Origin of the sequence: Paenibacillus provencensis (genome assembly GCF_042678545.1) — a bacterium.
In the GTDB taxonomy this organism is placed as follows: domain Bacteria; phylum Bacillota; class Bacilli; order Paenibacillales; family Paenibacillaceae; genus Paenibacillus; species Paenibacillus provencensis.
On the sequence record NZ_JBHTKX010000001.1, the window covers coordinates 1613434 to 1671104 of the forward strand.

54 protein-coding genes and 1 pseudogene (2 of these 55 only partly in view) are annotated in these 57671 nt (G+C 44.4%); 12 read left to right on the top strand and 43 right to left on the bottom strand.

Annotated elements, in window-relative coordinates:
• The 3 genes in view from ACFQ3J_RS07715 to ACFQ3J_RS07725 are tightly spaced (at most 2 nt apart) and all read left to right on the top strand, a layout consistent with a single transcriptional unit that may run on beyond the window.
• Positions 1 to 398, top strand: partial view of a spore germination protein gene (locus tag ACFQ3J_RS07715; protein ID WP_251583916.1) — the end only. The gene continues 928 nt to the left of window position 1, outside the view; 398 of the gene's 1326 nt are visible here — the last part of the coding sequence; its start codon lies off the left edge, out of view; it ends in the stop codon at positions 396 to 398.
• Positions 399 to 400: 2 nt separating this feature from the next.
• Positions 401 to 1507, top strand: coding sequence for a hypothetical protein (locus ACFQ3J_RS07720; protein WP_251583915.1), 1107 nt, complete (start codon positions 401 to 403; stop codon positions 1505 to 1507).
• Positions 1500 to 2603 (top strand): Ger(x)C family spore germination protein, encoded by a 1104-nt coding sequence (locus ACFQ3J_RS07725; RefSeq protein ID WP_251583914.1) that lies wholly within the window; start codon positions 1500 to 1502, stop codon positions 2601 to 2603. The genes ACFQ3J_RS07720 and ACFQ3J_RS07725 overlap by 8 nt, the downstream gene beginning before the upstream one ends.
• Positions 2604 to 3061: 458 nt before the next feature.
• Here ACFQ3J_RS07725 and ACFQ3J_RS07730 read toward each other — a convergent pair whose 3' ends face one another.
• The 3 genes from ACFQ3J_RS07730 to ACFQ3J_RS07740 form a co-directional block, all read right to left on the bottom strand.
• A complete protein-coding gene (locus tag ACFQ3J_RS07730) occupies positions 3062 to 3436 on the bottom strand; it encodes a VOC family protein (protein WP_251583913.1) in 375 nt (124 codons plus the stop codon).
• Positions 3437 to 3706: 270 nt separating this feature from the next.
• Positions 3707 to 5113 (bottom strand): outer membrane protein assembly factor BamB family protein, encoded by a 1407-nt coding sequence (locus ACFQ3J_RS07735; protein WP_251583912.1) that lies wholly within the window; start codon positions 5111 to 5113, stop codon positions 3707 to 3709.
• A 145-nt stretch (positions 5114 to 5258) separates the two neighbouring features.
• Complete coding sequence (locus ACFQ3J_RS07740; protein WP_251584070.1) at positions 5259 to 5639, bottom strand: SRPBCC domain-containing protein; 381 nt, start codon at positions 5637 to 5639, stop codon at positions 5259 to 5261.
• Positions 5640 to 5780: 141 nt separating this feature from the next.
• On the opposite strand from ACFQ3J_RS07740, the gene ACFQ3J_RS07745 reads away from it, so the two are divergent.
• The gene (locus ACFQ3J_RS07745; RefSeq protein ID WP_251583911.1) at positions 5781 to 7271 is read left to right on the top strand and encodes a glycoside hydrolase family 43 protein; all 1491 of its coding nucleotides are present in this window, start codon (positions 5781 to 5783) and stop codon (positions 7269 to 7271) included.
• A 106-nt stretch (positions 7272 to 7377) separates the two neighbouring features.
• On the opposite strand, the gene ACFQ3J_RS07750 is transcribed toward ACFQ3J_RS07745, so the two are convergent.
• Both ACFQ3J_RS07750 and ACFQ3J_RS07755 read right to left on the bottom strand, forming a co-directional pair.
• The gene (locus ACFQ3J_RS07750; RefSeq protein WP_251583909.1) at positions 7378 to 8667 is read right to left on the bottom strand and encodes a UDP-glucose dehydrogenase family protein; all 1290 of its coding nucleotides are present in this window, start codon (positions 8665 to 8667) and stop codon (positions 7378 to 7380) included.
• A complete protein-coding gene (locus ACFQ3J_RS07755) occupies positions 8664 to 9653 on the bottom strand; it encodes a sugar phosphate nucleotidyltransferase (RefSeq protein WP_251583908.1) in 990 nt (329 codons plus the stop codon). Before ACFQ3J_RS07755 ends, ACFQ3J_RS07750 begins: the two co-directional genes overlap by 4 nt.
• A gap of 203 nt (positions 9654 to 9856) precedes the next feature.
• Here ACFQ3J_RS07755 and ACFQ3J_RS07760 point away from each other — a divergent pair, with 203 nt between their 5' ends.
• Positions 9857 to 10870 (top strand): glycosyltransferase family 4 protein, encoded by a 1014-nt coding sequence (locus ACFQ3J_RS07760; RefSeq protein ID WP_091156101.1) that lies wholly within the window; start codon positions 9857 to 9859, stop codon positions 10868 to 10870.
• Between the two features lie 30 nt (positions 10871 to 10900).
• Entirely contained in the window at positions 10901 to 11632 is a 732-nt protein-coding gene (locus ACFQ3J_RS07765; protein WP_285850287.1) for a glycosyltransferase, read from the top strand.
• Between the two features lie 105 nt (positions 11633 to 11737).
• Here ACFQ3J_RS07765 and ACFQ3J_RS07770 read toward each other — a convergent pair whose 3' ends face one another.
• The 3 genes from ACFQ3J_RS07770 to ACFQ3J_RS07780 form a co-directional block, all read right to left on the bottom strand.
• On the bottom strand, positions 11738 to 12238 hold the full coding sequence (locus ACFQ3J_RS07770) for a PIG-L family deacetylase (protein WP_091156097.1): 501 nt from the start codon (positions 12236 to 12238) through the stop codon (positions 11738 to 11740).
• Between the two features lie 17 nt (positions 12239 to 12255).
• The gene (locus ACFQ3J_RS07775) at positions 12256 to 13332 is read right to left on the bottom strand and encodes a glycosyltransferase (RefSeq protein WP_251583907.1); all 1077 of its coding nucleotides are present in this window, start codon (positions 13330 to 13332) and stop codon (positions 12256 to 12258) included.
• Between the two features lie 160 nt (positions 13333 to 13492).
• On the bottom strand, positions 13493 to 13648 hold the full coding sequence (locus tag ACFQ3J_RS07780) for a hypothetical protein (RefSeq protein WP_251583906.1): 156 nt from the start codon (positions 13646 to 13648) through the stop codon (positions 13493 to 13495).
• Positions 13649 to 13971: 323 nt separating this feature from the next.
• On the opposite strand from ACFQ3J_RS07780, the gene ACFQ3J_RS07785 reads away from it, so the two are divergent.
• Positions 13972 to 14112 (top strand): hypothetical protein, encoded by a 141-nt coding sequence (locus tag ACFQ3J_RS07785; RefSeq protein ID WP_170862386.1) that lies wholly within the window; start codon positions 13972 to 13974, stop codon positions 14110 to 14112.
• Positions 14113 to 14265: 153 nt separating this feature from the next.
• On the opposite strand, the gene nspC is transcribed toward ACFQ3J_RS07785, so the two are convergent.
• The 3 genes from nspC to ACFQ3J_RS07800 form a co-directional block, all read right to left on the bottom strand.
• Positions 14266 to 15393 (bottom strand): carboxynorspermidine decarboxylase, encoded by a 1128-nt coding sequence (nspC, locus tag ACFQ3J_RS07790; RefSeq protein ID WP_251583905.1) that lies wholly within the window; start codon positions 15391 to 15393, stop codon positions 14266 to 14268.
• Between the two features lies 1 nt (position 15394).
• The gene (locus ACFQ3J_RS07795; protein WP_251583904.1) at positions 15395 to 16633 is read right to left on the bottom strand and encodes a saccharopine dehydrogenase family protein; all 1239 of its coding nucleotides are present in this window, start codon (positions 16631 to 16633) and stop codon (positions 15395 to 15397) included.
• A 728-nt stretch (positions 16634 to 17361) separates the two neighbouring features.
• Positions 17362 to 18315: a phage baseplate protein gene (locus ACFQ3J_RS07800; RefSeq protein ID WP_379293281.1), complete on the bottom strand. Its 954-nt coding sequence runs from the start codon at positions 18313 to 18315 to the stop codon at positions 17362 to 17364.
• 425 nt (positions 18316 to 18740) lie between these two features.
• On the opposite strand from ACFQ3J_RS07800, the gene ACFQ3J_RS07805 reads away from it, so the two are divergent.
• Positions 18741 to 18941, top strand: a complete 201-nt coding sequence (locus ACFQ3J_RS07805; RefSeq protein ID WP_251583902.1) for a hypothetical protein — start codon at positions 18741 to 18743, stop codon at positions 18939 to 18941.
• A 119-nt stretch (positions 18942 to 19060) separates the two neighbouring features.
• Positions 19061 to 19690: a YfbR-like 5'-deoxynucleotidase gene (locus ACFQ3J_RS07810; protein WP_091156087.1), complete on the top strand. Its 630-nt coding sequence runs from the start codon at positions 19061 to 19063 to the stop codon at positions 19688 to 19690.
• A gap of 110 nt (positions 19691 to 19800) precedes the next feature.
• Here ACFQ3J_RS07810 and ACFQ3J_RS07815 read toward each other — a convergent pair whose 3' ends face one another.
• The 7 genes from ACFQ3J_RS07815 to ACFQ3J_RS07845 form a co-directional block, all read right to left on the bottom strand.
• Complete coding sequence (locus ACFQ3J_RS07815) at positions 19801 to 20541, bottom strand: class I SAM-dependent methyltransferase (protein ID WP_251583901.1); 741 nt, start codon at positions 20539 to 20541, stop codon at positions 19801 to 19803.
• A gap of 195 nt (positions 20542 to 20736) precedes the next feature.
• On the bottom strand, positions 20737 to 21135 hold the full coding sequence (locus tag ACFQ3J_RS07820) for an Rrf2 family transcriptional regulator (protein ID WP_251583900.1): 399 nt from the start codon (positions 21133 to 21135) through the stop codon (positions 20737 to 20739).
• A 72-nt stretch (positions 21136 to 21207) separates the two neighbouring features.
• Entirely contained in the window at positions 21208 to 22116 is a 909-nt protein-coding gene (locus ACFQ3J_RS07825; RefSeq protein ID WP_251583899.1) for an NAD(P)/FAD-dependent oxidoreductase, read from the bottom strand.
• A 303-nt stretch (positions 22117 to 22419) separates the two neighbouring features.
• Complete coding sequence (locus tag ACFQ3J_RS07830; RefSeq protein ID WP_091156078.1) at positions 22420 to 24069, bottom strand: catalase; 1650 nt, start codon at positions 24067 to 24069, stop codon at positions 22420 to 22422.
• 246 nt (positions 24070 to 24315) lie between these two features.
• Positions 24316 to 25026, bottom strand: coding sequence for an alpha/beta hydrolase (locus ACFQ3J_RS07835; RefSeq protein ID WP_251583898.1), 711 nt, complete (start codon positions 25024 to 25026; stop codon positions 24316 to 24318).
• Between the two features lie 292 nt (positions 25027 to 25318).
• A complete protein-coding gene (locus tag ACFQ3J_RS07840; protein WP_379292536.1) occupies positions 25319 to 26587 on the bottom strand; it encodes an MFS transporter in 1269 nt (422 codons plus the stop codon).
• Between the two features lie 222 nt (positions 26588 to 26809).
• A complete protein-coding gene (locus tag ACFQ3J_RS07845; RefSeq protein ID WP_251583896.1) occupies positions 26810 to 28207 on the bottom strand; it encodes a family 4 glycosyl hydrolase in 1398 nt (465 codons plus the stop codon).
• A 159-nt stretch (positions 28208 to 28366) separates the two neighbouring features.
• Between ACFQ3J_RS07845 and ACFQ3J_RS07850 the strand changes: the two genes are divergently transcribed.
• Entirely contained in the window at positions 28367 to 29200 is an 834-nt protein-coding gene (locus tag ACFQ3J_RS07850; RefSeq protein WP_251583895.1) for an AraC family transcriptional regulator, read from the top strand.
• A gap of 91 nt (positions 29201 to 29291) precedes the next feature.
• Here ACFQ3J_RS07850 and ACFQ3J_RS07855 read toward each other — a convergent pair whose 3' ends face one another.
• The 25 genes and pseudogenes from ACFQ3J_RS07855 to ACFQ3J_RS07975 all read right to left on the bottom strand — a co-directional run bounded on the left by ACFQ3J_RS07855 (position 29292) and on the right by ACFQ3J_RS07975 (position 55645).
• Positions 29292 to 29924 carry a spore coat protein gene (locus ACFQ3J_RS07855; RefSeq protein WP_170862385.1) on the bottom strand — a complete coding sequence of 211 codons (633 nt, stop codon included), beginning with the start codon at positions 29922 to 29924 and terminating at the stop codon, positions 29292 to 29294.
• Between the two features lie 431 nt (positions 29925 to 30355).
• Positions 30356 to 30835 carry a GNAT family N-acetyltransferase gene (locus ACFQ3J_RS07860; protein WP_251583894.1) on the bottom strand — a complete coding sequence of 160 codons (480 nt, stop codon included), beginning with the start codon at positions 30833 to 30835 and terminating at the stop codon, positions 30356 to 30358.
• 89 nt (positions 30836 to 30924) lie between these two features.
• Entirely contained in the window at positions 30925 to 32112 is a 1188-nt protein-coding gene (gene cntE / locus ACFQ3J_RS07865) for a staphylopine family metallophore export MFS transporter CntE (RefSeq protein WP_251583893.1), read from the bottom strand.
• 50 nt (positions 32113 to 32162) lie between these two features.
• Positions 32163 to 32903 carry an ABC transporter ATP-binding protein gene (locus ACFQ3J_RS07870; RefSeq protein ID WP_251583892.1) on the bottom strand — a complete coding sequence of 247 codons (741 nt, stop codon included), beginning with the start codon at positions 32901 to 32903 and terminating at the stop codon, positions 32163 to 32165.
• Positions 32881 to 33714, bottom strand: coding sequence for a staphylopine uptake ABC transporter ATP-binding protein CntF (gene cntF / locus ACFQ3J_RS07875; RefSeq protein ID WP_091156052.1), 834 nt, complete (start codon positions 33712 to 33714; stop codon positions 32881 to 32883). The genes ACFQ3J_RS07870 and cntF overlap by 23 nt, the downstream gene beginning before the upstream one ends.
• Entirely contained in the window at positions 33715 to 34611 is an 897-nt protein-coding gene (gene cntC, locus ACFQ3J_RS07880) for a staphylopine uptake ABC transporter permease subunit CntC (RefSeq protein ID WP_251583891.1), read from the bottom strand.
• Complete coding sequence (gene opp1B / locus ACFQ3J_RS07885; RefSeq protein WP_091156047.1) at positions 34612 to 35544, bottom strand: nickel/cobalt ABC transporter permease; 933 nt, start codon at positions 35542 to 35544, stop codon at positions 34612 to 34614.
• Positions 35545 to 35559: 15 nt separating this feature from the next.
• Positions 35560 to 37155, bottom strand: a complete 1596-nt coding sequence (gene cntA, locus ACFQ3J_RS07890; RefSeq protein WP_251584063.1) for a staphylopine-dependent metal ABC transporter substrate-binding lipoprotein — start codon at positions 37153 to 37155, stop codon at positions 35560 to 35562.
• Between the two features lie 273 nt (positions 37156 to 37428).
• On the bottom strand, positions 37429 to 38736 hold the full coding sequence (locus ACFQ3J_RS07895) for an opine metallophore biosynthesis dehydrogenase (RefSeq protein ID WP_251583890.1): 1308 nt from the start codon (positions 38734 to 38736) through the stop codon (positions 37429 to 37431).
• Positions 38737 to 38763: 27 nt separating this feature from the next.
• Positions 38764 to 39498: an SAM-dependent methyltransferase gene (locus ACFQ3J_RS07900; RefSeq protein WP_251584061.1), complete on the bottom strand. Its 735-nt coding sequence runs from the start codon at positions 39496 to 39498 to the stop codon at positions 38764 to 38766.
• 85 nt (positions 39499 to 39583) lie between these two features.
• Positions 39584 to 40411, bottom strand: coding sequence for a diaminopimelate epimerase (locus tag ACFQ3J_RS07905; RefSeq protein ID WP_091156040.1), 828 nt, complete (start codon positions 40409 to 40411; stop codon positions 39584 to 39586).
• 420 nt (positions 40412 to 40831) lie between these two features.
• A pseudogene (locus ACFQ3J_RS07910) lies at positions 40832 to 41076 on the bottom strand (fructose-bisphosphatase class II); the annotation flags it as partial.
• 109 nt (positions 41077 to 41185) lie between these two features.
• Positions 41186 to 42013, bottom strand: coding sequence for a pirin family protein (locus tag ACFQ3J_RS07915; RefSeq protein WP_251583889.1), 828 nt, complete (start codon positions 42011 to 42013; stop codon positions 41186 to 41188).
• Positions 42014 to 42082: 69 nt separating this feature from the next.
• Entirely contained in the window at positions 42083 to 42511 is a 429-nt protein-coding gene (locus ACFQ3J_RS07920; RefSeq protein WP_091156035.1) for an RrF2 family transcriptional regulator, read from the bottom strand.
• A 725-nt stretch (positions 42512 to 43236) separates the two neighbouring features.
• The gene (locus tag ACFQ3J_RS07925; RefSeq protein ID WP_211753652.1) at positions 43237 to 43713 is read right to left on the bottom strand and encodes a nuclear transport factor 2 family protein; all 477 of its coding nucleotides are present in this window, start codon (positions 43711 to 43713) and stop codon (positions 43237 to 43239) included.
• Between the two features lie 37 nt (positions 43714 to 43750).
• Positions 43751 to 44608 (bottom strand): SDR family NAD(P)-dependent oxidoreductase, encoded by an 858-nt coding sequence (locus tag ACFQ3J_RS07930; RefSeq protein ID WP_091156033.1) that lies wholly within the window; start codon positions 44606 to 44608, stop codon positions 43751 to 43753.
• Positions 44609 to 44885: 277 nt separating this feature from the next.
• Positions 44886 to 45452 (bottom strand): NADPH-dependent FMN reductase, encoded by a 567-nt coding sequence (locus tag ACFQ3J_RS07935; protein WP_251583888.1) that lies wholly within the window; start codon positions 45450 to 45452, stop codon positions 44886 to 44888.
• A gap of 928 nt (positions 45453 to 46380) precedes the next feature.
• Positions 46381 to 47565, bottom strand: a complete 1185-nt coding sequence (locus ACFQ3J_RS07940) for an alanyl-tRNA editing protein (RefSeq protein WP_251583887.1) — start codon at positions 47563 to 47565, stop codon at positions 46381 to 46383.
• Positions 47566 to 47791: 226 nt separating this feature from the next.
• Entirely contained in the window at positions 47792 to 48520 is a 729-nt protein-coding gene (locus ACFQ3J_RS07945; RefSeq protein ID WP_251583886.1) for an amino acid ABC transporter ATP-binding protein, read from the bottom strand.
• A complete protein-coding gene (locus tag ACFQ3J_RS07950; RefSeq protein WP_251583885.1) occupies positions 48513 to 49964 on the bottom strand; it encodes an amino acid ABC transporter substrate-binding protein/permease in 1452 nt (483 codons plus the stop codon). The genes ACFQ3J_RS07945 and ACFQ3J_RS07950 overlap by 8 nt, the downstream gene beginning before the upstream one ends.
• Positions 49965 to 50283: 319 nt before the next feature.
• On the bottom strand, positions 50284 to 51300 hold the full coding sequence (locus tag ACFQ3J_RS07955) for an NADP-dependent oxidoreductase (protein ID WP_251583884.1): 1017 nt from the start codon (positions 51298 to 51300) through the stop codon (positions 50284 to 50286).
• 130 nt (positions 51301 to 51430) lie between these two features.
• Positions 51431 to 51724, bottom strand: coding sequence for an ArsR/SmtB family transcription factor (locus ACFQ3J_RS07960; protein ID WP_091156019.1), 294 nt, complete (start codon positions 51722 to 51724; stop codon positions 51431 to 51433).
• A gap of 61 nt (positions 51725 to 51785) precedes the next feature.
• Positions 51786 to 52229, bottom strand: coding sequence for a hypothetical protein (locus ACFQ3J_RS07965; protein WP_251583883.1), 444 nt, complete (start codon positions 52227 to 52229; stop codon positions 51786 to 51788).
• 180 nt (positions 52230 to 52409) lie between these two features.
• Complete coding sequence (locus ACFQ3J_RS07970) at positions 52410 to 55214, bottom strand: sugar-binding domain-containing protein (protein ID WP_251583882.1); 2805 nt, start codon at positions 55212 to 55214, stop codon at positions 52410 to 52412.
• A 143-nt stretch (positions 55215 to 55357) separates the two neighbouring features.
• Complete coding sequence (locus ACFQ3J_RS07975) at positions 55358 to 55645, bottom strand: CPBP family intramembrane glutamic endopeptidase (RefSeq protein WP_251583881.1); 288 nt, start codon at positions 55643 to 55645, stop codon at positions 55358 to 55360.
• Between the two features lie 46 nt (positions 55646 to 55691).
• On the opposite strand from ACFQ3J_RS07975, the gene ACFQ3J_RS07980 reads away from it, so the two are divergent.
• Both ACFQ3J_RS07980 and ACFQ3J_RS07985 read left to right on the top strand, forming a co-directional pair.
• On the top strand, positions 55692 to 56456 hold the full coding sequence (locus tag ACFQ3J_RS07980; protein WP_251584059.1) for a MerR family transcriptional regulator: 765 nt from the start codon (positions 55692 to 55694) through the stop codon (positions 56454 to 56456).
• Positions 56457 to 56782: 326 nt separating this feature from the next.
• Positions 56783 to 57671, top strand: partial view of a 3-hydroxyacyl-CoA dehydrogenase gene (locus ACFQ3J_RS07985; protein WP_251583880.1) — the 5' portion only. Its footprint extends 11 nt past the window's final position; only the first 889 of its 900 coding nucleotides appear in the window; the start codon lies at positions 56783 to 56785; its stop codon lies beyond the right edge, outside the window.

Sequence of the window (57671 nt, forward strand, 5' to 3'; positions counted from 1 at the left end):
ATCCGGCCATTATCGAAGTCATGTTCATGCTGATACTGGGGGAGTTTCTGGTAGAAGCATCTATCAGGCTGCCTAAATCGGTCGGACAGGCCGCCACGACTGTAGGGGGCCTGATACTCGGTGAGGCCGCATCCCAAGCCGGTTTCGTGTCGCATATCATAATTATCATAATGTCAACCGTTACCATCTCTAGCTTTGTCATCCCGATTAGCATGATGACTACCGCGACCCGGGTGGTAAGGTATCCGATGGTGCTGGTAACCGCGTTTTTCGGGTTTGTTGGATTCATTCTCGGGGTACTTGGGTTAATCGTTTACCTCGCCTCGCTCAGGAGTTTAGGACAACCTTATTTTCGATTGTTCAACCGAGATAAAATCCATGAAAGGCAAGGTGGCTGACATTGCTATCTAGACGCTATTTGTACTATCTTCTCCTTGGGACACAGTTAGTGCACTTTCCGAGTTTTGTAACAACAATACTGATCGCCGACCGGTACCATGGAGCCCCTGCCGCGCTTATTATTGGAGCAGTTATCGGGATATTCCTGCAAAGTTTGGCTTTGTTGTCCCTTTCCGCCTTTCCGAATCAAACAATAAAGGATGTCCTGAGGGAGGGGGGAGTCTCGAGATGGATATCGGTTCCGTTGCATTGGTATTTAATTATTTCAAAATACGTTATGGGCTTGCTTTGGGGATTTATTTTTGCCAAGTTATTCAGCCTTCATCAGGTGTTTTCCGATTCAGAGTATGTGATCACAGGCTTACTGGTCGTGGCGGTTTTGTATGCTGTCCGACAGGAGTCGGTTACGATTCTATTTGTCTTGGAAGTTTCAATTGTGCTGACCCTTCCGTTCACGGCTATTTTCTTTGTAAATACGATTAGCGATAACCAAATTTCCTGGGATGCGATAGGTCATGGTGCTACCTATGTGCGGACGCTGCCGACCTGGGAGGGGATTGCGGCAGCCTCTTTCCTGTTCTCTGGGTTTACCTACTTAACATGGTTTCAGAAAGACATCGGTTGGAAGACGTCTAACGGCCGACCCAGCTTCTCACGTATTCTACTTATAACCACGGGTTCGGGCGTATTCCTTCTCCTGGCGGGTTATTTCATTCCGATTGGTTTTTTCGGCATGGAGGCATTGGAGCATTTGAACTTTATGTGGTTCTCGGTAACGGATTCAGTCCGGATGGAGTGGTTCGTGGTCGAAAGAGTGGCTTATTTATACATACTCTTAATGGCGCTATTTACGTTTATCATTATTATCAGCAGCTGGCATTTCGCGTTCGAATTCGCAAAATCCATGTTTATAAACAGGCCGAAGAAAGCGGAATGGCTGATTCTGGCCGTGTTCGCTGCTGTGCCGTTCGGACTCCTATATGTAGCTGATATGAACTTATGGATTCGAATAAGTCGATATTATCTAATCAGTCAAATGATCGGAAACCTGTGTTTGGTTGCCCTTCTCATTTACTCCGCTCGAAAAAAGAGTTATGCCTATGTGTAGGCTGTTGTTGGTGTTCCTGGTTATCGTTCTCGGTAGCTTGTTTTGCTTGTCGGGTTGCAGAGGTGTAGACATCGACAAGCGAAACATCGTCGTAGGGCTTGGGGTCGATGTTGGGAAAAATGCGCGATATCGCGTGACGCTCAAGATCGCCGCGCATGAAGGGGGAGAAAGCATCGGGTTAAACGATTTTTTCATCCTTGACCAGGAGGCAAACTCGATCGCATATGCCGTAGAGGCACTTCAAGCCAAGAGTGAAAAGTTTCTTGACTTCTCCCAGACGAGAATAATTGTCATGGATGAGGTTATCGCCAGAAATAATGCGGAATCGTTGCTCGACTACGCTGTACGCAAGCCCGGGTTACAATTCATTACCTGGATGGCGGTTGCTCGCCCAAATGCCAATGATCTACTGAAGGTAAAGAGGAAATCGGAGAAACCGGTCGGCATCTACTTCAACGACTTGTTTACCAATATACATGGGGTATCGATGTATCTTGATGCGGTATCGATGTCGAAGTTTTATGCACGCTTCTATGAGAGGGGATCTGACCCTTATTTGCCAATTCTGGAGCATAAAGGAGACGAAATTGTTACGGAACGGCTGGCGCTATTTGATAAGAAGGGGATGAAGCTCGAACTCGTACCAGAGGAGGTGAGCCTCTTTAGGTTAATCACTAAAAAGCCGAAGGTATTCCATTACGAGCTCAATGGTCAGAATGAGAATGAACATGTGGTCACCCAGTTTCGCAATACGAAGGTACGGTATAATTTGAAGGAGGATACACAGCCGCCTAAGATTAGGTATAATGTCCGCCTAAGTGGCGTCGTTGAGGAGGCTGGAAAAGAAAGTGTAACCGTGTCGACAGATGCGTCTGCCTACGCGTCTGAAGAAGCACGGGAAATACAGCGGAAATTGGTAATGCTACTCGAAAAAATGCAGAATGCGGGGCTGGATCCGCTTGGCTTCGGTCTTAACTACCTCTCCAAACATTGGAATCCGAATGAAAATTGGGAGGCCTGGCAAACTTTATACCCACAACTGAAGTTTGACGCGGATGTCCGGGTTCAGCTACGATCCGACGGATCTTTGAAGTAACCCGGAACCACTTATGCGCCGGACGAAAGGGGATCCAATTCTATTAATTGGAAACTGAATCCGGTCTGGTGGGCTATTTTTACGCATGATGACTGGATATGCTTGCTTACTATCCTAGTCCCACCGTATAGCTATCACTAAGGAAAATGATATGTCTTGTTTTGGAGGCGATCCGCAAATAACAATTTGGGCCGCAAGTAAAACTAAGGGTACCCGACTCGCTTCTTTCTTTTATCGAATTCAGAAACGACGGGCAGCATGGAGAATACGTGCAGTATCTAGAAATACCTGGGGCGACAACCTCCCCCTCTATTTCCGTACGCCTTCATGTTGCCAACGTCCATAACGGGAATAATCTTCCTAACTTTCAGACCTCATAACAGGGGCAAATCCTGCGAATAAGCGAGTATTCAAGAAAACTAAATCTTACCGAGGGAGTTGAACAAACCAGCATCTCTTTACGATTTGCCGTTAGTGTATCTATGTTCATGAGCAAGAATGTTGATAAGCTTACCAAACGGGTCGCGGACATAGAATCGTCGAACGCCCCAAGCTTCATTAACAGGCCCATATTCTATCGGAAATCCAGCTCTCTTCATACCTTTTAATGCAGCATCGACATCATCGACTTCAATCGATAAATCAGGCGTAGGCGTTTCTGAGCCACCCTGTGAGGCGAAACTAATTTGAATGCTCATCTCCTCGTTTAAACCATAAGTTCTAATCCAACCATGATCCATCATTAAATCAAGGCCGAGCACATCCTGGTAGAAGCATTTAGCTGCCGTGATATCCTTCGTATTTATATTGGCGACGATTCGTTTGACCTTCATTTCAAACCTCCCCATAAATAAGCAGATTGTCCTTCAATATAGAATACATTCGACATATAACAGTTAATTCTTCTTTGATATTAGCAAATAAAGCCGAAGAAAACTCTCTAATTTCTTGAAAATGAGCCGGTGTCTATTTCTCTTATACTTCAACAAATCAACTGATTTTTTTGACATAAAAAAACACCACCGCATATATGCGGCAGTGCCCTGTTCATCCTATTTTTAGTAATTAAGATGGATTCCCCAATATAAGCAAATTCAAGTCAATTATCGCAATGACGCGGGTACCTTCACTCCGATCAGGCTGCCTTCTGCCTGTATAATCATCATTCCGTTTGTCATAAGGGTTGCTGCATGCAGATCAGCATCCGTCTTGACTCGGAAGACCGGCTGCGTTGTCATCATATGGATACCGAGCACGGTTCCGTTACGCTGCGCCATGAACATGGCATTCCCATACACATCGATATGAGCTATGGGCGCATCCCCTTGCCATCCGATCTGTTGACCATTCACCAGCTTGACTCCGGCTAAATTTCCCGATTTATCCTTGAACATAAGACGTTCCTTCACAATTCCGAGCATTTCCCAGCTGTCACCATAAGGTCGTTGAAAGCTGCGAAGCGGGGGCTCTCCGGCTTTATAGTTGTTAAATTTATATTCTGCTACCTTATCCCCTTGCTCAATGAACAGCTTGTCCCCTGTCAGGTATGCCCCGCCTGAATAGTAGCTATAGGGTGGTTCACCAGTCAGCTTCCAAACGTATTCCCGGCTCCCCTTCTTTACACCTGTTCTCAGATTAAACGCATTTATGATCAACTTGCGTTCGGGCAGAGATTGATAATCAGTCAGCATCGGCGAGTAATGGTCTATCGAGTACACGAGTCCATCTTGTATTTTAAGTGCATCACCTTGGCCAAAATCCTCCCATAACAGCTTCCCCGTCTTCTTGTCGTAGGCATTTAGCTGAATAGAAGTGAGCGCTCCTTGAACGAAAAAGGTTCTAAGAACAACGTCATCGGCTTCTTCAAGATAAGTCGTGCCATTCCCTTCGGCCTTTCCTTCACCCGCCTTCCACTTAAGCTTGCCTGTCGATTTATCATAAGCAAAGGTAGAACTGCCATTAATCGCATATAACGTGTCTGACGTTGGTATTAATGCTTCCGTATATTCCCGTGCATCAACGTAGGTGGATGACTGAGCCTGCCATTTTAACTTTCCCGTCTTTGCGTTTACAGCATAAGGCTTCTTACCTGTCGTCATACCATAGATGATCCCTTCGTCATATGTAATGATGGGGTCCATATTTTTACCGTTACCGTAACTCCATAACCGCTTCCCTGTCTGTGCGTCAACAGCAATCAGCTTGTTACCCGAAAATGCAAACACTTTCCCTTCTTCAGCAACAGCCTGAAGTTCTGATCCAACCTGATCCTGCTCCAAATAGTTATCGACCTGAATTGTCCAACCAGGCGTTAATTCAGGCACTTTGATTGCAGATCCGGAATACCAGGTACGTACAGATACATCTGCCTGTTCCGCACTAACGTATGAAGATGGAAGAATGTGTGCGCCATGAACAGTCAGTACACCAGCAACTATGATCGCTAATATTCGCATGATTCGCTTTTCTTTGTATTTATGATTACTGTGATTCTTTTTAGAGCTAATCATCCTTCGCCCTCCCAAATAGTACATATCGTGCTACCTGACGATTAAACGCTTTTAGCGGGCAAAAAGTTCCATTCACTAATAAAATAATCCTATAATTTCTATTTTAGTGTGCAAAGCGAGTTAGATAATTCGTCTATTAACTCTTCTACACATTCGCATCAGGAGCCTTGTCAGCTACTAGATTCAAGACGATATTATGCTCGAGGTAAGCCTTTAGTCCACAAAGTACTATCGTATAGCCGCCCATATCATCTATGGCTCGTTGCACGATTTCATCCCCGCTACCTGTATATCCCGAGCTCGTAATTGTAACATAGGTCGTGTTATCTGCTGAGGAAGTAAATAGCCATTCCGTCTCCGTCTGATCTGACCATTCGAGTAGAATCCGTTTATTTTCATGCATTTCTTTGACATGAATTTCATCTGAGACGCCATACATTTCCCAATCCCAACGGACATGACTTCCCTGTTCCAATCTTCCACAAATAATCAGATCTTGATGTAACGAATGGTGCTCCGTTTCAATACTTCTATCGAACCAACTCAAATCCTGCTATAATTTTGGATTGCTCCAAACAAACAATGGATGATATAATGAACCCGGATTACTAAAACGGTTTCGTTAGCGCTTTCTCAACCTAATACAATTACATACCAGAGGTGACTTGTGAAATATAACAACCCGATTATCAAAGGCTTTTATCCCGACCCGAGTGTCTGTAAAGTAGATGATACCTACTATCTTGTATGCAGTTCGTTTCAGTTTTTCCCGGGTGTCCCACTCTTTGAGAGTATGGACTTGATTAATTGGAAGCAAATCGGACATGTATTAACGAGAAAGAGCCAAATTATGCTGGATAAGGTAAACAGCTCAGGCGGCGTTTTTGCACCTACAATACGGCATAACAATGGGCGCTTCTATATGACCACCACAAATGATACGACCCATCAGAATTTCTATGTCTGGACAGATGATATTTATGGTGAGTGGTCTGATCCGATCTACATTGATCAAGGAGGTATCGACCCCGATCTGTACTTTGAGGATGGCAAGGCCTACTTCATGAGCAACGGAAGCGACGACGACGGTACGGGTGTTATTCTTCAATGTGAGATTGATATCGAAACTGGCCGCAAATTATCTCCTAGTCTCCCTATATGGAAAGGTACGGGTGGTCGCTTTCTTGAAAGCCCGCATATGTACAAAATTAATGACTGGTATTATTTATTAGCCGCTGAAGGTGGAACTGAATTTGGTCATATGGAGACCTATGCTCGCTCCTCTTCTCTTCACGGACCTTTTGAACCGTATGCTCATAATCCGGTACTAACGAACCGCAATCTGGGTGGTTACGAAGTTCAAGCCGTTGGGCACGGCGATCTGATTCAAGATCAGGAGGGCAGCTGGTGGCTCTTCCACCTTGGTTTCCGCCAGATTGGCAAGTGGATTCCATATCATCATCTGGGACGCGAAGTATTCCTGACTCCAGTAACTTTTGGCGAGGATGGCTGGTTTACAGCAGGTCATAACGGCACGACATTAACAAGCTTTGAAACTGACCGTATCCCAGAGCATGTTGTGCAGGATGAGAAGAAAGAGTATACCTTTGAGAATACAGAATGGAGCCTGGACTGGTCCTATCTTCGTCATCCTCGCTTCGAGAATTATACCCTGGAGAAGGACAAACTGACACTTAAAGGGACGGAAGTTACACTAGATCAAGCAGAATCTCCAACCTTTATAGGCTTAAGACAAAGAGATTTTAATGCAGCCATTTCTTGTGATGTTAGCCTTACAAGCGGTGAAGCGGGAATCACACTTTATATGGATGAGAATCATCGTTACGACCTCGCAATTCGCCAAAGTGAACAAGGCTATGAGGTCATTGAGCGTCTTAACATCGGGGATATCAAAGCGATTCAAACGACGATACCTTTAGAAGACAGCAATCGCGCTACACTTATTGTTCAAGCTGATCATGAACGCTATAGTTTCTTCCTTCAGCTCGGAGACCAGCAGACTCCACTCGGAACGGCTCAAACAAAATACCTATCCTCTGAGGTCGCTGGAGGTTTTACAGGTGTAGTCATTGGCTTGTATGCTTGTGGTGAAGGATCTACTGCGGAGTTCACGCAATTCAGCTGCAAATACCAATGAAATTAACTTGTAGGAGAACAGCGGAAAAAAGCCGCCTTTTATGTAAAGGCGGCTTTTGCTCCTAAGCTTTTATACTCATATTTTGTGTCATAATCAATCACTAGTGTTACTTATAGCCAATACCTTGATAATAATATCCTAATGATTTCATCATTTGTGCATCAAGCATATTTCTACCATCAAAAATATTAGGCTGCTTCATGTGCGAGTGTAGCATCATCCAATCAATGCCTTTAAATATCGGCCATTCAGTACATATGAATACAGCATCTGCATCGTTAAAGACGTCCTCCGGTGCTTGTGCAATATTAACCTTGTCATATTTCGATTCAGCAGGCAGCTTTGCGATCGGATCAAACAAATGGACTGTAGCATGATGATCCATCAATTGCTGAATTAACCGCAGAGAAGGTGCTTCCCGAATGTCATCTGTATCTGGCTTAAACGCCAAGCCCAATACTGCCACCTTTTTACCCGAAAAGTCTCCAAGCTGAGCCTTAGCCTTGTCCAGCAAATATAAATATTGTGTTTCATTTACGCTCATCACCTGTTTGAGTATCTGCAGCTCCATGCCTTCTTCTTCTGCCTTATGAACCAATGCCGCTACATCTTTCGGAAAGCATGAACCACCATAACCGATCCCTGCCTGCAGGAACTTGGCTCCAATTCTTGTATCGTACCCCATTCCTTCAGCGACATCCTTGATATTAACGCCCAGCTTGTCACTTAATCTGGAAAGTTCATTCATAAAGGAAATTTTCGTTGCGAGGAACGCATTTGAAGCATATTTTATAAGTTCAGCAGTCCGGGGAGTTGTTTCAATGGGTTCACATTTCATAGAAGAATAAAGTGTTCGTAGCTGCTTAGCTGCTGCATCATTTGTCGTACCTATTACAATACGATCGGGATTTAATGAATCTTCTAGTGCCTTACCCTCGCGTAAGAACTCAGGATTGGAAGCAACATCAAAGGGATAGCCTTGTTGAGTCTCAGTGATCCACTCCGTAACTTTCTCCTGTGTTCCAACGGGAACCGTACTCTTGTTCACAATGAGTTTATACCCGTTCATATGTTGACCAATATCTTGAGCGACCTGCTTCACATAAGTCAAATCTGCACTTCCATCCGCCCGAGAAGGAGTGCCTACACATATAAAAATAACATCGTTATTCTCTATAGCTTCCTTCTTGTCAGAGGTGAAGTTGATATTTCCAAGTTGATTATGCTTTTGAAGTAGTTCTGTCAGTCCGGGTTCATGGAAATAAAGGATTCCTTGCTTCAATTGATTGAGTTTACGGCTGTCCGTATCCAATCCCGTAACCTTCCAGCCCATCTCAGCAAACACCAGAGCTGTCGTCGTACCGACATACCCGGTGCCTATAACAAGTATCTTCACTCCTCTCCTCCTCCCTTTTCTTCCGTTCCAACAATTGCAGAGCCGGACCCAACCACCATTTTCAAAATGGGCTGAGAAAGTTTATTCAGATGAACATGGCTAAGGAGAATACTGTCTTCAATTACACAGTCCTTAACTGTAGATCCCTCTCCGATGGAGACATAAGGTCCAATGACTGAATCTTCAAGGATACTGCCTTGATCAATCGAGACAGGTGAAATGATTTTCGTGTTTTTTAGAATAACGGAAGGATGAATATAATTTTCAGATGTCATCTCTTTTAGCATTTTTCGATTGGCCCCGATCCAACGGTCCATTGTTCCGACATCAATATTTGAAATCTCTGCTTTATAGAAGGACACCGGATAGTCATTTTGAATCAACCACTGAATAGCGTCCGTAATCTCATATTCACCTCTGGCCGAAGGCTTGACCATTTCAGACGCTTTAAAAATAGAAGGAGAGAATACATAAGCCCCGAGCACAGCTAGATTGGATCTTGGGTTCTTTGGTTTTTCCTCCAGCATAGTGATCTTCTTACCGACCACCTCAGCAATGCCGTAATCCTGAGGGTTATCTACTTCTGCTAATAACAGTGCAGCGTGATTACCTTGCAGTTCGACTTGCTCTTTTAATTTCGATAACGAAATGGAGATCAGATTGTCTCCCAATATCAAAATGAATGAATCCTGACCGATGAAATCCTTTGCCTGCAGCAGTGCGTTTGCAATTCCCTCCGGCTTATGCTGGTAGATATACGTAATGTTAATATTCTCGTGACTTATTTTTTGTAAACTCTCTTTGATGATAGACTCCTGGGAAGGATGAATCACGATTCCGATTTCAGATATATTTTGCTCCGTTAATTTATCGATGCATCCATGAAGCAATGGCACGTTTGCTACGGGAATCAAGGTTTTCGGATAAGATATCGTGAAGGGATACAATCGCGAGCCTTTTCCTGCACATAATATTAATCCCTTCAATATGGTTTCTCTCCTCTCTATTACTTTCTCTTTATACTCTATGTAAATACAGTAGATTTGGATTGGATTTCTATCTACCACTTGCACATAAACATAATAATCGCATTAAAAATGGCCTCATAAGGGGCCCATTCCATCCCTAATTTATCCGCATAAGATAGTGAAAAGAAAATTTTGAGTTATTTGAGGAGGTAATTCATACTTTGAAGATCGTTCAAGTATCAACAAATTCCCTGCCCGTCCCACCCGAAGATTACGGCGGTACACAGCGAGATATTCATTACCTTACAGAAGAGTTAATTCGAAGGGGCCATGAAGTCATTCTGTTTGCCAAAAAAGGATCGAAGTGCCGTGCAACGAAGACATTCGAGTATCCTACGGATGATAAGGATGAACAATTGGATTTTATAATCCAAAATATTCCTTCCGATGTTGATATTATCCATGATCATTACGGAATTGTAGCAAGAGCCAATCCTCCGATCCCCACCATTCGAAATTCTCATTCTAAGAAAGCAAAAGGAACCCAGATCCCCGTATTCGTCAGCAAAAAGATAAGGGACAAAAACAAAAAAGGATACTTCGTGCATAACGGGATACGTGTCAGCGACTACCCTTATAAGCAAAAGAAAAAGGGTTATCTGCTTTTTCTAGGAAGAATCATGAGCGAAAAAGGAGTTCACCTAGCTGTAGAAGTCGCACAAAAAACAGGAAAAGAGCTTATTATTGCTGGAACATTTAACAATAAACCAAAGTATGAGCAATATTTCAACGAGAAAATCAAGCCTCACTTAAATGACAAAATCAGATATGTAGGACCTGTAGGCGGCACAGAGAAGATGAAATTGTTATCCGAGGCTAGCTGTGTATTATTCACATCTACTTGGAATGAACCCTTTGGTCTGGTTCTTATCGAAGCTTTGGCCTGCGGTACTCCAGTGCTCGGTTTTAAAGCAGGAGCGGTTCCTGAGGTTCTAAGAGGCTTGCCACAGTTATTATGTAATGATGTAAATGAAATGTCCCGGAAAGTCCGCGCAAGAAAATTTCCTACACCAAGAACTTGCCGTCAATATGTTATTAAGCGTTATTCAGATAAAGTGATGGCGACCAATTTTTTAAAGCTGTACAGAAAAGTTCTAACAAATAAGGAGTACAAAATTAAGAAGAACTCAACATGGAATACGAGAAGGAACAGCCTGGATAAAGGAGTTGAGTAACTTAATATGGCTTCCATCATTGCATGTACGATGAGACCTGAGTGTATGGACAACATTTTCTCGAATTATGAAAGGCAGGAATGGCCGAACAAGGAAATGATTATTATCCTGAATAACAACAAAATGAGCCTCAAAAAATGGAGAGAGAAAGCCAAAAATTATGAAAATGTGAGAGTCTACAAGCTGCCGGAAAAATACACATTGGGTAAATGCCTTAACTGGGCTATTGCACGGGCCAAGGGTTCCTTTATAGCCAAATTCGATGACGATGACTATTATGGCGCCCATTATATGAAAGAATCAATCCTTGCCCTAAAGGCCAAAAAAGCGCCGATTGTTGGCAAGCATACCACTTATCTATATTTTGAAGAGAAAAAAGCACTCATGGAATATCGCCCAGGGAAAGAAAATGTAGAAGGGTCAAGGGTTAAAGGTGGGACTTTATTCTTTCGTAAAAAGGTCTGGAAACATATAAAGTTTCCAGAGAATACAATCGGAGGATCTGATGCCAAATGGTTGAAGGCGTGCTATGAAGCCGGGTACAGAGTTTACTGCGTTTCAAAAGAAAATTATGTTTGTATCCGCAGAACGGATATCCAATCCCACACCCAAAAAAAAGAGACGGAAGATTATATGAAACAATGTAAATTGATTGTTTATACCGAAGATTTCATACAGCCAACAACCGTTTATTTCTCTGATGACGGAACCAGACTTGAGACGAACAGTATGAAACCAAGAACTAGATTAAAGTGGTCATAGAATCAAATAAAAATAGAATGTGCACGTGTCAGGCTGCATATCATTCATCATTCGATAAGCAGCCTTGATACATAAGATGTCTAAAAAGGATAGGCAAGGCATTTGTTATCGATGTTTTCGAACACTTTCATATTCAATATATTTTTTCAACCAGCCAATGTCCTGACTCTTATATCGTTTTAACAGTTTGTATTTCTTCTTTAACACTTCTTTATCGAGTTTTTGTTCAGAACGCTTAAAAATATATAGCTTCTCCTGTGCAATGTCTTTTACAACTTCATGCAGAGCTTGATGCTGTGTGTGGCCGTATTCCCCCCTTTTGTTATGAGTAACAATCATATTTATTTGAGGATTGGCCCTAATTACTTTTAGGATGTCTTTCTTTAGTGCTTTGCGGTCAAAACCGCCTCCCCATCTATCTCTATAGTCCCACATTTCAAACTCAGCTCCGATATCTTTCATGACTTGCTTAAACTCCCGGGAGCGGACTTGATGTTGACCGTTTGTTACACATATCACTTTCCAGCCTTTTTCCGCGATCAGGGCAGCCCCTCCGAATATGATTTCATCATCCGGATGGGCGACAATCATAAGCTTATCTATCATTTCTCCCCCTCCAGTGATTACAAAATTGAGTTGTACAAAGTCATCAGTTTATCGACAATAGCTGATATATTAAACTTGGCAATAACAAACTTACGTCCTTCTTTTCCCAATTGAGCAGATGATTTACTTGAGCGCAGCGCGCTTGCAATAAGAAGCTCGATTCTCCGGCTGTGCACGGTTTGTTTAGCTCTGTGATCTCCGAAATAATATTTCCATGCCTCTTTGAAATTTTCCGGTCTTAAAATGCCAAAGATCCCCTTGCTGCCAATTGCGATTACCGGGCGTTTACAAGACATCGCTTCAAGGGCTACTCGTCCAGTACCGACAACAACATCACTTATAGAAAATAAGGATGCAGTATCAAGACGTTCTCCGAGAACATGGATTCGCTGATCATGCTTTCTTGCCGCCTGTTTCCTGACTGAATTCAGATCCGGACCTCCGCCAACGACAATAACATGTACGTTATCCCTTGTATCCATGTATCGCTGCGCCGCGCGAACAAACAATTTACAGATGTCCCCTTTCTCGTCTTCCAATCGGCTCACATACAACAGTACTTTTGATCTCTGTGGAATATTCAGTTTATTGAGCAGCTCCTTGTTTTTTCGGTATGTGAATTGAGTGGTATTTATGCCGTTCGGTATAACGATAGAGGATATATTTTTCTCTTCCAGCCACTTTTTCACGGGTAGACTGACACTAACCACAGCGCTGCGCTCATCACATCCCTTCATTACCCTGCTAATCAAGGAACGTGGATAATAGGTTCCATGAATAGTGAAGACAAAGGGGATCTTTAGCTTCTTGCTGAGACGGCTGCCGAGTACTCCTGTCGTTTCATGGTGAGCATTGATAATATTGATCTTATGTTTCCTGATCCAGCTCTCGAATCTTGACGGGTTTCTCATATTTGTATACGTAGTACAGCCAATCGATTGAAATTTAGACAGTAAACTTCCTTTTTTCCCTGCGACAAAGACGGTAAGATTACGCTTTAACATTTCTTCAACGACAGCTGAGACATAGGTTTCAGTTCCACCTACCTCAAATTTGTCAATAATCATAAGCAAACGAATAGCTTGCTTGTCCATACTTCCCCTCCTCTCCACTTCACGTAAGAATCTCAAACTCTATTCTACATACTATGGCGTAAATAGATTATAGGTCACGGAAAAGCGTCTAATTATTGAATATCTGCAAGTTATTTCACATCAAAAAAAGAAGAGCCCTCCTCCTGAAGGCCCCTCGATTCTACTCTTCATAATCGTCAGATTCGTCTCCATAATACTCACCATCGAAATCGAAATCATTCATCGTAATGTGGATGCTGTCCTGAAGAATGGTAACGACTCTGCTTTCTGCTTTTTGAATATGGATCGGCTCATGGAACTTTAGGCTATATGACACCGGTGCAATATCGCTATGAAGCCCTTAAAATGTTGTTTGATTTTCTGTAAGGTCTAGTGAATCTGTATAATTCTATTAAAAGTAGATAATAGTTTAATCAAAGCAGCAGAATAATGCATATAATGCAAATATGATACAGGATGGGAGGTGCGTGATTAATAATAATTTCAAGGAACTTCTTATGATAATGGTTCTTGCAAAACCCTCGCTGTCATTCTCGTATTGTTTATTCTGCTTGTAATTATTGTTAGAGCTTTCAAATGGTCTTAATTTGAAAATGTAATTTTGAATCCTTCTATTAACTTAAGGAGGAGGTGAAAAATATGAATGAAATGACTAAAGAATTTCTTAAAAGAAAAAAAGTAAAAGTTGTCGTTCTGAAGCCTGGTGAAAAAGCACTTGTCGTATGTAAACACCGTCGTCATAACAAACATCATAACAAGCATAGAAGATTTTATTCTTAATTAAGTTGACTATTCCTCAATTGATCAGGGTCTATCTGGGATAGTTCCTGATTATTTTTATAACAGAAACAAAACAAAAAGCATTAACCTCATGATTTAATGGGGTTAATGCTTTTTGTTTTGTAGAAAATTTCATATAAATTTATAAGTGATTTAAGCAAGTCTCGTCTTGAAATCCTGATAGCCGAATTCGCGAACGACCTCACAATCGCCGTCTTTGCGTTTAACTGCAATAGCCGGCAATGGCATACCATTAAACGTATTGGTCTTGACCATGGAGTAGATCGCCATATCACCAAATACTAAGCGGTCACCACTCTTCAGCGGCTGATCGAAGGAGTAATCACCAATGACATCACCTGACAGGCAGGTTTGCCCGCCAAGACGATAGGTGAATGGCTTCTCAGCCGGTTCACCGGAACCATACAGTGGCGGTCGGTAAGGCATTTCGAGTACGTCCGGCATATGACAGGTCGCCGATGTGTCAAGAATGGCAATTTCTATCCCATTCTTGTGAAGATCAAGCACCGAGGTCACCAAGTAGCCCGCGTTTAAGGCTACCGCTTCTCCCGGCTCCAGATATACCTCAAGGCCATATTTGTCCTGCATTCTCTTAATGCAAGCCTCTAGTCTTGGAATATCATAGTCTTCTCTCGTAATATGATGTCCGCCGCCAAAATTAATCCATTTCATCTGTGGCAGCCACTGTCCAAACTTTTCTTCCACTGCATTTAGTGTTGTCTCCAAATCGTCGGAGTTCTGCTGACATAGTGTATGGAAGTGCAGACCGGACACGCCTTCGAGCAGCTCTGCACGGAAATCCTCCTGCTTCGCGCCGAATCTCGAACCTGGTGAGCATGGATCATAGATTTCGTGACCTTCCTGTGTAGAGCATTCCGGATTGATGCGAAGTCCAACCTGTCGGCCGGCCTTCAAAGCTCTATCCTTGAACTTCTCCAGCTGGGAGAAGGAGTTGAAAATGATATGATCGCAAATCGCTAAAATTTCATCGATCTCATCCTCACGGTAGGCTGGAGCAAAGACATGATTCTCTTTGCCCATTTCTTCATAGCCTAGACGTGCTTCATATAAACCACTGGCTGTTGCACCGTTCAAATATTTTCCGATCAGGGGATACATTGCAGTCATGGAAAATGCTTTTTGTGCAAGTATAACTTTGGCTCCTGTGCGCTGCATTACGCCATTCAGGATCTTCAAATTATGCTCGATGAGTGCCTCATCGACTACAAAGCAAGGTGTAGGCAGTTCCTCGAACTTCATCTTAGCGAACTAGCTCCGATTTCTTAGTCTCTTCCGGCAATTCATCTACAAGCACCGGATTGAAGTCTTCTACCCACGGAAGTCCCCATTTGTTCAACTCTTCCATGAATGGATCTGGATTAAATTCTTCTACATTGTATACGCCTGGTTTATTCCATTTGCCTGTCATCACCATCGCTGCTCCGATCATGGCAGGAACACCCGTTGTGTAAGAAATCGCTTGGGAGCCTACTTCTTTGTAGCATTCTTGGTGATCACAGATGTTGTAGACATAGTAAGTCTTGTCTTTGCCGTCTTTTTTCCCTTTGAAGATACAACCGATGTTCGTCTTGCCCACGGTGCGTGGTCCAAGGGAAGCTGGGTCTGGCAATACAGCCTTCAGGAACTGCAACGGAATGATTTGCTGACCTTCAAATTCGATCGGTTCGATGGAAGTCATGCCTACATTCTCAAGAGCCTTCAGATGCGTAAGGTAGCTTTGACCAAATGTCATGAAGAAACGAATGCGCTTCAAGCCAGGAATGTTCTTCGCCAAGGACTCAAGCTCTTCATGGTACAGAAGGTACATGTCCTTCTCACCCACTTCAGCAAAGTCGTATACGCGTTTGATTTCCATAGGCTTAGTCTCGATCCACTCGCCATTTTCCCAATATCTTCCGTTAGCAGACACTTCACGGATATTGATCTCTGGGTTGAAATTCGTTGCGAATGGGTAGCCATGGTCGCCGCCGTTGCAATCCAGAATATCGATATATTCAATTTCATCAAAGTAATGCTTAAGGGCATACGCAGAGAATACGCCAGTTACGCCTGGATCAAAGCCGCTTCCGAGAAGTGCAGTAATTCCTGCTTGCTCAAAGCGCTCTTTGTAATCCCACTGCCATTTGTATTCAAATTTCGCCGTATCTTCCGGCTCGTAGTTTGCTGTATCCATGTAATTCGTTTTCGTTGCAAGACATGCATCCATAATCGTTAGGTCTTGATATGGCAAAGCCAGGTTCATTACGATATCCGGTTTAACTTCGTTAATTAGTGCAATGAGTTCATCTACGTTGTTCGCATCGACTTGAGCTGTCGTGATTTTTGTTTTTCCGCCATCCAGTTTTGCTTTGAGCTCATCGCATTTCGATTTTGTACGGCTCGCAATGCAAATTTCTTCGAATACTTCACTGTTTTGAACACATTTGTGAACTGCTACTGATGCTACGCCGCCGGCGCCAATAATAAGTGCTTTTCCCATTTTCATATCTCCTAACAAATTAAATTTTCAAGCCGTATTCAGTACAACCAAATCAGCTGAATATATGCCACTTGCGAAATCTGCAAGAAAAGTATGGTAATCATAGCTTCTCAAAACAAAAAAGCAAGTGTAAAAATCGCATAATTGCGCATCACACTTGCTTAAGATATATCGTAAATATTAAATAAGCATAATTACTCCATAACCATCCGGGATGGTCACATGAACATGAGAAGGCTCATTCATATTTATGAGTATATCAATAATGGATCAGAGTCTGTCAGCAAATAATTACTTTTTCCACTCTTATTGACCGTTTCACAAGTTGATGTGCAATGCACAGGTTGTAAAGTAACCAACTTATAAAATTTGAGCTTTTAACTCAATCAATAAGGCAACGAAAGTTGCCGATCGGCATTTGACCCGGCTGTCCGTGTGGCCTTAACGTCCTACCATTCGTAGGAGTGGTCAAAATTATCTGCTGGAAAGATCCGTTACGATAATTAGCTTTCCATTTCACGCAAGGACTACAATAACAGATGTGATAAACTAATTCAAGACCTTTCTCAAAAAAAGAAATATGATTTTTAATTATGCTCATTACATAACAACCCGGCGGCGTGAATCTAAGGCATTAAAAGCAAAATCATATGAGGAATTAGAAAAGCCCATAATAATACTGACCCCAAATATAAATCCTATTGAATGGTCTGTACAATTTGCGTTTGTCAGTTAAACACGGTGTCTGGAACGTAATACACTTTTTGTGTATTTGTCTTGTTAACCGGATCGGGAACAATCGTAAAATAGACATTACCGTTCTTCGTCTGGACCCCTTCAATCTCGTGGTTTCCTACGTTTGTTATGTTTACGAGTGTTTTGAAAGAGCCTGTGCTCGATATCATGGCAATTTGAGGTGTATCTCCCTCAGCTCCACCCGATGTATAAATCTCGGTACTGCCCAGCATATCCGCTCCCTGAAAAGATCCATTGGGCCGAATAATACCGCTGCCCGATTGAGTAAAACTGCTGACACATGCACCTACCGCTGCAGCACTATCCATCCGCACCTGCTCATTACTGTCTAGAAGCTGGTTCAATTTGGCAGTGTCATAGATCGACCATGTCACCGTACCTTCAGCGGTCTGGACACGGAAGAACGTATGCGTACTGTTGCCACCGCCGTCAACACGATAAGTGTCACCCAGTCTAGAACCGGTTTTATTTGCATAATTCATGTAAGTAAACCGGCGCAGATCCGTATAATCCACTGTGGTTCCCGCAGAATACTTGAGTCTGGCGACTTGCAGTGACCAATAGTAGGACGTAGAGGAATCCGCTTTTGAGCTGAAATAGAAGTAGTTCTCCCCATTGTAAGTATACATGTCTAATGTTTGACAATGGCCGGTGTTCGTAACCGTCATTTCGTCCACGTAATTCGCGTTTGTGCCATCGATTAGCAATCTGGATAGATAACAAGTGCCTTTTGAACGCTGAGTTACATACAAGTACTTGTCAGCAATATAAGCTTTTTGTACAACGACGTTGTGCTTCAGTCCCTTAAGATTGTACGCTAGCTTGGCCGATGCATTGACTGTCTTCTGAGGTGATGCAGCATGTGCAGGTAATACTGCCATACTGAACATCATGTAGGCAATAACAAGAGATACCCATAATTTCATTCGTCCCTCGGTCTTCTTATACGCTTTCGACTCGAACATAGTACACCTCCATTTAATGTGAAGATAGCTCGTCCAGTGATATCGATCGGACCGTGCACCTGAAGCTATGGATCATAGCTATCTAGTTAAACTATGTTCTGAATATGTTCTCCGAAATTCAGTTTTATGTAAATTTTTGGCAGGGAATAATAATCTGCTGTTCTTGAAGGATTCACTTGTGTAATTATATTGAATTAAAAAGTGGTTAACAGATCGGCCTGCGTGCCGGGCTTTCCATAATAATCGAACGCATCATCCGAAGAAAAAGCCCAGAATATTGGAGCCTTGTGATGCTCTCTTGTTATAAAATTCTTAAATACCCGCAGCTGAATAAGTTAGCATCATTAACAAATAATATGGTTTGCAGATAGAAAGCAGGTGTGTATATGGATTGGATATGGAAGTCTCTACTCCTAGTTATAGTTGGTGTAATATTACTGCGTGTAGCAGGTAGAGCTACGATTGAATCGAATGAACTTATCGGATATGACCTGATGCTTCACGCGAAACCGATTACGATGGCCGATATCAAGATGAAATTAAACACGATGGACATCGCTCAGCAGTTGATCCTATATTTACAATAAGGCACGAAGTCCTCTTAACTTAATATTAATCTAGTCCCTGCATAATCCTGCGATGACATATGGATGTTACTGTTGGGTTGTACGTACACACATTGATAACACAAAGGATGATTTGACACATGGGAATTCACACTTACTTCCGTACACTCAACGATCTTGAGCGCATTATACGGACACCCGGCAAGTTTAAATTTGAAGAGCACAGCGTGTCTGCACACTCCTGGAAGGTAGTACAATATGCCAAGACCTTAGCCGACATTGAGGAACAGCACGGAGTACAGGTTGACTGGAAAAAGCTGTACGAAATTACAAGCAGCCATGACTATGGCGAGATCTTTATCGGAGATATTAAGACACCCGTCAAACACTATTCTCTTGAGCTCCGCGCCATGCTGCAGCAAGTAGAAGAAGGAATGGTTCAGCACTTTATCGAGGAGAATATTCCGGAGGAATTGAAATCCATCTTCCGTAGACAGCTTCGTGAAGGCAAAGACAATTCCGTAGAAGGACTTATTCTAGAGGTGGCAGACAAGCTGGATCAGGTTTATGAAGCATTTGTAGAACTGCAGCGAGGCAATACAGAGAAGGAATTTGTTGCGATGTATCGCAATGCGATTGTCAAGATTAAGAACATTGACCTTCATTGTGTTCGTTACTTCCTGAAGCAGATCCTCCCCGATATTATCGACGAGTGCATGACCTCCCCTTACGATATCAAGCAAATCACCAAAGAAGCCCTCGCTCAATAAGACCTCATGCATGGATTAGCATCTTCTCAGAAATTTCTTGCACGAAAAAAGCCGCGAAATCGCGACTTTCATACATAAAGGATTTATGCGAAATCCTCACATAATAATATCTATTGCTTGATGGCTGCAATCCGCAGTCTGCTGATGTCAATCATCCAGTTGCCATCCTTGTATAGGTCAGGCCGTACTCTATCCTCTACGGCATCATAGATTAGTGCTTGGTGTTCAGCCAAGACCCCCTGAAATAAATAGGAAGAGAAGTTATCCATCCAGTTTCGAATGCCGTTATCCCCTTTCAGCGGAGATTTGCTGTCCGCGTGCTGAGCAAAAATGACCTTGAATCCCGTCTGCTCCAGCAGGCTGGAATATTCACCGATAGTGGGATGATACCAAGGATTTCTTCCCTCCCACTCGTATCCTAACTGCTCAAGCTCTGCTCTGATCGCAGTAAGTATAATAGCGATATTGCCACTTGCCGCAAATTCCGCTACAAATCTGCCGCCCTGCCGAAGTGCGGACCAGATGGAGCTAGTGACTGCAGGTGCGTCCTTGATCCAGTGCAGAACTGCATGAGAAAATACAGCGTCATATGGAATTTCAGTTACGTAATACCGAGCATCTTCAACCGATAGCTGCAGTTTAGGATATTTTAGCCTAGCCTTCGTTACTATTTCCTCCGAAGCATCAATTCCCGTCGGAATCGCACCAGCAGCCGCAATTCTGGCGGTTAAACTCCCATTGCCGCAGCCTACATCCAGTATTCGTTCTCCTTCTGCAGGCTGCAGGAAAGAAACAATATCTTTATAATATGGTCCTGCATGAACTTGACACGCAGAAGATTCATTACTCATTGATTCTTCTCCTTTATTTAAAGTGTTTATAGATAGATGATATCTATGATAAAGCGTGATGTAAGAGTATATATGATGTTGCTGATGTAGCAAAGGTAGTAAGCCTTGCATGTGCCGACTACCTTATAAAGCATGTACAATGTTCACCGTACTGTGTTCCAAATCCTGTTTGTATATAGTAATGAACTTCGGTCATCATTGTGCCTGCAGCTTCTTCGCAAGACTGGATATGGTCTGTCTTCTCAGATGTTCTTCCATTCTGTCCTCAGCTTCAAGCACGACCTGCTGAATCATACATTCGGAACCATGATTCAAATTGCATTCGAACAAGGATGTTGTTCCTTCTATCGCATGAATGATATCGAGGAAGGAGATTTCCTCCCAGCCGCGTCTTAAACTATATCCGCCATTCGCACCTGACACTGATTCAATCATCCCGGCCTTGACCAGCTTCGTCAAGATCTTGGACAAATACGTAGGAGAGACATTCTGCCTCTCAGCCAGCTGCTGTACACCGACAGGCTTATCCGGAGTTGCTGCTGCAAGAAACAGCATGGTATGCAAAGCGTAATTCGTTGCCTTGGAGTATTTCATATGCTTATCATCGCCTCAATAAAAGATTTTATGAGACCATAATACCTTTTATGGAAAGACAGCGTCAAGAATTCACCAAGACTGCTCCCATGCTTCTGCCAGCAATTCCGAGTTGATTCCTACAGCTGCCAAGGAACCCATCGAAGCAGCCATAATAAGCTGATACATCTGAGTTGCCGAATCTCCCGCACTGTAAACTCCGGGCACACTCGTCTTCCCAAACTTATCTACAACAATCGTTCCATCCTCGGATGATTCACAGTCCAGAAGCTGAGGAAGGTCAGAGCCGATCCCGAGTTCTGGGGCAAAGAAAATCCCGGTACATGGAATCATCGTTCCATCCTCCAAATGAACACTCTCAACCATCCCGCCAATCGACTTAATCTCAGAGATACGAGTGTCAAATACTGAAATATTATGTTTATTCAGCTCTTCCCTGTCCTGTTCCGTCAGCTTCTCATCTCCATTCGTACAGATCGTGAAATCTCGACTCCAACCGGATAAAGTCTTTGCCATATGAAGAGCCTTGTCATGACTAACGATAACGACAAGCTTCTGGTCTCTGAGTTCCCAGCCATCGCAGTAAGGACAGACAAAAGCACTCTTCCCATACACCTCGGCCAATCCATCGATTGGAAGTTTGAGATCTCTCTTTCCAATAGCCAGTAGCAGCTTTTTAGAATGATACGTGGTTCCTTTTTCAGTGGTGATCGAAAAATCCCCATCTGCGCCACCCGCAGAAATCGCTGTATCTGTGGTAAACGTAACATTGGGATACGCCTCGATCTGCTCCTTGGCAACACGCCGGAACTCATGTGGGGTGATTCCATCCCGGGTAAGAAATCCATGAGAGTGACGGGTGACTCTGTTACGAGGCTCTTCTGCATCAATGACCAAGACGCTCTTTCTTGCTCGGCCTAACACAAGTGCCGCATTTAAACCTGCAGGGCCACCACCAACGATAATGCAATCATAAGTCATATATTTAATCCCCTTTCAAACTTACGAATTATGAAACGCGAGAGATGATATTATGTTACAGTTTGTATTGCTGTTACTACTTCCATGTTGCAAATTGCTATTTCTGCTTTTTATTATCTGTCTGTTTGCGTCAAGTTATTATAGATATCATATGTCTATAATAACTCTAATTATGGTTTAATACAAGAAGGAATCACAAATAAAAACGTCACCTCCCTAAATCCTTATAGGGAAATGACGTTTCTAAAACCATTGCTTAATTATTCATGTCAAAAATTAGTCAACAGTACATTCCATTGCAGATCAATATGGATCCGCCTCATGGCTCTTCTTCACGGCATCCTCGGTTGCTTTGTTCGCTGCCAGAGAGCCCTGGCCATATTTAGAAGAACCCGATTCACGGCCAGGAAGCTTGCCTTCCTGTTCCATCTTGCGCAGTTCTTCTACCTTCTTCTCAATTCCTTCGCTCACGCGGCGGCCATAGTCTTCATCCGCCTGTGTGAAATGTTCAATCATCGCCGTTTGAATTCTAGGGTCACATACAGCAAGAGCATCAGACAGGTTCTTGATCAATTCATCACGTTCCCAGTCCTCAAAGCTGCGATAGGTATCCCCTGCCTGACCATAGTTATTAGGGCGGTCAATGGGCTCGCTCATGGCTGCTGCATTATAGGTAGGTCGGTGTTGAGGATGACCTTCCCTGCTTGCTTCCTGATACCCGCCAATCATGGACGGCTCGTAGTTGATATGCGGGTTGTCTCCGGATTCCTTCGGATCTCGAATATCCATCTGACCCCGATGCTGGTTCGTGCGAACCTCCGTTTTCGGTGCGTTTACCGGAAGCTTAAGATAGTTCGCTCCTACGCGATACCGCTGCGTATCCGAGTAGGAGAATGTGCGGCCTTGCAGCATTTTATCGTCTGAGAAATCCATTCCGTCCACCAGCACACCGGTACCGAATGCCGCTTGTTCAATCTCCGCGTGAAAATCAACCGGATTACGATCCAGCACCATACGACCTACCGGAAGCCATGGGAATTTATCTTCTGGCCACAGCTTTGTATCATCCAGCGGATCAAAATCCAGCTCAGGATGATAGTCATCCTCCATAATCTGTACGAACAGCTCCCATTCTGGATAATCGCCTCGTTCAATGGCTTCATACAAATCCTGAGTCGCATGTCCGACGTTCTTCGCTTGTATAGAGTCTGCTTCCTCCTGGGTGAGGTTACGAATACCTTGTTTCGGCTCCCAGTGATATTTTACAAGCACGGCCTCGCCTTTCTCATTGACCCATTTATAAGTATTAACCCCTGAGCCTTGCATATGGCGATATGTAGCCGGTATACCCCATGGAGAGAACAGGAATGTAATCATATGCGTCGCTTCAGGCGAGCGTGATACAAAGTCAAACATCCGCTGAGGATGAGATACGTTAGAAGCAGGGTCCGCCTTAAAAGCGTGAATCATATCAGGGAATTTCATGGCATCCCGGATAAAGAAGATTTTTAGATTGTTGCCCACGAGATCCCAGTTGCCGTCTTCCGTATACATTTTAACTGCAAATCCGCGGGGATCGCGCGCGGTCTCTGGAGAGTCCTTCGCCCCTGCGACCGTGGAGAATCTAACCATCAGAGGCGTTTTCTTACCCGCGCCTGAGAATACTTTGGCACGAGTGTATTTCTCTACTGGCTCATCTCCCACTTTTCCGTATGTTTCGAAATATCCAAATGCTCCGGTTCCTCTGGCATGCACGACACGCTCAGGTACCTCTTCCCGGTCAAAATGAGAAATTTTTTCAATGAAATGATAGTTTTCAAGTGTGGCTGGTCCACGATTACCGATTGTACGAATGTTCTGATTATCCCTTACTGGATGACCTTGTCTTGTCGTTAGTGTCTCACGCTGTACATCTTGCTCGTTTGATGCATGCTTGTCTTTGTTCTCTGCCAAAATGAAAACCTCCTTCAAAAATTTGTACTTTTCGCGGCTTGCAATGGAATATTTCTTCCATTTTTTAAATTCTCTGCACAGGGCATAATTCCTTCACATCTAGAATCAATTTCATAACTTATTAGAAGATGAATCTACCCTCCTTAATGTATAAACATTGAAAATTTTCGTTAATCAGGCATTTGATTAAATTAGCATGAACGTTTAGTGAAGCAACCATTAAGGTTTATGAGCCTCAAGAGTCGGTTACAAAGATGCCAAGAACTGCTGTATTTTTAATGTCGTATCGTTGTAGGGATTGTTGTCATGCCATCCATAATTAAAGAATCCATGTCCCATGCCTTCATAGGTAAGAAAAGTAATGTTATTTCCAGCCTTATTCATTTGCTCGACGAAGATTAGATTTTGCTCGTAAAGTTCATCCGAAGTTCCACACATCCAGAGGGTAAGCGGCAGGCATTTCTTAATATGATGAACGGGAGACATATCAGTCGCTCTCTCCGCCAAGTGAGGAAATAATCGGTCCATAATATCCACTCCATCCATGCCGGCAGCGAACACAATCAGTGCGTTCGGGATATAATTCGTACTGTTATCATCATTGAACTCATCAAACATAATGGATGATACAGCAGTATATCCACCTGCGGAAGCGCCGCACATGACGACCCGATTTGGATCTATGCCGAGTTTCGTTGCATTGCTTCTGACCCATCCTACTGCGGTCTTTGCATCGCTGATCGCTTGGATCGGAGTAAAACCTTCATCATGACCATTTCGATAATCAACACAGACAGATACGACGCCTTGAGAAGCCAAATACCTTGCTTGATTCTGAAATTGAGCCGGGGACAAAGGTCCCTTTTTGAAGCTTCCCCCATTAAAAAACAGAATGACCGTTCTGTTCTTAGCTGAAGCATTGGAATGTTCAGGCTCAAATATGTACAGGCTCTCCAACTGTTTTGTAGGTAACTTGTTTCACTGGATAATCAAACTCTATTACACGCATTCTTGTTCCTCCCTAATAACGGATCTCATTCATACTCCCTTATTTTACCACGCAAATATGTAAAAGTGTGTTGACTAACATTATCTTCATTGCTTCCTGCTGCTCAGGGCGGCTTAAAGAAATGCTCTCTAGTTAACAGGTGTTGGGATCTCTTCGCTGCAGCAGGCATGTCAATAAATGAACCTAAAAAAGGCCGCTTGGTAGCGGCCGATGTTGCAAATAGTTACTCTTGAAGATGAGCTAAAAGCTGTCATTCGTCATTGAATTTGAGCCTGAAGCAAGCTGAACCTGATGTTGTTTCTTTGTGTAAACCATCATCAGCGGGATACTGATTACGAACGCTCCGGCCACAAGCAGGAATGGGATTCGCGGATCAATTCCGTATGCCCATCCGCCAATGACCCCGGAAGGTGATATGACGATCAGGATGAGCACCTGGAGTAAAGCAAATATTTTAGCACGGTTATCATCATCAATTGCATTTGCCACAGCGGTCTCCAAATATGGATAAGTCTTCATCGTGCCAATCGCCGCAACGATGGTGCTAATACTGAGTATAATGAGGTCCCCTTTTGGTGCGACAACGAGGATGACATTGGATAATACAGAAATCACAAATCCCCATACCATGATGCGATTCACCTGAGATTCGTTGATGCTTGGCATAATCCACCGCATGAACATGAGCATGATGATTGAGGAGAACGCAGGGAAGATAGAGATCAGGCCGCTCCCTAGCTGCAAATATTCAACCATGAAGATAGAAACATAGGTCGTCTTTACTGTCGTTTGAAAGTTAAATAGAATGTAGACGCCAAATATAAGCAGCAGCATAGGGCTGCGAAGCATTATTTTCATCACGGACAAGTAGTCAGACATTCCTTCTCTGATGCTCATCGACTTCGATTCCTTCATTTTACGGCAGCCGATCTCTGTCTCTTTCGTCGCATAATGGCGTCCGATAAACTGAATGGTCATCATGATGAAGGCCAGAACGAACATGATCCGAACCCCCGGTACCAGCGAGAAATGATAGACCAGCAATCCTCCAATCGGAGCGAACAATCCCCCCACCACACTAATTAGCTGCAGCAGAGTAAATACGTACGTTCTTTGTTTAGGAGCAGTATCCTCTACTAGCAGACAGTAAAAAGCGGTATGAGGAACCTTTTGAAAACCATTCACGATTGCAGCGATAACGAAAAACCAGAAGTTTTGGGAGACCGCCCACAGCAGTGTTGCGACACTCCAGCTGAGCACATCAAAATAGAGCAAGGCACGCTTACGTCCCATCCGGTCTGTAAGGTATCCGCTAAGGAAGGAAGAGAGTACCTGGACGAGCAGTCCAATGGAAGTAATCCAGCCGATTCCTGCCTCCGTTACCCCCAGCTCGTACATGAAGATCGAGCTATACGTCACAAACATGCTGTACGGAATCAGAAACAGCGGTTCATAGATGAGACAGCCCTTCGCGTTGCCAGTCAATTGGCGAATTGAATTTGAAGCCATGGTGCCCTCCAAGTATGTAAGTAATGAATTGAGAGAATGATCACTAGGTCATTATAGCGCATACAAACCTAAATTGGTGGATATTTTAATCAAACCTTCCTGCGGATACATGGACTGAAGTCATGTACATTATGTGCTCATTTTCTTTCGTAAGCTAAATGGTTTAACAAAGAAAAAAGCCGCTGTGTTCAGCGGCTAGTTCCCATATTTTCATAAGATAGATTATACATAACTTTGGGTATACCAATGCTCTGGAATCATCTCTTTTTCAAGCTCAAGCAGTTCAATAATGATCTGGTCAGCATCAGCAATCGAATTCACCAAAGGATCCGTAAGCATGGCTCTTCTAAGCTTCTCCCTGCTGCCTTCAATGACAGCTTCAGCGGTCAATTCATGGGTATCCAGTACGAGCTCCTGCATGCCGCGAATGCCTCGTGGCATCTCACCTACTGGAAGGGGCTTTACTCCATTCATATCGACTTCACACAACAATTCTAGAAAAGCATCATCATTCATATTCGTTACCGCACCCTTGTTGAGTGTGTTAATGTAGAATGGCTTTCCTAATCCACCAACCATATTTTCAATAATATCGGTTGCATGGTCAGGACCAAATGAAGTCATATACTGCTCAATCGGTATTTTACCGGTTATGAAGTGGTCTACCTGCTCCCACATTTCCTCATGTCGCTTGTAGCGGTCTTCTGTTTCCCAAATGGATAGTGGAGGTATGGCATCCTTCAATTTACCGAGACCTTGATAGTAAGGGACATATTCCTTCGTGTGGGCGGTACAGGTCGGAACATATCCAAAAATATCATATAATTGGTAACTAATTGCGTCATTAAACAGCGCCTTGGCTCCTGTGTCTCCTCCAACGGTCTCTGTCTCCGCCGATCGCTTCAATGATTCCGCAATAGCAGGCAGTACATTGCGTCCTTCATATTCTGCCTTTAGCAGCCATGTGAAGTGGTTTACACCAGCTATGCGCAGATCGAATTTATTGTCGATCTCTGCTGTATACTCGCTTCTATTGTTAATAATGCCTGCTCTCTCGGCATAAATGATCTTCTTGTGAGGCATATGATGCGAATCGCATAGAGCAAAGCTCTTAAGCTTTGGCGCATACCTTGTTAACGCAATGCCATGGACGGCAGAAGGATTAATGTAATTGATCACCCATGCTTCTGGGCAGAGCTCTTCAATGTCACTCGCACATTCCATAATGACAGGCAGCTCACGCATGGCCCGGAATATACCGCCCGGTCCTATGGTGTCTCCTGAGCACATCCGTATCCCATATTTCTCGGAGATCGCGCAGTCCAGGCCCCGGTATTTTACGGTATCTTCTGCAAAGCTGAGCACGACGAAGTCTGCACCCTTAAGCACCTGCCTCCGGTCAATGGAGCCCTCAATTTTCAGATCTGCCTTATTTGTCTGGACAACCATTTTGGCGAGCTGAACCAGCTTGTTCAAGCGTTCCTCATTCGTATCAACCAAGGCTAGTGTACCTTTGTTCAGATGTTCAGAATGAACCATTTGCCAGATGGCCTGCCTTCCAAAAAACAAGCTTCCTGCTCCGAGCACAACGACTTTTGGATGTTGAATACTAATGATCATCTCCTCCATTCATTATCTATATTGTAGGATGGAGAATTAGATTTCTGAATGCCTCAGAGTATGCTAAACATGTCATTTAGTATGATCATTAAATCCGTTGTCCGCGTATGATATATTGAGAGGAAGATGGTATGTCTAAAAGTATGGGAGACTCTTGAAATGAATAGCTTGAATATATTCAGAGATCTATCAGAGCATGTCGTGCTTCGAATTAATTCCTGCAGAGAAGTTCATCATATGAGTGGTTGGATCGAGACCAAGCAGCATCACGATTATGACTTATGGTACCTCCATGAGGGGCAGATTGAAATCCGCACGAACGATCAGCTGCATATGGCCTCAGCAGGAGATCTCATTCTGTTTGATCCAAAGGTAGCTTATACCGCTTCGAATCTTAAAGACAATTGCAGGTTTCTATATACACATTTTGACTTCGGTTTGGGGGATCAGCTTCGGATCTTAGACCAGTTTCCACTGGCAGGTGTTATGACAAGCTCCCTTGTCACAGAGGAAATCAGCTTATTCTTGAAGGCATATGAAGAACATCTGCTTGGCTCTTCGATGTCAGGAATTCATTTAAAAGGATGTCTTACGATCTTAATCGCTAAGATCATGAAATGTTATGAAAGAGGAGAATATGTAGGCCAATTCGCTGACCATGCTTCGGATCGCAAAAGAAACATGAGTCTACAATCCCTTCAGCCTGTGCTTGATTACATTCAAGGACACTTGCATCAGCCGCTCCGTGCACGGGAACTTGCGGTGATGGCTGGCATGTCGGAGAAGTACTTCATTTCCTATTTTAAACAGGCATTGGGAATAACGCCGGGGCTCTATATCTATCAGCTAAAAATGAATCGTGCCCGTGAGCTGCTGTACAGCAAGCAGTATACGATCCAGCAAATTGCTGGCTTGCTCGGGTATCCAGACCCATACAGCTTCTCTAAGGCATTTAAGAAGTATTATAACGTGCCGCCTTCCAAGTTTGATTGAGGTGTGCGCTAGACATTCATCCTATTCAAAGAATTTATGATATGACTTAAGTAAAAAGCATCGATTCAACTAAGAACCGATGCTTCCTTTATTAATGAATTGAAGTTGTTCCACCCATTGGTGGCTGGATTTGTGCTGGAGCATATCCATTTTGCATATGTGTCATATCCTGCTGTGTAAGCTGTGGTACTTGGTAGTAGCCATGCTTATTTTGATATAGCGAAATTTCATAAGCCATCTCAATACAGTTAGGAAGAGAGTCCGCGAGTACACGGCGCACCACCGGATTTGTTGATTCTAATGCGGCCATCGTTTTCGCCGTTGCACCGGATTTCACTACATTTAACATGCTACATGAAATGACCTCATCATTGATCTCTGCAGCAGATTGAATTGGCTTGTTCGGTTGACCCGGTTGTACTCCGTAAGTAAAATCATTCCCTTGATGCATTTTGTAGCTTTGCGTCGGTTTGGACGGATCTTGTCCTGACTTGAAGCACTCTAACGTGGTGTTGTACTCATCTGCCATAAACTGCTTTTGGCGCTGCATAATGTCCTTCAGTTCCGGATCCTGAACATGCTGACTAAGTAACGTATAAGTATTTAGCGCAGTGACAGCTCCTCCTAATACTTCATGAACATCGAACATCTCATGGCCACCATGGTTCATTTGCGGCGGTACTGCACCTGTCTGCATATTCTGGTGATTGGGTTGGAATTGCATTTTCATATCCTCCTCATATTGTCGAGTGTATCTCGTGATTATTTGGATCGAAGCATTGTTCAAACCAAGGATATTATGAATTCATTTGGTCCAAAATATTCATGAGATAGAAAACGTGATATTTGGAGGTAATTTATTATGGGATACATATTCGGAATTTTGTACTTCCTTTTTTGGTTTTTCGTTTTTACGTTGAAAGGGATGCAGCTTTAATAATTATGAATTGATCAAGGCTCTAGAATATGGACTCAACATTAAATTTATATTACTCTTACTTCTCGTGCACATTTAACCTGACTCAGAATTACAATGAGGACTCAAGAAGCCTGCACGGCTCTAATATTTTGAACATCAAGAGGTCAATGATAATCGGGGAAGAATTGAAAAAGCAGATACATGTTCCGACTTCAAGCCGAAATGCTCCGATCATTCTACCTTAATTGTTTAATCATTTTGAAGTTTGTTAATTGCACGCCCTTACGTTCCACGGTTTGTTCACTGACGACTACATAGCCTTGACGTTCGAAAAATGGCTTTGCCGTAATACTAGCGTCAGTATCTATTACCGAAAGGTTCAGCTTCATCGCCTCTACTTCTAGTCTTTTAATTAAAGAGGAGGCGATTCCCATCCCCTGATACTCTTTATGAACAAACAATCGATCTAAGTGCCCGTCAATCGTCAAATCACAAAAACCAACCACTTGATCATGCATTTTGGCAACAAGGGTTATATTTCTGCTCATCGATTCTTTCCATGACAACAACTTGGAGTCCTTCTCATCTATTGGCGCCCAAGCATGTAATTGCTCCTCCGAGTAATCTTTTGAATTAACAGAATGAACCGTATCGTAAAATAAATTAACGATCTCCCCTAGATCCGATTCCTTAAATCTTACGATCTCGAACTTCATTTGCAGATCCCCTCCTTCTATAGACTGAATTTTGACATTCTTATCATATACAAAAAAGCCGCCGAATGGCGACTTCTTCTTCGTCTTGACTATGCAGTCCGTAATCTTCGTGTCGATGCAAAAACGATCAAAGCGGCTCCTAACACAGCACATATCATATACATAAGTGAATAAGAGGACATATCCGCAACAGGTCCCATGAGTACCCCACCAAGCGAGACGCCTAGATCGGCAGTTGCGATGAACAGTCCAATTAGCATATTTCGATGCCCTTCAGGCAGTACAAAGGTCAAATAGGTCGTCAGTGTCGGATATAGAATGGCCTGAGCGATTCCGATGAATAATGCACCGATATAGAACAACACAGGACCGGTTGTTGCCGACAGGCTCACGAACAATGCGGCTAACGTCAGCAGCAAGAGGGTGCCTGCGACAAACGACGGATGCCACTTTCCGTCGGATGGAATCTTCTTTCTCAGCACGAGTCGAGATACGACCACGGTAGCCGCTTGGATCATGAGAAATACAGCAGCATTTCCATATGTAATTTGAGCTGAATAGAGCGGAATGAAGGTTGCAAAGGATCCGAATACGACGGAAGCGACCAGCATCAGGACACTGCATTTAAATAAATGCGGGTTTGTAAATAAATGATGAAAAGACCCGAGCATACGAGCTCCTGGCTCCTTCACTTGAGGCTTTGCTGTAGCTGAAGCCGTATCCTGCTGCGTCATTCGAGCCGTATAACCGACAACAGCCGTCAGAATGGCAATAGATATCATCACCGCTCCGAAGTAACGGCTGTCCCCTGTCTGCCACAGCATCAGAGCGAACAGAGGTCCCACTATTCCGGGAATATAAGAGAACAAGGAATAAAGAGAGATTCCTTGAGAACGTTCCTTTTCAGGGAGTGAGTCAATAATACCGATCTGCAGCGCCATTGAGAAGAAGGCCGTGGATATTCCCTGCAGTATGCGGGCTATGACATATCCGTTAAAATCGGTCACGGCATACAGTATGAGTGCGACCCCATTTGTAACCAAAATAACTCTTAGGATCTTAATAGGACCAAACCTCGCAATCATCGAACCGGCCCACGGACGGAAAAACATCGTTGTAAACAAGTAGGCACCCATCACTAACCCGATGGTTGTATTGCTGGCTCCAAGCTCGTCTCCCTGCAGCGGTATGATGACATTAAGTATGGCGTTGGCACTAAAATATAGCAGTACCAGAATATATAATCGAAGAAAAGGCCAAGACAATGCTCCCTTCATGTTCTGAATGCTCCTCCTTGCTTGTATACTACTGCAACTATTGAACGAACTTATAGCGTAATTAATGATCGCAATAACGTTCTGGCGTACGGTGTACGCACTTCCTTCAGCTGATCCACCGTTACCATTTCCTCGACTTGCCCATCCTTGAAGATGATCACTCGGTCACATAGATAAGCGGCTGCCTGAATGTCATGTGTGATGAATACATAGCTCATTTGATAGATCGACTTTAATTGCTGCAGGAGCTCCAGGATCTGTACCTGAATCGATACATCTAGTGAGCTGATGGCTTCATCCAGCACGATACATTTTGGAAATGTAGATAATGCTCTTGCGATACATACCCTCTGAGCCTGACCGCCAGATAACTCATGGGGATACATCTTTCGGAAGGAAGCATTTAGTCCAACTTGAGTTAACAGCTGCTCAATAAGCGCATCCTCATCCTGTACACCCGTACCTCTTAATGGTTCTCTAATGGCCTCTTCTACCGTGAAAAAAGGGTTGATCGAGGAGGTGTAATCCTGAAATACCGCACTGATGCTGCCGGCGCGTACTTTTCGGTCCAGCACATTTTGCCCATTCCATGTCACGGTTCCGCTGTCAGGCTTCTCAATTCCTAATATTAGACGTCCCAAGGTGGACTTTCCGCTTCCACTCTCACCGATAATACCAAGGCATTCTCCATCCGCACAGTCAAAGCTTACATTCTTTAAGATCTGCTGCTTTCTCGCAGAGAATAATCCGCCTTTTTTATATGATTTCTCAACTCGATCCACCTTCAGCAATGGTGTTCGCCCCCATCAATCTTTTAAAATGATTGCTTAGTGTCATTCTGCTGGATACCAGATATTTTGTATAATCATGCTCAGGCCCGTAAAAGATCTTCTGAACAGAGCCTCGCTCGACCACCCTTCCATCCTTCATGACCATCACCTCATCAGCCAGCTTCTTCACTGCAGCCAGATCGTGTGAAATAAACAGCATGGAGCAGCCCAGCTGCGCCCTGAGTCTCGCAAATTGCTCGAGGACTTCATATTGCGCGATACTGTCGAGCGCTGTCGTAGGTTCATCCGCAATAATAAGATCCGGCTCCAGAACCAAGGCGAGTGCAATCATCACTCGCTGCAGCATGCCACCTGACAGCTGGTGCGGATATTTATTCATTACGTCAGTTGGATTCTTGAGCATCACTTGCTCCATCGCCGCAGACATGCGCCTGACGATCTCTTTCTTATTCCAGCCATAATGCTCTGACAGCGTCTCTTGCAGATGAACACCGATCACACTGGAAGGATCGAACGCGCTCATTCCATTTTGCAGAATCATGCACAGCTCTTTCCCTCTTTTTTTTCTCATTTCTTTCTCGGATAATTTGTTCAGGTGCTTACCCTTGAAAATGATCGTCCCCTCTTGACCAAGCCAGCCCTTATTTAACCTCATAATCGATCTGCAGGTGAGCGTTTTGCCGCTTCCGCTTTCGCCAACGACTGCAAGACAGCTGCCGTTTCTTAGCTGAAAAGATACATCGTGAACGATTTTTTGTCCGGTCTGGGTGTTCCATATGTTCAAATCTTCTACTTCAAGGACAATCCCCATTTACCTCACCGCCTCTTCACCTTTGAATTTCATGAAGATATTTCTGCGAGCCTTTGGATGCTTGAATTTCATTCCTGCCAGCTTAGGATCCATCGCTTTCTGAAGGGCATCCGACAAGAAATTGAAGCTTGTAACTACCAGTATAATAGCGATACCTGGGGCCAGCATAAGCTCGGGTCTCGTAAACATCACTTCTCTCGCTTCGTTCAGCATCATGCCCCATTCAGGACTCGGAGCTTGAATACCGAGGCCCAAGAAGGAGAAACCCGAGATTTGCAGAATCATCGAACCTAATGAGCTGCTCGCAAGCACGGCAATATCCGATAGAGTCAGAGGCAGCAAATGCTTGAATATGATACGTGAACTGCTCGTACCTGCTGCTTTTGAGAACCGGATATAATTGGATTCTGTGTATTGCATGACAGCCGTTCTGATCATCCTGGCAAACCAAGCCCACTTCATCACGATAAATGCAATGAGAATGTTCTCCAGTCCCACACCAAACACTCCAATGATTGCAAGGGTCATTACATATCCGGGGAATGAGAGCAGGACATCACATAACCTCATGATGAGAGCATCTATTTTTCCTCTAAAATAACCTGCCAGGAAGCCCATCGCTCCACCAAAAATCAGAGATACTGCGAGTGCGGCAATCACCCATAGCACGCTTGGACGAATCCCATATATTAACCGGGAAAGAATGCATCTTCCGAGATGATCATTCCCTAAGAGATATTCCCATGAAGGTGTATTGTAACGAAGCGCCATATTCACTTTGAGCGGATCATGTGGAGCAAACCAAGGCGCGAAAATACCGATCAATATGGTTGAAACCAAGATAAGGATACTTGTAAAGGCCAGCTTGTCTCTTCTCAAATTTCTCCAAACTCTCATTTACAGATCATTCCTTAGCTTTGGATTAAGCATTGCATTAACAATGTCAGCGATCGTATTGAACAACACGAAGGATACCGCCAGTATAAGGACAAAGGCTTGAATGACGGGAAAGTCCCGGCTGAGAATCGATTTGACGCTTAGCGAACCCAGTCCTGGCCAAGCGAATACATTTTCGATGACGACTGTACTGCCTAGAATGACGGGTACAGCCAAACAAAATATGGATACAGCGACCTGGAGCGAATTTCTCAGTAAATGCATAATAACCTTTCTCTCCCTAATGCCGCTGGCACGCGCATACAGTATATAATCCTCATGAAGATTGTTGAGCATGGAGCTGCGGACATTTCGAAAATAAATCCCGGCATAGGTTACCGAGATCACGAGTACAGGCAGAATATAATGCTGATAACTGCCCATCCCGCTGGTCGGCAAGAGATCCAGTTCTACCGAGAAATAAAAAATGAGAAGCGCGGCCAGCCAGTAAGAGGGCAACGAAGTCAGCACGAATGAGACCCCTCTAATAGATTGGTCTAGCAGTTTCCCTTCATTGAGCGCACATATAATCCCGAGCAGAATCGACAATATGATGATAGCAACAGACGAGACAAGCGTCAGCTTCAGTGTATTCATAAATGCAGGGCCGATTAAGGCGCTTACTGGTTCCCCGTCAACAAAGGAATGCCCGAAATCCAGCTGGAGGACGGCAGTTAACCAATGGAAGAATTGGATGAACAGCGGCTGATCCATGCCAAGCTCTTGTTCAGTCTGAAGGATTAATTCCTCTGTAATGACGGGAACGCCTTGTGCCTGGAGGACGGCCTCAGCCGGTCCTACAGGAGACAAGTTAATGAATATAAATGTAACAAATGAAATAATGAGCAGAAGCGGTACAGATATTAACAACCTCTTAACTACATAACTTCCCACTTGCAATCTCCTTCCTTATTCGAATTGCATCTGATCGAAAGGCAGCTCAAACTGAGACTGTTTAAATGAAATTCCTGTTAATTCAGACGGAGCGACTACTGTTACACTGCCATTAGTAATCGGTATGAACACCGCTTCATCATGAACGACGGTCAGGATATCCGCGTACAATGATTTGCGTGCTTCTTCGTCCGTTGTAATCATGACTTCATTAATTTTGGAATAGAGCTCATCCGCTTGTGCAATGCCTTGCGTTGTATATAAATACGATGCTTCGGAAGTAAAGGCAGAGACAGTGCTCTGGGGATCATAGGCAAGCCCCCAGGTCTGATTAAATAGCAGCTCATAATCACCCGATGATCTTCGGCTTGCAATGGATGTTGATTCTTCCCCTATAATCTCCAGCTGGATACCGATTTCCCCGAGTGTGCTCTGAATGAATTCAGCCTGCATCTTCTGAGTGGATGAATTCACATCATAGTACAGACCAATCGATAACGGCTTTCCGTTCTTCGTTCTCACACCGCTCTCGTTCAGTTCCCAGCCTGCGCCGTCCAGAATTTCATTTGCCTTAGCCAGGTCATAGCCGCGTTCCTTCAACTCCACTTCCGCATATTCCACATTGGATGAGAACAAGGTACTGGCAGGTGACTCCGTACCGCTAAAAATATCTCGGGCAATCGTTTCCCGGTCTATTGCATACCATATGGCTTCCCGCACGGCCGTTTCGCTTGCCGGACTTCCTGTTTTGCTGCTGTTCGCTACGATCATTTTGGTATTGACCGGTTCACTGCGTACCAGCTGATAGTCACCGGTATCCACTAATTGATTCATCGCCTCAACATCCATGCTGTCGGCTCCCCGATCATCCGTAAATGCGAAGTTGACTTCTCCCTTAAGCATGGCAAGATAAGTGGTCTCTCCTGCCGGAAGCACTTTCGAGGTGATAGTCTTAACCTGAGGTACCTCGCCCCAGTACTCTTCATTTGCAGTGAATACGGCATACTCTTCCTTCTTGTGCTCTGTTAGAGCATATGGACCTGTTCCATGATAGCCAGATACCCCGTCCTTCGTCTCTCCACTCATAAAATCATTTGGTGATATAAATACGAAAGGTCTGGTCATCGATAATTCAATGAGGGCCGGATAATATGCCTCACTAAGCACAAATTCAACGGTATATTCGTCAATGACATTGCAGCTAACGAGCTGTGTCGATAGCTTAATCCAGGAATGCTTCTCCACATTTCTCTGAACGGCTTCTACGTTAAGCTTGACTGCCTCTGCATTGAATGGCTCCCCATCATGAAATACAACGTCATCTCTTAAATGAAAGGTATACGTTTTACCATCCTCCGAAATCTCCCATGATTCAGCAAGCAAGGGCTTGATTCCGTCCTTGGTGTTCTCAACGAGTGATTCATATACCATTCCCTGTGCGGGCATGGAACCGGTGTACAGGTGAGGATTCATATCTCCAATATCCTTCGCTGAAGCGTATGTGAGCTCTTGAGTAGTAGTATTTCCGCTGACAGCTTCGGAGTTAGAGTCCCCTCCCGATGAGGACTGGGACGAACATCCAGATATCACGATCACCACCAGCAAAAACATATAAATGGATTTGAAAGGTTTGCTAAACAAGCTTGATCTCTCCCTTTTTCTCTTTTTATATTTATAATGTATATGATATATACGTAAATATTACGATTAATTAAGGACAGAATATGCTAGTACATCACGATTATGCATTGAATTTAGAATCATTCGATACGCTTCATGTAATATTGTTCAGTACACAAAGTATCCGTAACACCGGTACTATAGAGTATTGCAGTTCTTAGAGTTACAGTATTTAGAGGAGCAGTAAAATGCAGTATTGCTATCCTATGATCTTGAGGTTGCTGCACTTAAGGAGCTGCATATTTGCTGTAGATCCTCTGCGAAGGTGTGAACTTCATAGGCTTCCGAGAATATTCTCTCTGGGTGCTGCAAGGCAATCTCTCGAATGGTGCTCTCATATCTGTCTACAAACCGGTCAATGGTGGGACATGCGTTGTTTGTATGCCTGGCAATCCCTTGAATAATTTTGATGCGATAATAATCCTCCTTCGGCATTCTCGGAATATCCCATTCTCCCTCTTTATTAATAAATGTCCTTCTGATGGGCACAGCGGAGAAATCGAAGAATTTGCCATCCTTATCCGGCTTGGAGAAGGGATCAATGAGCAAACAAGTGTACCTTATGTACAGCAAATATTGCTGATGGATGTCATCCAGCTCAAGAAAACGATCGATATTCTTGCGGGCCAGGCTTTCAGCTCTTATCGGATAATTGTCATCAATCATGAATTGAAGCAGATTAAGTGGTTCCACCTGCAGAGAGGACAAAATATTCATGATCTCTTTCCATTGGGACAGCATCTCCTGAATCAAGCTCGACGTGATGGGTCCCTCGGGAAACAGCTTATATACGTAAGCCGGCGTATCCGATTCACCAAAGATCCGACTTAATGAAAAATCATTCATGAATAATGGCGGGTGTACATATAAGGATATGTTTCTGCTCTCAGCGGCAATAGGCGATTCCATAGACTTAAGCGCGATGCCCGAGCTCGTAAAATGTTCACATAGGCTGTTTACATGATCAGAAGCAGGAATCGTAGATCCGACATACAGCTTCTTCTTCACTGCCGTGGTCAATACCTGATTGGACGGAGTAGAATCTGACCAGCGTGTATCCCCCAGATAGGTAGAGAAGCTGATGATCTCAGCTGCTGGATTCAAGGCTCCCACATAGCTGTGAACCAGGCTGCCTGAGCCCAGCGTAGGTGACAACAACAGGATGCAGCTTACATGCCGAAGCAGCTCTGCGTCCAGGATCTGCAGCACTTGTCCATAAGCATCGGCAGTGACTGCAAGCAGGATTGTATCCCACAAGCCGGTTACCGCTTCATAGCTGTGGAACACTTCATCAACTGTCATCTCGCCTTCCATAATTTGATGCAGCTCATTCTGTACGGTAGCTCGTACAACTTGATGGTTACTGCTTAAAGCGCTGTAAAAATGCTCCGAACGTGCAGAGGCTCTCCCTGCAATTCCAATGCAGCTGTTCCACTGGTTTTTCATATATACGGCCATTTGAATCGACGCCGGGCCCGTCCCACAGATAAGAACTCGATTGAAAACGCTCATATAACCTCCTATAAAACCTTTCTTTTTCTAAGAGATAACCTTCTTATACAGAGCAATATCAAATACCTGATCGGGGCGTAATACGTGCTCCTCCAGCTTCCACTTTAACTTGTCCACTTCCTGCAGCGGAAAATTAAACAAGGATTTCAATCCTTCACCATACCTCATCGCCACCACAACCTGGTCACTCGTCAGCTCATATAACCGGTCCATGATATTGAACTTGTCTTCTACTGTAGAGCTGAAGATGATGTGCGTGAAATCCTTTAAGGATTCAAGCTCCTCTGGCGGTGTCTGTGCAAGACGAATATTATACTCTGGTCCCAGGATATTCAGTACAGAACGGCCCATATCAATAGCTTCTTGGTCTATATCTACTCCTACGACTTGCGCACCCGTTCTCTTGGCAATAAGGAGCGGTGTCATGGGAAAAGATCCGGAGCCAACCAATAAGACGTTGGAGCCGGGCGACACTTGGAAGCTTCCAAATTCCTGCTCAATACAGCTCTCGATATTTATAAAATATGCAGATTGTTCAGAAGAACCACTTAGCAGCTTAAGTGCCCGATATTTCTCCATTATCGCAACACAGAAGGCCGAACTTCTTCTTAGATTCAACACTAGCTCGCCGAGCTCTTCTTCTGGCTCCAGCCGTTCCCACATGCTTCGGTTTGCTGGATTTGTAATATATGCAGCATATTCGTCGATCAATAGCTCGAGTTCATGTGAATAACGTGTAGTCGAATCATACTTGTTTGACATGACCTCAAATCGTTCCAGATACTCCTTCAATCCGAGAGTTAAATCATGTGTATCCACTGTAATCGATTTGTTCCTGCCAAGTGCGTCAGTCACCAATATAAGCTCTCCCTTCAGCCACGATTTCGACATTGCCCTTAATCATCACATACGACAAACCATTGTTATACAAAACCGATACATGAATAAGTCCCCCAGGCTGAACGACCTCGATATCGATGTTTGACTTATTCCTCCAAGCCAGATAAGCTCCTATGGATGCCGTACCCGAGCCGCAGCCTCTCTCCCATACCATGCTTTCGAGCTTAGGTATATGGATGAGCGGGGTCATCCTATGATCGTCTGGCTCATACAACAGAATTCCTATAAGCTTGTGATCACCTGTAAGGCCCATGAGATGTGCTGTCATTTGAGCGGTATTTCGAATGCTCTCGGAGATAGCATCTACTTCCATAATGAGATGAATGGATTCCTCGTAACGTACTAAGAAACATGGATAGTCAAGTTCTCCTATATGTATCGTCTTGGGCTCAATCTGAAGCGGCACAGGCATATTTAGCTCACAGGTATACCGATCACCATTACTCACAACCAAACAATCAATTAATTGATCAGTTCCTGAGGTCTCAATGTTAATCCTGTCTTCCTCATTTGGTCCGATTCCCTTCTTGGATGCGATATAGGCGGCCAGAGACATACATGCATTACCGCAAAATTCACCTCCAGCCATATGTAAATAAGCCGCAGCACTGCCTCTTGGCTGTTCAATGAATCCAACCTGCTCCGCATGAATACTATCATAGGACATAATCTGGGAGGCAATGGTCTCATAGTTCCAATCCCCATGATCCGTCTGAACAAGTATGGTCATATTCTGTGTCGGATTACATTTAACAAATTCGATCTCCTGCCTCATCCACACTTCCCTCTCTTTAATTGTAAATATTACGATTAACTTTGGGTTGAGATGATTATATGATTTTCACTAAATACTGTCAATTCTTATTTCGCCCAGCCTCATATCATGGTTCTGCCAGCATCGCATTTAGAAAAAAGAAAAAGAGCCGCTGAATCACGGCTCTGTACATTTATATCATTGTCTTACAGCGATAACCACGCTTTCCCTCTTCCGCCCATTATGAGCTCTTTTCTTCATATATAAGATTTGTTGTCAATTGAAGAAGTCAGATCCGCTTGCGCGATTCAAGCTCGGGTACAGCCGAGATACGTGTAACACTATAAATACGAACTATTTAAGTTTTATTATGAGGCAAGTGTTCGTAAGCTCGTATTTTATTGTTACTGATGGAGAAGATCACTGTTGGACTGAGCGCCCGCGGGAAAAGTATATGTCCGGTGCATTCAGCGGCGTTCCACGAGGAGCAAGGGCGACCACGGTGGGCAGCTCGCCTGACCGCTCGCGACGACCTCCCTCAAGCGGGTCCACAGCGGGTGCACCCCTGTTCCCAAATGTTCGCCAATATACAGCATTGGCGCTTCATCCATCTCTCCTTTTCCTATCACAAGGGTTCCGTCCATGGAAACTGTATCGAACATGTCTCTCATAGCCTCGGCGACAGCTCAATCAGAGTCTGGAGATCGGATTCGTTCTATAAGTACGTCATCATCTACGTAATCGGTTCGTGTGTCCGATGATGTTCGCTCAAGTCATCTGGAAGTCAAAATGCAATCACTGACTGAACTTCCCTGATTGATAGTCCTTAATTGCTTGTTGTATTTCAGCCTGGCTATTCATGACAAACATCCCATATTGAACGACTGGCTCACGCACGGGCTTTCCGGCAAACAAGACGGCACGTAGTTTTGTAGTTGCATGTACAAGAACGTCGCTGCCTTCATCAGCCGGAGCCTCACCGAGCCAAAGCACTTGAGAAGCTTCACCTGAGACTTCATTTGAACCAAATATGCCACGACCCTCTAAGATATAAAGAAATCCATTATAGTCAGCGGGAAGGTCCTGCGTTACGGTTGATCCTGCTTCAAGATTGAGTTCAACCATGGTCACCGGAACGTGATTTTGCGTAGGCGCCACCACCTCTTTGGAAGACCCTGAAAAGACCCGAATGAGCGCTCCTTCTTCTTTGCGCACAGGCATTTCAGAGGATAATAGGTTTTGGTAACGCGGATCCGTCATCTTCTTGTCCCTTGGTAAATTAACCCATAGCTGAAGGCTGTGTACGGTTTCCCCCGGCGAGGGTTCTTCCGTGTGAACGACGCCGCGTCCTGCCGTCATCCATTGAACGTCACCTGTCCCAAGTTGGCCCGCCCCATTTTTATTATCAAAATGGCTTAGATTTCCCTCAATGATGTACGTGACAGTCTCAAATCCACGATGCGGATGCATACTAAAAGTCCCTGACTCGAACCAATCCTCTGCCATCAGTAAAAAGGGGTCATACTCGTGCCAGTGCCCGGGTTCAAGTACGATTCCCGCAGTATGTGTTGAACTCCGTTTAACCGGCGTGACTGTCCAGACTCGCGTTATTTCCCGTTGCATCCAATTTCACTCCATCCTGTGTATTATTCAAGTACTTGTACCTTGCTCCATCTTTCAACCCCACAAACTTCAGTGCATGCGGCCCATTATGTCCGCGAGGGTGTATTTCTGTAAAGATTTAAGCATTTGTTGCTCAACCTCATCCGTAATCTCTTCAAAAACTTGATCGAAGAGGCTACAGGTTTCATCCTGATCCGTTGGATTTAAATCTGAGTTTGTCTCAGTGTTTGTGATCAGAAAAATTTCAGCGAGCGTAATATGTGTTGGATCTGTTTTGAGCACATATCCACCGTCACGCCCTTCCCTTGCCTCAACCATACCCGCTTGTACGAACGGAAACAAAACTCTTCTTAGAAAAGATGCATTGATCTGAAGCGTCTCTGCCAGAACAGCACTGGACTGAACACATTGGTTGATGGCCAGCCATGTTAGAGCAAATGCTGCAATCCGAAATCGATGTTTCGGGATGATTTCTACCTTGTTTGGGTTCAACTGCATTCTCCCCCCTCCTTCCTGAAGCCGACCGTGGCATCTCCATGCAAGGAAACCCACATCGGCAGTTCGTAAATGTCAAAAAGCCCCCAACTATTAATCCGCATCTGGTCATGTGAAAATGGACTCATCTTCAAATAGGAGGATGAGCGCATGGATAAAGAGAAACTTCGTCAGCAATGGATGAAGCGCATCACCCAATATCAAAATAGCGGGACGAATCCTTGTCCGGATGTGTCGAATGAATAAAGTATGAAGAACATTGTCATCCCCGATACAATCGAACAATTGCTGGAGCAGAACATGAAGCTCCACACGCAGGTCGCAGAACTGACCGCCATGGTGATATGGTACGAAGAGCAGATCCGGTCTGCCTCTGTACCGCAACCATCACAGTCCTAGCGTAGCAAAAGTCCCCATCACATAGGTGGGGACTTTTAAACGCTTACGTCAGTTCTACGAGACTACATGTGGATCGAAAATAACGAGCAAGGACCACCTTCAACTCTACGTATTTTAGGTGCTTGAAACCCGGTGTCGTCTTCCACAAGCTGTGCCCTGTTACCGAATAAGCACAGAATCAGTTTAGCATAAATACTGATTCTGTGCAAATGTAGTTTCTGTTTCTATTACGCAGATGATGTTCGCAATTCATAACCTCTCAACATTCGAGTTCGAAAAAAGGGGTTAGATGGATTTTTTCCTGGATATTGCGTACCGTCTGGTCGGCCTTACATCACGCCGTTGTTGTTATTGGCGGGGATGTTCGGTCCGAACCACGGAGCGGAGTTGGTTTTCGGATCGCCGATGACTTGCAAGACGTCCCAGTGCTCAACCATCATCCCGTCCTCGCGCACCTTCCACATATCGACAACGGCGATGCCCGTATCGTCCGGGTCGTCGTTCAGGAAGTTCAGAAAATTGACATGCGCAAACAGATAGTCGCCAATGGCGACGATCTTGTGCACCACCACACGAGCATGCGGCCGTTCCTTGTGGAGGTTCTCAAACCATTCACCGAGCCCTTTCGCCCCATCCGCAAGGAGCGGATTGTGCTGGATATAGTCTTCGGTGACGTATTTCATGGCGCCTTCCATCGCCTGCTTCTTGTTGATGATCATGTCATAGCAATCGAGAAGGTTATTTTTGTTGCGAACGGCCTTGGGATCGTTCGTATCGACAAGCTCAATAATGGTATTCTTATTCATGGTAGTTTCTCCTTTTATGAAATTGAGGTAAAATTGTTCAGTTCAGCCCGAACAGATTGAGCCGGAACTTGTCCTGCTCGGCGTCGGATTTCTCGCGAACGACCCGAATGAACTGTTCCGCATCGGGCCCGACAGTCGCATAGGCAGGCGCGGGCGTCTGCTCTGAAATGGCGATGATCTGGTTCGCGGCAATGACCGGGTCGAGGCCATTGGCTTGCATCTCGTTGAACATGGCCGCGTACTTATCAAAATTCTCTCCATAGAGTTCACGCTGTTCGGGCGTCATCTCTTTCGAGAATTTCGCAAGGGCGGCTGCACTCGTCACCGATCCGGTCGTATTGAGGTTGCCGGGGGCCACGACCACGACATCCACACCGAACGGCTTGAGTTCTGCGCGATAAACAGTCGCAAAGGCTTCGATCGCGGCTTTTGACGCCCCAGACGGCCCGTTGAACGGTAACGGCAGGCGCGCGGTGATGGTGCTGATCTGAACGATCCGTCCCCGTGCTTTGCGCAGCGCCGGCAGGAAGTTGTTGATGACTGAAAGGGAGCCGATCACATTTACCTCGAACTCCCGCCGGACTTCGCCAAGTGGCACGAACTCCACCGGCCCCGGGGAAAGGATGCCGGCGTTGTTGATAAGAAGATCCAGTTCGCCGCCGGTCTGCGAAACGACGGACTGCGTCCAGCGCTTGACGGCAGGTTCATCGGTGATGTCACAGAGGGAGAGCTGGACGGCACCGTCGGTCGCTTCCTTCAACTCATCGATTTCGGTCTGCGATCTCGCTGTGCCGAAAACGCGGTAATTTTTCGCCGCGAGGGCAAGAGCTAGCTCTCGTCCGAGCCCTCTTCCTGCACCGGTTACGGCGGCGACAAGTGTTTTGTTTGAAGTCATAATGATCTACCTCCATACTCTTATTTTAGGCTAGCCCTATAGCTATCTCGGGGAGAACCAACTTTCTCCGAGTTCGATTGAAATCTCTTCCCTACCCCAACTCATCCTCGGATCGATGTGTGCTTACTACCGTCCCCGAGGCATTTCGTCGTTTGCGGGCTTCTTTCTTCGGCTCCTAGCGCCTAGGCCTTTTCTAGCTTATGCAGACTCCGCTTCGTCAGCTGTTCTTCACTTTTGGGGGTTACCTTGCTCCTTCAATTAGGTGCTTGAAACCCGGTTACGCCTCTGTTCGGAGAGGCTTGAGAGCGCCAGCCCAGGCGATCACTTGATCCAGCAACGGCCCTACTTCAGCATCATGCCGTGGATGTGGCTTGAACGTTGTGAAGTTTTCAAAATCCGTGAAGAGCGAGAGCATCACTTGTGCCGAAACGGTAGCAACATGTTGAGATGCCAACACGTTTCGCAGATGCTCCACCGCGCGTACACCTCCAACGCCCCCATAACTGACGAAAGCGGCCGCCTTGTTGTACCATTCAGGAGTTAAAAAGTCGATAGCATTCTTGAGCGCACCAGATAGACCATGGTTGTACTCGGGCACCACGAAAATGTAGGCATCAAAGCTCTTGATTTTCTTCGACCACGCTTTTGTATGCTCATGAACGTATTGTTGTCCGGTAGACGACGGCATCGGTTCGTCTAGCATCGGGAGGTTATAATCGGCAATGTCGACAATCTCGAATTCGGCATCCTTACGTTCCTTTGTGAGGTTGTACACCCACTTTGCAACATCGACATTGACACGACCTGGACGGGTGCTTCCAGTAACGATTGCGATTTTCAGCATATTTAGTATTCCTCCTTTCATGTCGTCTTCTACAAGCTGTGCACCTGTTACTGATTGAGCACAGAATCAGTTTAGCATAAATACTGATTCTGTGCAAACATAGTTTCTGTTTCTGTTTCGCAGATGGCGTTCGCCATTCATAGCCTCTCAACATTCGAGTTCGAAAAAAGGGGTTAGGTGGATTTTCCCCTGGGTATAACAAACGGAGCGATGACGATCCGGAATTTTCAAATCCTCATCGCTAGAGATGTATGATTAGGATATTCTCAGGCTGACAAGAGCAACGACTTCAAAGGTCCAGATCGGTCTCTTCGTACCAAGCGTTCTTGTGTTGGCACATGGCAATGCCAGAGATGCGTATGGTCCACATCATGGTACTGCGATGCTTGGCAGCTTCGAGGTTAAAATCCTCCTTTGCTCAACAACCAAGCCATTGAATTACAATGGGGTGATCTCTTGCGTTTCATTGTTGAACGCTCAAGCTTCTGGCCGTTGGGCTGGACACGGAGGCATCTCCTCATCCGCGAAGTAGTCGATGCCTGCCTCGTCAACGAGGCGACTGGCACAACAACGCATACGTTGATCGTTTCGGCGCACGGTATCAATTCAAGACAAAGACAACCCGTGATTTTCCAGTGTTCTCGTTCCAGGTCTTCTCGACATCGACGAGAGGCACGGTGAGTGTTTCGATCTGTAATTTTGCGGGTACGACGGTTTGCACCGAGTCGTTCGCTGCCCGGGTGATATCACCCATGGGAACGCTGCCGAGACCGCTGCCCATCAATACTACCGGCACAGGCCCGGAGCGCGGAAGATGGCAGCGTAATCTCTGGGCCGCAAGTCACTACGCAGTTCAATCCCGGTCGCCATGATCCGGTGTGGCTGCAAAGAAACGCATGTGCAATTGACGCAGTTGAGCAGCACAGTGCTAGATTTCTCCTTGGTCAGTGAGTTCTTGAGAAGCAAAATGATAGAATGCGGCTGCATCATCCCAGCTAGTAAACCCAGCTTGTGCCATGAGGTCACTTCCGCCGCCTTTTCCGTTGAAGCCTGCCAAGTGAGCCTTGAAGAATTTCCCACAGGAAGGTGATGCTTCTTTGTTCTGACAGAGGACGACCTTGTTCTCAGATGCTGAAGCAAGGAGAACCGGCAGCTCCGTCATCGCGGCTATTTTATTGGCCAGGTTCTGCAGATCCTTAAGTGTCTTGTCCGGGAAGACGTGATGAATAACCTTATCTGCCAAATCCTGAATCATTTGCTGAGCCATATAGTCATCATTTTGATCCTTAAGAACAGCCAGCTCAGCCTGCACCTGCTTATGTTCGTTCTCCAGCTGGATTAGACGGTCAGTAAGCTCTTCCTTACCTGATTTAAATCGGGAGGATAAAGTGCTGATGATCTGCCCATACATATTGAATTCCTTCAGAGCCCGATAGCCGGATATGAAATAAATTCGGGTATTGCCTTTTTGCTTCTCTGTCTTAAGCAGCTTGATCATTCCGATCTCACCGGTCGAGGATACGTGAGTTCCGCCGCAGGCATTATATTCGACATCTTTCATCTCTACAATGCGGATGTTCTCCTTCACTTTGGGCTGCTTTACAAGCTTGATCCTTGCCGCTTCCTCTTCGGTCACCCAATAAGTATGAATAGGATGATTCTTGTAGATATAACGGTTCGCTTCCTGCTCAATGGAGCTTAATTGGTCTCTACTCAGCTCAGCTGCTTCCACATCAATCGTGCAGTAATCCGCACCCAGATGAAAGCTTAGTGTAGGACATTCATAGAGCTCAAGGCATACAGCGGATAACAGATGCTGAGCGCTGTGCTGCTGCATATGATCAAACCGAACGTCCCAATCAATTATGCAGCTGACCTCTTTGGATTCCGGCAAGGCTTCAACCTGGTGTACAATCTGATCTCCATGGGTAGCAACATCCAGCACCGGAATCCCCTGTATTGTCCCGATGTCACATGGCTGCCCTCCCCCATGAGGATAAAAAGCCGTTTCTTCCAGCTCAACATAATAGCAGTCGTCTTGCTGCCATGTATGTATTATACGAGTCTCCCATTGCGTCAGATAAGGGGAGTCATAGTAAAGCTTCTTCGTCATATAGGAAGTTCCTTTCTTCTGTCGATCGTTATTTATTACCACAGTCCAGGGGTAAGGGATACTCCGAAGCTGTGCTATGTATCCGCAAGCCGCAGCATGCTTGTTTAATTATACACGCCTTCCTTCAATTAAGGTATTCGTGAAGCAAGGTCTTTTGCTGTCCATAAAAAAACCTTCGAGCACTTGGCGGTAATGGCTGCCAAGCCTCGAAGGTTCATAATATTCATTAGAGCACTTTCTGCAAGAAGCTGATCGTACGCTCATGCTTCGGATTACCGAATACTTGCTCCGGTGTACCCTCTTCAATGATATAACCGCCATCCATGAAAATGACCCGGTCGGCAACCTCACGTGCGAAGCCCATCTCATGAGTAACGATCATCATCGTCATGCCTTCACGAGCAAGGTCCTTCATAACGCCAAGTACTTCACCCACCATCTCAGGGTCAAGCGCCGAAGTCGGTTCATCGAACAGCATGACATCCGGATTCATCGCAAGCGCGCGGGCAATCGCTACCCGCTGCTTCTGACCACCTGATAATTCGGCTGGATAAGCCCCCGCTTTATCGGACAGACCGACACGCTGCAGTAAGCGTGTAGCCGTCTCACGTGCCTGTTGCTCATTCATTTTACCAAGCTCCATCGGAGCAAACATGATGTTCTTCATCACATTAAAATGCGGAAAAAGATTAAAATGCTGGAACACCATCCCAATATTTTCTCGAGCCTTATTTATATCTGTCTTGGGATCACTAAGATCCTGATCGTCTACTACCACATGTCCAGCCGTAATTTCTTCGAGCTTGTTAATGCAGCGTAAGAGCGTACTCTTGCCTGACCCGGAAGGACCGATGACACACACAACCTCACCTTCGTTGACGGACATATCAATGTTCTTAAGTACTTCATTTGAGCCATAGCTTTTCTTCAAGCCTTCAACACGAACTTTACCCACGACTACGTTTCACCTCCAGCGAGCTTGCAATTTTAGTGAGTATGGTGATAACAACCAGATACATGATCGCAACGATCAACCAGATATCAAAGGAAGCGAAGGTTCTCGCGATAATGATTTTACCGGATTGAGTCAATTCGACAAGTCCAATCGCGGATAGAATCGACGTATCCTTGAGTGTAATAACCAGCTGATTGATAAACGAAGGAATCATTACACGAATCGCTTGTGGAATGACAATCTTCATCATGGATGTGCGATAAGGCAGTCCCAGTGAACGCGCAGCTTCCATTTGGCCTTGATCAATGGATTGAATCCCGCCGCGGATGATCTCTGTTACATAAGCACCTGCATTCAAGCTAAGTGTCAGAATGGCAGCCAGGTACAGCGGCATTGTAAAGCCAAACGCCTGCGGAATACCAAAGTAAATAAAGAAGGCAAGTACGATAAGTGGTATACCACGGAATAAATCAACGAACACCGTTGCGATGAATCGCAAAGCTTTATTTTGTCCGACTTTCATGAGTCCGAAGATCAATCCAAGAATAAACGCAATGAACAAGGATATAATCGTATAGATCAGCGTTTGTCCAAGACCTTTTAACAACGGTGGGATTGACTGCAGAATCAGTTCGCCGCGACTTAAGGTTGGAGCAGGTACCCCTTCGCCTTCACCCAGATATTTGGCGAGAATCTGATCATACTCTCCGCTCGCTTTAAGGTTCGTGAGTCCGGCATTAAACTTTTGCAGCAGCTCTTGATTTTGCCCTTTGCTAACCGCAAAACCGTAGGAACCGCCCTCTTCCTTATCCGTTACAATCTTCAAACCGTTGTTTTGAGTTACCCCATAAGCCAGTACCGGGTAGTCTTCAAAAGTAGCAACAGAGTTGCCTGTCTTTACATCATCATACATCTGTGAGGAATCATCAAATGGTACAATACTGAAGCCGTACTGTTCAGAAATAGACTCGGCGAAGCTGTATCCTTCCGTACCGGTCTTAACAGCTACTTTCTGTCCTCTAAGATCTTCGTAGCTCTGAATGGTATCGTTATTTGCACCAACACCCATAACAACCCCGGATTCAAAATAGGAATCTGAGAAATCAAATTTCTGTTTTCTCTCATCCGTAATACTCATACCGGCAATAACGCCGTCGACTTGATTCGACTCAAGCGCTTGAACTGCCGCATTAAACCCTAACGGTTTAATTTCGTACTGGAAATTTTGATCCTTCGCGATCGCATCTAACAGATCTATGTCGATACCGACAAATTCACCGTTTACATCTTGGAATTCAAACGGGGCAAATGTAATATCTGTTCCAATCACATAGGTTTTTCCGGAATTCGACTGTGCTGAAGCACCTCCCGCCCATCCGGACAAGCCAGTTACTAGAAGCAGCACCAGCGACAGAATAAAAAATGAGACCTTTGTTGTTTTCATATGTCCTCCTCTTGACGGTCTTCTTTTTCATAGTTACACCTGATTTACGGAAGGAGCTCGTACTCCTTTTTTAACAGACGTAACGATTATTATACAATTTTATTGGCCTCATGAAAATAATCATTCGATGAATTTTTGTACAGTTATTATTCGTCTCTCCTGTGCATTCGATTCAATTCAGCTTGGTCACCATCTTAAAGTCCGAACCATCTTTCAACTAACAACGCAGTTATAATTCTTCAATCAGAAGTATTCTCACAAAAAAAGCCATCTCCACTGCTCACTTAAGCAGTAAAGATGACTCGAATTTTCTCCTGTCTTAATTCTCAGCTGTATCTACTTTTACAAGCATCTTGCCGATATTCGTGCCCTGGAACAGCTCCAGGAATGCTTCAGGAACACGGTCGAAGCCTTCGAAGATCGTTTCTTCATATTTGAGCTTACCTTCTGCTAACCATTGTCCTAACATTTTGGCTCCCTCAGGCAAGCGATCTGCATAATCCCCGAGTACAAAGCCTTTGATCATGGAGCGTGTCTTGATGAGCTTCGTCAGAATACGTGGTCCTACATCGCCGCCTTCTTCTTCATTATATGCAGAGATGGCACCGCATAGCGGAATACGTGCATAATCGTTCAGCTCCGTCATCACCGCATCGGAAATATCGCCGCCAACATTATCAAAGTACACATCGACCCCATTAGGGCACGCCTGCTGAAGATCTTTTTTCAAATCAGACGTGGTCTTATAGTTAATTGCGGCATCAAATCCAAGCTCCTTCGTGAGCCAGGATGTTTTCTCATCCGAGCCTGCAATACCGACTACATGTGCACCTTGAATTTTGGCAATTTGTCCGACAATGGAGCCGACCGCTCCAGCTGCCCCAGACACGACCACCGTCTCACCTTCCTTGGGACGACCAATATCCATTAGTCCAAAATAAGCCGTCAAGCCTGTCATGCCAATGACACTAAGATAGGCAGATAATGGCGCAATTTTCTCATCGATCTGTTGGAGCTTGTCAGCCTCCGCTACATTATATAGCTGCCATCCAAGCATACCTAATACCTTATCACCTTTGCTGAATTTATCGGATCGTGAATCAATAACTTCTCCAACAACTCCGCCTGTAATCACTTCTCCAAGTGGATATGGGGGAACATAGGATTTGGAATCATTCATTCGCCCGCGCATGTAAGGGTCCACGGACAAATAAATGGATTTAACCAACACTTGACCTTGTGCTGGCTCTTGTATAGGTGCTTCTTCGAATTTAAATGTTTCTTCTGTCGGCATTCCTTGGGGTCTTGAATGGAGTAAGATCTTTCGGTTCATCATAATGAATATCACTCATTTCTTAAGTATTGTGCCCAGTTTACGTTAAACTCGGGACGTGAAAAAGATACGGGAATGTAAAGTTTTAAAACTTTCAAACTATAACTCCAAATTAAAGGGTTTCTCTTCTGCCTTACAGGCTATCCAAGAAACCCGGTACTGCCGTATTAAACATATCCTTTACTAAATGTATCTTCTTATTCTGTCCTTCTCTAACGACTTTAATCAGCTCAGCATCATTCATAATTTTCAGATGATAGGTTACGTTGGATTTGTCCATGCCAAGCGTCCTTCCAATCTCTCCACAGCTATTGAATTGAGGACGATCGAGCAAGTAACGGACAATCTCGATGCGTTTCTTCTCAGCTAATGCCTTGAATATTCGCGCTCTCTTCTCATCATCCATCGTCAATAGTTTGATAGTCATAGAACTATCTTACCTATTAAACCTTATCTTTGTCAATGAAACCAAATAAGATGCCTCTCCCTTAACCCACTACTGCAGTTCCAGCAAATGAACGGGCACCTAATGTAGCATCCCGGGTTGTCGAAACGACGATGATATATTGTATTTGACCAGCTAGTACATCTTGCACTGGGGGAAAATCGACGGCAGTAATGTCAACCATTTCATAACGTATCTCATTTATGTCCCCTGTTCCTGGATTGACAGTTGTAAATATGAGTGTCCCGTTTCGGTAAATTCGAAAGGTAACATCCGATGTAAAAGGTCCATTGGGTCCGGGTGCTGCCAGCCTCAAGTAAGCGTTTAACATGACTCTAACATATCCGGCTTCTTGGGGTGATACCGATGTGGTCTGTAATCCAATGTTACCAAATACATATCCTCCCATTGAAGAAGTTAACGTGAAACCAGGCACATCGACAGTACTATCCTGTGCAATTCTCATGTCTACCAATCGGCTGCTCATGATCACATCACCTCTATTTTGATATATTAATAGATTATTCAATTTGAGAGATTATGAGTCAGGCACATGAGCAATTAATACAGGCAAAGAAGGATAAATAGAAATAAAGCCACTGCTTGAGCGGCTTCATTCCTTGATCATATCGATATAGAATGTAAATTAAGAAATAATTCGTAAATCTTACAGCAATCTTGCAAGCTCATCATATTGTAATTGAATTTGCGGATGATAGTCATCACTTTTTACATACTGAAGGATGCTATTCAAGAATTGTTTTCCTTCCGGTGTATGAGCGATCTCCTTATCATCAAAGGTTCCGACGACAACTCGGCCATTTAATACACGAGCTTCAAACAGCAAGCTGAGCTTATGATTACGTTCGAAATTGTCGATGGTTTGTACGATGGGCTGGAGCTTCGGCACCGTATCGTCCAATACGATGGACCTGGAATTCATGACAATGCTCCACCATGGATAGGTGGAATGTGTCTCCGTAGGGAAAGACTCAAACACGGGATGCTTATTATCAATATATAATCCCATCGTTCCAACAGGCGTAGGCTTATTCATACTCTCTGAAATGGAACGGAACATAGGGTAACACCAGAAGTCTGTACTGTAGGTACCTTCAATGGAATGAGTCAATGACGCCGGATCTGGAAGGAGTAAAATATCTTCCCCACGCTCAAGCAGCTCTTTTGCCTGATCATTAAGCTCTCGGAACAAATGAGTCCCTGTCCAGTCTAGTTCTTGATGAACCGGGTATATCCAAAGATCATAGTTCTTATAAATATCGGTCCCTGCTATGGAGAGCTTCAGCACGACTTGAGTCATAGAAGTTACGCTTGGCAGCTGTGTGTGAATAGAGCCGATATTTATATAATTCAAATCTTGTCCAACCGAAACTTCCATTTCTCCTTCGACTAATACATCTTCATTATTTATTAATTCCCATTTTAGCGTCTTACCATTTAAAGAGTCAGTCCTATAATAACTCAGCTGGATATCAGCTTCAAAAGACTCTCCGGCTTCATAATTATAGCGGTCAAAACGGGCCAACAGAACAGCATCCGAGCAAAATGTCCTCCACTCTTCGGGCGTTACAAGTCCCTTGGAATCCATGAAGGCGTCCAGAACCCCGACGAGAGCTGTTCCTTGTCCACTGAAATCCTGTAAATCGAGCAATTGAAAGCCTGCAAGCTTCTTGGTCCGGAATGCGGCTTCTAGTTCCTCCTTATAGCAGGCAACGGCCAATTTTCCAGAGTTCTCAAAATAAGCTTCGGCCAAATGTCCTAACCCCTTGGCTTCGAGACGAGTACGGAATACTTCAAAGTTCTTCGCCTTGAGCGGTCCTGTGTACTTCTCGATCTCCTTAAAATTCGGATAGGTTGCATATTGCCCGATCTCATGAGAAATGACTGGAATGCGAGGGATCAGCTGCTCTTCTGCTGTCTCAGCTTGTACAGTACGCATCTCGGTTCCATATTGAATTTGGATCGACTGATTACCAGATTCCTTGTCCCCATCATCAAGCTTTGCAGACGGCCAGATCTGTTCATCATAATCCTTCATCGTGCCGGGGAAGTCAGTTTGAACATGTCCAAGTGGAGCATCACACATGGCATAGGAGCCACGGAACAAGCGTTCTTTGGAAAAGCGTACACCACAGTAAAAGTCATCTTCCTCCAGAATTACAGGTACAAATTGAAAATTGTTTGAGCCTTCCGTATACAAATGCCGTGAATCGTAGGCCTTATACTGCTTCAAAATGTCATTTAATCTCTCTTTGCTCCCCCATAGCTCATTACCCAGCGACATCATCACAAATGACGGATGATTACCGAATTCACGCAGCATTGCATACCCTTCACGAATTAAATAATCCTGTTCCGCCTGATTATGCTGTTCATGCGTCTCATCCGTGATGGTCCCCCAGAACGGAAGCTCAGGCTCCATATATATGCCCAGCATATCTGCAGCGATAAAGGCGGCTTCCGGCGGGCAGCACGTATGGAAGCGATAATGATTGATCCCATACGATTTTGATATCGTCATAATACGCAGCCATTCCTCTACATCCGTTGGGGCGTAGCCAGTAAGCGGAAAGATCAAGCCATCATGCTTGCCGCGAAGAAATGTTTTATTACCATTGATTGTAAACTTATCTCCATCTGCTCTGAATTCCCGAAGTCCGATCAAGACGTTATGAGAATCCAGCACCTCTCCGCTAACCGCTTTCAGCTCAACCTTCAGCTCGTACAAATTAGGCTTCAGATCACTCCACAGCTGCGCTTCTTCACCCATTTCATAAGTGACAGATACGTTATTCGAGCTTAACTGAAATGTTTGCTCCTTCACCGTATGCTTGATATCCGTGTTAGAGCTGCATGCCGAAATGTGAAGCTGTGCTGCATCCCATCTGCCGTTAAGATGGGCTGTGATGTGAACTGTCTTTTTCACCGGATCGGTATAGGTTTGAATGTTCTCTAGATAATCTTGACTGTAGAATTGAAGCTCTACTCGCCCCGTAATTCCGTTCCAGTTGGTCTGTGTATCCTCGGAAGTCATATGTCCACCCTTGGTCGGGTAATTCGTATTGTCCACACGGATCGTAATTGTGTGCTTCCCTTCGCTTAGGGTACCCGTTAGATCATATACGTGCGGAGTGTTCAGACTGTTCTGTGTCCCCATCTCTTCTCCATCCACCCATACCGTAGTGACACGTGTTCGCTCCAAGAATAGAAAACATGGCTTGTCCTGAAGCTCCTCTGGAACTTCAACCTCTCTCGCAAACCAAGCATAACCTTCAAATGCATATTCATCGGTTAATGACCCGATTTTGACCTCTGTATTCTTCTTCCCTTTATTGGCATGGGATGTCGTATTCGGCAATGTAATGCTATCCTCAAATGGCAGCTGAAGACCGTGCTTCTGCTCATCCAGCTGCAGACTCCAAGCCCCTTCTAAATTCATTCTGTGCAGCATTGATTTCTATTCCCCCCTCCAATCGTTCTGTAACTATGTAATACATGCAATTCTATCATGATAACGCTTCATTTATAAGGCTTCAGAATCCAATTGATAAATTATGAAGCTGAAACTATACATTTTTTAAACTTCAATTCAGACTACAACGCGGTTAGTATAACAGCCAACCCATTAAACCCTCCATGAACAATCATGGCAGGAACAATCGATCCCGTCTTCTCATAGCACCATGCACAAATGACTCCGGATATAAAATTGACGGGTAAGGTGTTGTACGTAGGAATATGAACAATGGTAAAGACGATCGAGCTAAGAATTAATCCGGCGCTAACTCCCCATTGAACTCGAAACCATTTGTATAGAAATCCGCGATAAAAGATTTCTTCATACACCGGTGATACAATCACCGCAGAGACAAATCCGATCATTAAAGTAAACCAGCTCATATTCTGCTGAAGGCTTTCAGTTTTGCTAATGAATTATTTATCAACAGGTATGGTGTCAAAAAAGCTAAATGTATCTTTACGCACCCTTCGTTATTATGATCAGATTGAGCTAGTACAGCCATCATACAAAGACGAAAATGGCAAACGCCACTACACACCAGAAAACTTGCTGCTGCTTGAAAAAGTATTACTGCTTAAGTCTGCATCTATGTCCCTCGAAGATATCAAGAAATTGATTAATCAATTATCCATCGAAAAAACGCTGCATGTTCATAGAGACCAGCTTAAATATGATATTGAGCGTTTACAGCAGGCGCTCGATTACACGAACACACTGATGAACATGACCAAGCTGCAAACAGAGATCAAATGGGACCTCCTGCTTCCACTATTGTCAAATGAACAGGAAGCTGAGGAACGTAAACGAAGAAAAAAACAGGTGATGGAGGAGTGGTTCACAGCGGATGAACAAACTATTCTTACAGATCAATTGCCAAAAATGGAGAACGATCCTGTTCATATGACGAAATGGATTAACTTGATTAAGCGAATCGAAATTTGTCTGGAGGAGAATAAATACCCAAGTTCACGCGATGCTCAAATCATTGCCGAGGATACTCTTCTGCTATCTGACGAAATGTTTCAAGGTAATAAGGAGCTTGCCGATAAGTTCTGGGAAGCAAGGAGATCGGAGGAAGCTTCATCGGATCTAAATCTGTATCCGATCAAAGAGGAAATGATCATTTTTATGGAGCAGGCAATTATTTATTATGAAACCAAGAATTTTATATAGTCTCCATAAAGAATAATCAATCGACTATAGCTATTAACTTAACGACACCATATTCCAAAAAATAGCAGCACTCATGAATCTAAATGTTATACATAAAATGCTGCATAACTATAATCGTGAAGTCCAGGGTAAATTAAGTTTACCTCTGGATTTTTGCGTTGTATTCCCAGTTAAATTCATCACAGTGAAGCACGATAAATGTTGACAAATTGTGAACAGAGTAGTAGTTTAGAACCATGCAATATATTTGAACGTTTGTTCAAAACACATGTTCAAATAATGTGTCCCATCAACCAATTAGAATGAACTTAGAAGGAGAGATTCAGATGAACTACAAAAATATTAGTGTAGCGGGCAGTGGTGTATTAGGGAGTCAAATTGCTTATCAAACGGCATTCCATGGATTTCAAGTAACCGTATATGATATTAATGATGAAGCCCTGGATAAAGCAAAGGAGCGGATCTCGAAGCTCAAAGCTCGTTATCAGGAGGATTTGGGAGCGAGTCAACAGGAGGTTGATGCTGCTTACGAACGTCTATCCTTTAACTCAGATCTCAGTGCAGCCGTTTCAAGCGCGGACCTGGTCATTGAAGCCATCCCAGAGATTGTGCCGATTAAGACGGATTTCTACAAGAAACTCGGTGAAGCTGCACCTGCACATACCATCTTTGCATCCAATTCTTCTACTCTGCTGCCTAGTCAGTTTGCCGAAGTAACGGGTCGTCCAGGTCAGTTTCTCGTCCTTCACTTCGCTAATGAGATCTGGAAGAACAATACAGCAGAGATTATGAAGCATCCTGGTACAGATGAAAAGGTGTTCGAGGATGTGATTGCATTTGCTCGTGCCATCGGCATGGTGGCCCTTCCGCTTCATAAGGAGCAGCCCGGCTACATACTCAACTCACTTCTTGTTCCATTGTTAGATGCAGCTGAGCTCCTGTTGGTTAAAGAGATTGCAGATCCGGAAACAATCGACAAAACCTGGATGGTCGGTACGGGCGCACCGAAGGGACCTTTTGCGATTCTTGACGTGGTTGGTCTAAATACAGCCTATAACATCGTTCTTGCGAAAGCAAAGGCTACGAGTAATCCCACTTTGGAAAAAGTGGCTCAACTGCTGAAGACTGAATATATCGACAAAGGCAAGCTTGGCGTTGCAACCGGAGAAGGCTTCTACAAGTATCCCAATCCAAGCTATGAGCATCCCGATTTCC

Coding starts and splice junctions, on each gene's coding strand:
- ACFQ3J_RS07725 (WP_251583914.1), top strand. CDS start 1,500: ATGTGTAGGCTGTTGTTGGTGTTCCTGGTTATCGTTCTCGGTAGCTTG.
- ACFQ3J_RS07730 (WP_251583913.1), bottom strand. CDS start 3,436: ATGAAGGTCAAACGAATCGTCGCCAATATAAATACGAAGGATATCACG.
- ACFQ3J_RS07735 (WP_251583912.1), bottom strand. CDS start 5,113: ATGATTAGCTCTAAAAAGAATCACAGTAATCATAAATACAAAGAAAAG.
- ACFQ3J_RS07765 (WP_285850287.1), top strand. CDS start 10,901: ATGAGACCTGAGTGTATGGACAACATTTTCTCGAATTATGAAAGGCAG.
- ACFQ3J_RS07770 (WP_091156097.1), bottom strand. CDS start 12,238: ATGATAGATAAGCTTATGATTGTCGCCCATCCGGATGATGAAATCATA.
- ACFQ3J_RS07775 (WP_251583907.1), bottom strand. CDS start 13,332: ATGGACAAGCAAGCTATTCGTTTGCTTATGATTATTGACAAATTTGAG.
- ACFQ3J_RS07785 (WP_170862386.1), top strand. CDS start 13,972: ATGAATGAAATGACTAAAGAATTTCTTAAAAGAAAAAAAGTAAAAGTT.
- nspC (WP_251583905.1), bottom strand. CDS start 15,393: ATGAAGTTCGAGGAACTGCCTACACCTTGCTTTGTAGTCGATGAGGCA.
- ACFQ3J_RS07795 (WP_251583904.1), bottom strand. CDS start 16,633: ATGGGAAAAGCACTTATTATTGGCGCCGGCGGCGTAGCATCAGTAGCA.
- ACFQ3J_RS07800 (WP_379293281.1), bottom strand. CDS start 18,315: ATGAAATTATGGGTATCTCTTGTTATTGCCTACATGATGTTCAGTATG.
- ACFQ3J_RS07805 (WP_251583902.1), top strand. CDS start 18,741: ATGGATTGGATATGGAAGTCTCTACTCCTAGTTATAGTTGGTGTAATA.
- ACFQ3J_RS07810 (WP_091156087.1), top strand. CDS start 19,061: ATGGGAATTCACACTTACTTCCGTACACTCAACGATCTTGAGCGCATT.
- ACFQ3J_RS07815 (WP_251583901.1), bottom strand. CDS start 20,541: ATGAGTAATGAATCTTCTGCGTGTCAAGTTCATGCAGGACCATATTAT.
- ACFQ3J_RS07820 (WP_251583900.1), bottom strand. CDS start 21,135: ATGAAATACTCCAAGGCAACGAATTACGCTTTGCATACCATGCTGTTT.
- ACFQ3J_RS07825 (WP_251583899.1), bottom strand. CDS start 22,116: ATGACTTATGATTGCATTATCGTTGGTGGTGGCCCTGCAGGTTTAAAT.
- ACFQ3J_RS07840 (WP_379292536.1), bottom strand. CDS start 26,587: ATGGCTTCAAATTCAATTCGCCAATTGACTGGCAACGCGAAGGGCTGT.
- ACFQ3J_RS07845 (WP_251583896.1), bottom strand. CDS start 28,207: ATGATCATTAGTATTCAACATCCAAAAGTCGTTGTGCTCGGAGCAGGA.
- ACFQ3J_RS07850 (WP_251583895.1), top strand. CDS start 28,367: ATGAATAGCTTGAATATATTCAGAGATCTATCAGAGCATGTCGTGCTT.
- ACFQ3J_RS07855 (WP_170862385.1), bottom strand. CDS start 29,924: ATGCAATTCCAACCCAATCACCAGAATATGCAGACAGGTGCAGTACCG.
- ACFQ3J_RS07860 (WP_251583894.1), bottom strand. CDS start 30,835: ATGAAGTTCGAGATCGTAAGATTTAAGGAATCGGATCTAGGGGAGATC.
- cntE (WP_251583893.1), bottom strand. CDS start 32,112: ATGAAGGGAGCATTGTCTTGGCCTTTTCTTCGATTATATATTCTGGTA.
- cntF (WP_091156052.1), bottom strand. CDS start 33,714: ATGGGGATTGTCCTTGAAGTAGAAGATTTGAACATATGGAACACCCAG.
- cntC (WP_251583891.1), bottom strand. CDS start 34,611: ATGAGAGTTTGGAGAAATTTGAGAAGAGACAAGCTGGCCTTTACAAGT.
- cntA (WP_251584063.1), bottom strand. CDS start 37,155: ATGTTTTTGCTGGTGGTGATCGTGATATCTGGATGTTCGTCCCAGTCC.
- ACFQ3J_RS07895 (WP_251583890.1), bottom strand. CDS start 38,736: ATGAGCGTTTTCAATCGAGTTCTTATCTGTGGGACGGGCCCGGCGTCG.
- ACFQ3J_RS07900 (WP_251584061.1), bottom strand. CDS start 39,498: ATGTCAAACAAGTATGATTCGACTACACGTTATTCACATGAACTCGAG.
- ACFQ3J_RS07905 (WP_091156040.1), bottom strand. CDS start 40,411: ATGAGGCAGGAGATCGAATTTGTTAAATGTAATCCGACACAGAATATG.
- ACFQ3J_RS07915 (WP_251583889.1), bottom strand. CDS start 42,013: ATGCAACGGGAAATAACGCGAGTCTGGACAGTCACGCCGGTTAAACGG.
- ACFQ3J_RS07920 (WP_091156035.1), bottom strand. CDS start 42,511: ATGCAGTTGAACCCAAACAAGGTAGAAATCATCCCGAAACATCGATTT.
- ACFQ3J_RS07925 (WP_211753652.1), bottom strand. CDS start 43,713: ATGAATAAGAATACCATTATTGAGCTTGTCGATACGAACGATCCCAAG.
- ACFQ3J_RS07930 (WP_091156033.1), bottom strand. CDS start 44,608: ATGACTTCAAACAAAACACTTGTCGCCGCCGTAACCGGTGCAGGAAGA.
- ACFQ3J_RS07935 (WP_251583888.1), bottom strand. CDS start 45,452: ATGCTGAAAATCGCAATCGTTACTGGAAGCACCCGTCCAGGTCGTGTC.
- ACFQ3J_RS07940 (WP_251583887.1), bottom strand. CDS start 47,565: ATGACGAAGAAGCTTTACTATGACTCCCCTTATCTGACGCAATGGGAG.
- ACFQ3J_RS07950 (WP_251583885.1), bottom strand. CDS start 49,964: ATGAAAACAACAAAGGTCTCATTTTTTATTCTGTCGCTGGTGCTGCTT.
- ACFQ3J_RS07955 (WP_251583884.1), bottom strand. CDS start 51,300: ATGATGAACCGAAAGATCTTACTCCATTCAAGACCCCAAGGAATGCCG.
- ACFQ3J_RS07960 (WP_091156019.1), bottom strand. CDS start 51,724: ATGACTATCAAACTATTGACGATGGATGATGAGAAGAGAGCGCGAATA.
- ACFQ3J_RS07965 (WP_251583883.1), bottom strand. CDS start 52,229: ATGAGCAGCCGATTGGTAGACATGAGAATTGCACAGGATAGTACTGTC.
- ACFQ3J_RS07970 (WP_251583882.1), bottom strand. CDS start 55,214: ATGCTGCACAGAATGAATTTAGAAGGGGCTTGGAGTCTGCAGCTGGAT.
- ACFQ3J_RS07975 (WP_251583881.1), bottom strand. CDS start 55,645: ATGATCGGATTTGTCTCTGCGGTGATTGTATCACCGGTGTATGAAGAA.
- ACFQ3J_RS07980 (WP_251584059.1), top strand. CDS start 55,692: ATGAATTATTTATCAACAGGTATGGTGTCAAAAAAGCTAAATGTATCT.